Source organism: Vallitalea okinawensis (assembly GCF_002964605.1).
GTDB lineage: Bacteria > Bacillota > Clostridia > Lachnospirales > PQDH01 > Vallitalea_A > Vallitalea_A okinawensis.
This window is the reverse complement of record NZ_PQDH01000007.1, coordinates 1-57,671: the sequence shown is the minus strand read 5'-3', so window position 1 is coordinate 57,671 and position 57,671 is coordinate 1. Positions and strand designations below refer to the sequence as shown.

Genomic DNA, 57,671 nt, shown 5'->3' with positions numbered 1-57,671 from the left:
AATATTTGTTTTTGAGTAAGTCTCGGCTTAGTTGTTACAAAACTTTTGCTAAAGGAGAAGTCATTAGGTTTGAAAAAGGGTCTATTCTTACGCAGTCTTTGATCAAGGAATTCAGCATTGGCCTTAGCTGTTTGAAGAACATATCGAATACTAGAATCATCCAGATGAGAGCTGGATGAGAAGCCCCATGAGCCATTTTCATAAGCTCGAGCACTAACTCCACCTGTAGTGGACGTAGTATTTGTTACCACTGTGCCATTGATAAGAGTTATGTTCATATTTTTGTTTTCTTGAACTTTCAGTTCCATATACTTAGATAGTTCTGATAAGTATTGTTTCGTATTAAACAATTTCATTCCTCCTTGCAATATGAGATTGGATGATAGACTGGATGTAATGAAGAGTAATAAGATGCACTATACAATCTATTATAACATCATTTGGATATATTACAAATTCTTAGATATAAAAAAGATTTGCTTTACGAGCAAATAATCGATATAATAATTATATAAGATAATGATTATTATATAACATATATTATCAAATAAAAAGCTTATATTGACTTAACGTGTATGCGTTTATATCAATGAATAAAGAAAGAAGGATACCAATATGAATGAAAATTTAAATCAAGAAGTTTTGGATAAATTAACTAAAGTTTGTCTATGCAAAGGTATAACTCGAGCTACCATTAAGAAAGCAATAAGAGAGGGTGCTACATCTGTTGAAGAAGTTAATAGAAAAGTTGGATCCGGCTCAGGTGGATGCAAAGGAAGAAGATGTGGGGAAAAGATTAAAGGTCTAATTGTTGAATACCATGAGGAATAATCTTAATACTTTGTTGCGTTAACCTCCTAATAAAGCTATAATGAATATATAGGAAAATATATCCAGTAATAAGCGAGGATGTATATTCTAAATTTATTTCTGTAGATGAAGAAGGGGGAATATTATGTTTGGCAACAAGAGTAAGCGATTCAAAATCATTAAAGGTGAAGGATCAGTTCAAACCACACAGATTATTCAGGACACAAAAACAGGTGTCAATTACCTGTTTCACTCTACAGGATATGCAGGTGGCATCACACCCTTATTGGATGAGTATGGAAAAGTAGTCGTTACAACTGTTGTTGAAGAAGAAAAATAAGCTTAAACGCATTGTAAAAGACACGTAAAAAGGAGAGTTTAATTCCTTATACGTGTTTTTTTTACTCAACATCTTTTTTTAGAAAAGCCTTATAATAATTTTTAGGCGACATACCAAATTCCTTTTTAAAGGCTCTAACGAAACTAGAGTAATCTCTAAAGCCACTTGAATCACACACATAACCAAATGCATGACCTTGTTTGATGAGATTGACTGCCTGGATTAGACGCTTTTTAACAATATAGTGATGAATAGTATAACCTGTTTGATCTTTGAAGAGATGCATCAGATAGTATTTATTTAAAAAGGCTTGTGATGCAAGTACATCAATAGATAAATCATTATCCAAATTATGATTGATATATTCTAGAACACTTGCTATTCGCTGGTCGTATTTGATATCCATTTTTACATTATTGATATCAGCTCCAATATATAATCTATTCAAGTATACCATGGTTTGAAGAAATAAAGATTTCTTTAAAGTATAACTTCCAAAAGCGCTATCTTTCGTAGCTTCTTCTAATGCACATAGGAGTTGTCTTATGATGGTATTATCTTCAGTACCTAGCCTTAGTAAATTCATTTTATCTTTTGCTGCTAATTGAAAACAGTCTAGTAGATTGGATGCCTCATTTTTATCTTCATGAAGATAATCTGAATTAATCCATATGATGATACGTTCATAGGATTTATCTGGGTTGATAATAGGCTTATGGACTTCGTTATTACTAACAAAAACGATATCCCAAGGTTTAAGTTTATAGAATTTACCTTCGATGAGGTATGTTACATCTCCTGATAAGAAAACAAGAATCTTATTGAAATCATGATAATGGAGTTGGAACTCATCAGTATGTTTATCCTTTAGATGGAAAAAAAGAAAACCTTCATTTAAATAACCTCTTCTTATGTTATCATCTCTTGATTCTATCTCATGCATGACCATGACCTCCTTATAATCCTTTAAAAATATTATAGCAGTTTATGCAAGATAGTAAACATGTTATGCAATAAAAATGGTAAAAAGTAATGATATAATTGATATACAACAGAAAGGGAGTTCAATAATAGGAGGTCTATTGTGAGGATTTTTGATTTATTAAAGGATTTAAGTTTTGATACAATTTATGGAGATGTCAATAGAGAGATTCAACACATTTGCTGGGATTCAAGACGTATGCAAAAGAATTCACTTTTTATAGCGGTTAAAAATAAAAATGTTGATAGGCATGACTATATTTTAGAAGCTATTAAGAATGGCGCAATTGCATTAGTGACAGAGAGAGAGTTAGATGATATACCTAAGAATGTTACTGTGATTAAGGTTAAGAATTCAAGGAGAGCCATGGCTATTATAGCCAATAACTATTACAAGGAACCCTCTAAAAAGCTTAAGTTAATAGGGATTACGGGTACTAATGGAAAGACCAGTGTAACTTATTTCATTTCAGCTATTCTTCAAAGTCTAGGCATTCAAACAGGAATCATCAGTACCATAGAAAATACCATTAATCATACAAAATTGGATACAGTAAAGCTGAACCCAACGACTCCAGATGCTATTGAGTTACAAGAATCTTTTGCAGAAATGATTGATAAAGGTGTAACCCATTCGGTTATGGAGGTCACTTCAGCAGCACTTTCTCAGGATAGAGTATATGGCTGCGATTATGATATAGGCGTGTTCACAAATCTTACTAGAGACCATCTTGAAGACCACGGTACTATGGAAAACTATAAACAGGCAAAAATTAAATTATTTCAAATGTGCAAGCAAGCGGTAGTGAATATTGACGATAGGGTTGGTAAAGAGATGGGAAAAAATACCTCTTGTCCTATAATAACTTACGGTATAGAGGGGGAGGCTGATTTTAGAGCTTCCAGTATCAAGTGCTCTAATGAGGTAGTAAGTTTTACTCTATGCCATAATGAAATCATAACCGATGTCTCCATTAATATCCCAGGAAAGTTTAGCGTCTATAATGCTCTTGCGGCAATAGCAAGCTGTTCTTTGTTAGGATTTACTTTAGATGAGATCATAGAAGGAATCGCTAAGATTAAGAATATTCCTGGCAGGTTTCAAGTAGTTCCAAATGACCAAAATATACTGACAGTCGTTGATTATGCCCATTCTCCTGATGGATTAAAAAATATCTTATCTTCGATCAAAGAGATTTCAAAAGGGAAGATTATAACAGTTTTTGGGTGTGGAGGGAATCGAGATAGAAGTAAGAGATCTATTATGGGTGAAATTGCCGGTAACTATTCAGATTTTTGTATTATAACCTCTGATAATCCGAGAAATGAAGATCCATTAAAGATTATTGAAGATGTAGAAGATGGTATTATAAAAACACAGTGTTGTTACGAGAAGTTAATAGATAGGAAATATGCGATTTTAAAGGCGTTGGATAAAGCAAATACTGGAGATTCCGTTATTATTGCAGGTAAAGGTCATGAAAATTATCAGATAATTAAAGATGATATCATCTATTTTAGTGATAGTGATGTTATCGCAGAGTATTTTAAAGGCCTTAGTGCTATATAGATGATCTAGAAAAATTGATCTCAAACATATGAGATCTTTTATACAATGTTTATTATTATTGTGAACACTGACATAATGCTGGCAAAGAACATGGCATATAATGAAACAGAGATAAGGGAGAATATATCGAAAGGATTCGAAGAAGATGGGGGAATTTTAATGTTGAAGAAATTAACAAATAATGTTTTTTATATGCCGCAAAGTTCAGAAACAGATAGACCAGCTTTAGGACTTATCTGTGGGGAAAAGTATAGTTTGATAGTTGATTCTGGCACTTCCCCTAACCATGCAAAAGATTTTTTAGCAGAATTAGGGACACTAAAGATTTCACCAATAAAATATTTGGCGATAACTCACTGGCATTGGGATCATATATTTGGAATAAAGGAAATGAACTTAATTACCGTTGCTCACCATCATACTGCAAAAAGAATGGAAATGATTAAAGAGTATAGATGGGATGATGAATCCTTAGAACAATATGTGAGAGAAGGAATCTTTACTGAGTTTACGGTGGAGTGCTTGAAAAAAGAGATTCCTGAAAGACAGTTGTTTACTATAGGGGATTTGGACATAACCTTTAAAGATAGCATAGAAATTGACTTAGGCGGAATAACCTGCATACTCAAACATATTGGTGGTGATCATACAGAGGATTCATCCATTATTTATGTTCCAGATGAGAAAGTTATATTCTTAGGTGACTGTATTTATGGAGGGAAGTATAATGGTGAATATGGCTACACAAAAGAAAAGCTCTTTAGAATGATAGATGAGATAGAGGAGTTTGAGGCAGATCATTATATTATTTCCCATGAAGAAGTCTACGGAAAAAAAGATATAGATGAATTGTGGCAACATTTAAGGACAGCAGGTGAAGTAGTAGGAGAAGCTACATCTGTTGAAAAATCAATAACGATTTTTGAAGATACATTGAATAGACGACCATCAGAAGATGAAGTTTTTTATATCAATTGTTTTATTAATGTTAATAAGGCTTTAAAAAAGAAATAAACTAACAAATAAGTCAGTAATAAGTACTATATAGTATTTAGAGCTGACTTTTTTTACAGTGTAAGAAAGTACTGCGTTTTGCTCGCAAGGTACCATACTTTCTTGCACATACTTGAGATGTGGCGTTAGTCACTTTTCTTGTATCTTTATCTATAGCATGTTAACGTGAATTTTGGTATAATATTAGATAGATTAAACATTTCAAAATCATTTCTTTAACTATTATTATCACTAATATGTTGGTACTTAATCAATATTCAAAATTTTCTAAACTGACCCCTCACTGGATAAACATTTCCTCTAAATAATTACAACACATAACCAATAAATAGGTATTTCTATGATAAGTAAAAGATATATTTGTACTAAGTATGCTTTTAGTGCGTTGAGTTCTATATAAAAACTGAGGAGGGATTTGAGTGTGCTTCGATGAATTAGAGGCGTTTATAAATGACTTACCTGAGAAAAAAGGAGCATTAATCACTGTTCTACATAAAGCTCAAGAGATTTTTGGATACTTACCAAAAGAAGTTCAAGAATTTATTGCAGAAAAATTGAATTTACCAGTATCAAAAGTCTATGGTGTTGTCAGATTTTATTCCTACTTTACCATGATACCGAGAGGAGAAAATCACTTATCCATATGCATGGGAACCGCATGTTATGTCAATGGTGCTGAAGACCTTTTAGAAGTGCTCAAAAAGGAGTTAGGCATCGGTGTTGGAGAAGTATCAAGTGATGGAAAATTCTCAATTCACACGTTGCGATGTATCGGAGCTTGTAGTTTAGCACCTGTTTTGTCGATTAATGGTGATGTTTATGGAAAAGTAAAAGCTGCTGATATCAAAGGTATCTTGAGCAATTATATTGAAAGCAGTCATGAATCAGTACCTAAGAACACAGAGGGGGAAGAATGAATTGAATAAAATAAGTAACTCCCAAGAATTGGCTACTATAAAGTCAAAAACCCTTAATGCTATTGCTATTCGTCTAAATCATCTTAACCACCAACAAAATAAAGGTGATTATCAGATTATGGTATGCAGAGGTACTGGTTGTACGTCATCCAAAAGTAGTGAAATCATGGAAGAACTAAATTCTGAGATTAAAAAGAATAAGCTAAAAGATAGGGTTCAGGTTATTCAAACAGGTTGCTTTGGATTTTGCGAATTGGGACCAATTCTTCTTATTCATCCTGATAAGACTTTCTATACGAATGTATCACCAAAAGACGCCAAAGAAATAGTAGAAAGTCATATAATAGAGGGCGTTTGTGTTGAAAGACTTTTATATCGATCACCAGTCAATAAAGAAATACAAAAACGAATGGAGGATATGGATTTTTATAAGAAACAAAGAAGAGTAGTACTTAGAAATTGTTCAGTAATTAATCCAGAAGATATAAAAGAATACATTGCTGTAGATGGGTATTTAGCTGTAGCTAATATTTTACGTGATAAGTTACCGCCAAACCAAATAATAGATGAGATTGAAAAATCGGGACTAAGAGGAAGAGGTGGTGGAGGATTTTCAACTGGATTGAAGTGGCGCTATGTAAGCCAATACAAAAATGATAGGAAGTATGTCATCTGTAATGCTGATGAAGGAGATCCAGGGGCATTCATGGATAGATCTATTCTTGAAGGAGATCCACATTCGATTATAGAAGCAATGATCATATGTGGATATGCAATAGGTGCTACTGAAGGAAAAATTTATATAAGAGCAGAATATCCTCTTGCTACAAGAAGATTGATAACTGCAATTAATGATGCGAAAGATTGTGGACTTCTTGGTAAAAATATAATGAATTCAGGATTTGACTTTGATATAGAGTTAAAATATGGTGCTGGTGCATTTGTATGTGGAGAAGAAACAGCCCTTATTCACTCAATAGAAGGGGAAAGAGGAGAGCCAACAATAAAACCTCCATTTCCAGCTGAGGCTGGCTATTGGGAAAAGCCTACTACTGTCAATAATGTTGAAACATTTGCAAACATACCCATAATACTATTAAAAGGAGCAGACTGGTTTCGAAGTATGGGGACAGAGAAATCCAAGGGAACAAAGGTTTTTGCCCTGGCTAGTAAAGTCAATAATGTTGGACTAATTGAAGTTCCAATGGGCATTACTTTGAGAGAGATTATCTACGATATTGGTGGAGGTATTAGAAAGGGGAAACGATTTAAAGCTGTTCAAACAGGCGGACCATCTGGTGGGTGCTTAACTGAAAAAGACTTAGATATACCTATTGATTATGATACATTAATTGAAAAAGGTTCCATGATGGGTTCTGGAGGAATGATCGTTATGGATGAAGACAATTGCATGCCAAATATAGCGAAGTTTTATATGGGATTTATTGTAGAGGAATCTTGTGGTAAATGTACTCCCTGTAGAGAGGGAACAAAACGACTATATGAAATCTTAGATAGAATAACATCGGGAGAAGGTACACTAGAAGACTTAGATACGTTAGAGGAGTTAAGCAACATGATAAAAGATACGGCCTTATGCGGATTAGGTCAAACAGCTCCTAATCCTGTATTATCTACATTGAATAATTTCTACGAAGAGTATTTAATTCATGTAGTACATAAAAAATGTCCTGCAGGGCAATGTAAAAAGCTGCTTACATATATGATTGATGCAGAAAATTGCATAGGATGTACTGTTTGTGCTAGGGGATGCCCAGTAAATGCTATTGTTGGCAAGCGAAAAGAAGCTCATCTTATCGATCAAGACAAATGCATCAAATGCGGCATATGCTTTAACAGTTGTCAATTCCACGCAATAATCAAAAAATAGTACCAAAAGGGGGCAATCTTCGGATGGTTAGAATGACCATAGATCAGCAAGTAGTAGAGGTACCTGAGGGGAGTACAATATTAGATGTTGCAAAAAGGTTGGCTATAAAAATACCTACATTATGTTACCTTGAGTCATTAGATGAAGGGAAAGGAGCTTCATGTAGAATCTGTGTTGTAGAAATAGAGGGCAGAAAAAAACTTGCCCCTTCATGTGGGACACTAGTTTCTGAAGGGATGATTGTTAAAACCAATACTGACAGAGTGATCAACGCTAGGAAGCTTGTATTAGAGCTTTTATTAGCTAATCACCCATTAGACTGTATGACATGTGAAAAAGCTGGAGGGTGTCAATTACAAGATTATTGTTATGAATACGATGTTAAAGATACGAGGTTTAAAGGGGGAGAAGTTAAAGATTATCCACTGGACAGTTCTAATCAATTCTTTTATAGGGATCAAAACAAATGTATTCTCTGTGGTAGATGTGTCAGAGTATGTAATGAATTGCAATGTGTTGGCGCAATTGGGTTTGATGAGAAAGGATTTAAAAACAATGTGACGCCTCCCTTTGGAGAGGAGATTGCTCATTCAAGTTGCGTATCTTGTGGTAACTGTGTATCTGTATGTCCTGTTGGTGCCTTAATGCCAAAATCAAAAGAAAAGTATAGGACTTGGGAAGTTGAAAAAAAAGTTAAAACCACCTGTCCTTATTGTGGAGTAGGTTGTCAAATGGAGCTTGTAGTAAGAGATAACCGAATATTGGGAGTAGACCCTACACAAGGTTTGCCTAATAATGGACTATTATGTGTAAAAGGCAAATTCGGACATCGATTTATTAATCATCCTGACCGATTAAAAACCCCTCTTATACGAAAAGAAGGTAAGCTTGTAGAAGCTTCATGGGATGAAGCACTTAAGTTAATAACGTCTCAGATTAAAGCAATAAAAGCTAAGCATGGACCCGATGCATTAGGTGGCTTCTCTTCTGCTAGGGTGACCAATGAAGAAAATTATTTATTTCAAAAGATGGTAAGAGTAGTTTTTGGATCAAATAATGTTGACCACTGTGCTCGTTTATGTCATGCATCAACAGTTACTGGACTGGCGACAACTTTAGGTAGCGGTGCCATGACTAATAGTATTCAAGAAGTATTAGGGGCTGAAGTGATATTTGTTACAGGTTCTAACACAACTGAAACTCATCCAATTATAGGGGCTTTTATGCGGCAGGCAAAGGCAAAAGGGGCTAAGATTATAGTTGCTGAACCAAGACGTATCACATTAGCACAGGAGGCAGAAGTTTTCATTCAACTTCAACCTGGAACTAATGTGGCTCTATACAATGGTATGATGCATGTCATCATTGATGAAGGATTACAAGATATGGACTATATCAAAGAGCGTACTGAGAATTACGAAGAGCTTCTAAGCATTATAAGAGAGTATAATCCTGAAAGAGTGGCAAAGATATGTGGTGTTCATGCGGAGGATATTAGAAAAGCAGCAAGGATGTATAGTCAAGCAGAAAAGGCAAGCATTTTTTATTCCATGGGTGTAACACAGCATACTACAGGAACTCAAGGGGTAATGAGTATATCAAATCTAGCATTACTCTGTGGTAATATCGGTAAAGAATCATGTGGGGTTAATCCATTGCGAGGACAGAATAATGTTCAAGGTGCCTGCGACCTTGGCGCCCTGCCTAGTGATTTACCAGGCTATCAAAAAGTATTCAGGTCTGATGTTATTAAGAAATTTGAAGATAAATGGAATGCTAAGTTATCATCAGAAGTAGGATTAACAGTTACGGAAATGATAAAAGCGGGTGAGGCAGGCAGGTTGAAGTTTTTATATATAATGGGTGAAAATCCAATGGTATCTGATCCGGATTTAAACCATGTAAAAAAAGCCCTAAAAAAAATAGATTTTATAGTGGTGCAAGATATATTTTTGAATGAGACGACTGATTATGCAGATGTAGTTCTACCTGCGGCATCATTTGCGGAGAAAGATGGTACATTTACTAATACCGAGAGAAGAATTCAAAGGGTAAGAAAGGCAATCGAACCTATTGGTGATTCCAAAGCAGATTGGGAAATCATAATGAGGTTAATGAATGAATGCGGATACAAAGAGTCCTATGGAGGACCTTCTGATATCATGAATGAAATTGCTTCACTAACGCCTCAATATGGTGGAATAAGTTATCAACGTATTAAGAGAGAAGGTATCCAATGGCCATGTGGGACCAATGATCATGAAGGTACCAAGTATTTGCATAAGGGAAAGTGTTCAAGAGGCAAAGGATTGTTTAAGCCAGCACGCTATGTTGAAAGTGCAGAGTTACCTGATGCAGATTATCCATACATTCTTACTACAGGTAGATTACTATATCATTTTCACTCAAGAACAATGACTGGTAGGGTAGAGGGATTAAATCAACTTTCACCTGAATCTTTCATAGAGGTAAATCCATTAACGGCAAAAGATTTAGGTGTTATAGATGGAGAATTGGTTAAAGTGATTTCTAGACGGGGGCAAATTACTACCAGTGTTAAAATAAAGGATATCGTTGATGAAGAGGTTGTTTTTATGCCCTTTCACTTTGCTGATGGAGCAGCTAATTATCTAACCAATTCAGTATTGGATCCTATTGCAAAAATCCCAGAACTTAAAGTATGTGCAGTTAGAATAGAAAAGATTGATCATAATGGAGGGTAGTATAGGAGGCTGAGACTATTCATGAATAGATTTGATTCAGCAGTCATTTTGGCAGGTGGAGAAAGTACTCGAATGGGATTTGATAAACAATTACTATACATCAATAAAACATCTATTATTAATTATCTCGCAGAGCAACTAAAGAACGCATTTAGCGATATTATTATTGTAACAAATACCCCCGAGTATTATAAAAACTCATCCTGTAAAATAGTCAGTGATCAGATTAAAAGTCAGGGACCTTTATGTGGCATACATAGTGGATTAATACATGCATCCAGTCACTATGTTTACGTTATTGCGTGTGACATGCCAATCATCAATTTGGATTATATTACATATATGAAAAGAAAACTAGAAATAAGAGAGGTTGATGCATGTATAACACGATACAGAGAATGGATAGAGCCTTTTAATGCTTTCTATTCAAAAAGATTAATAAATGCTATTGAATGTTATTTGTTAAGTAATAACAAATCAATATTTGATTTAGTAAAAAATATGGACTGTATCTATATTAAAGAAAAAGAAGCAAGGTTTTTTAGTCCTCATTGGGAAATGTTTATTAATCTTAATAATAAAAAAGACTTAGATAAATTTTCAGCTATACTGAGTAAAAGGATGTAGATCAATATGAAAGCCACCAAACAATATAGGATACAGCAATATCATAATGGGAACTTGATAAATACTGAAGATAGGATTATAACAGAATATATACTGAATATAATTATCAATCAAAAAACCTTTATTGAGCTACCATGTACACCAGAATTTTTGAAAGAATTAACTCTTGGTTATATGCTTTCAAATGAATTAATTAGTTCTAAGACACAAATTATTGGCATTGAGGTTGATTATAAGGATGGAAAGGCTTATGTCCAACTATCTGAAGAATTTACCATCAATCCTATAGATAAAACAGTCTTAAATACAACGACTATTTATTATGCACCTCAACAAGTTATTGAGTTGATGAAGATATTTGATTCAAAGTCCCAGCTTTTTATGGAGACTGGAGGAGTTCATAGTTGTGCCTTGTGTGATCAAAATAAGATACTTATATTTAGAGAAGATATCGGGAGACATAATGCCGTTGATAAAGTGATAGGAAAGGCATTATTAGAAGACGTTAACCTTCAGGATAAGATGATACTAACTTCATGTAGAGTATCTTCTGGAATTATTAAAAAAGTCGCTAAATGGAGGATTCCTATTCTTGCTTCAAGATCTGCACCCACTGATAGAGCCATAGATATGGCTAGAGAACTTAACATGCAGCTTTGTGGTTTTGTTAGAGGAGGAAGAATGAATATCTACGCGTAATAAGGGGACAATGATACAAGTTTAGATCAAACAGTTTATTTAGAGAGAAGAGGTGTAAACTTATAGATGTAACATGGGTTACTGAAATTCATATGATTCTCCCATATACTTTATAATATAGCCGATTGATAAATGGAATATGAAACGATACATAAGGCTAATACTATAAAAGATAAATTGATTTTAAAAACGAAGGGATGATCCTATGGAATCAATAAAAATTATGATGGAAGAACATCAATATATTCTAAGAATGCTTAAAGTAGTAAGAAAAGTATGCATGAAGATATTAAATCATGAAGAAGTAGATTATAAAGATTTTTATAAAGTAATTGACTTTGTAAGAAATTATGCCGATAAACATCATCATAGTAAAGAAGAGGAACTATTATTTAAAGAATTGAAAATAAACCTTAATGAAGAAAATAGGTTAGGTCCTGTAACAGGCATGTTAGTAGAGCATGACCAAGGTCGATTATACATGCAAAACTTAGAAGCGGCTGTGAAAGAAGTAGAGGATGGCAATGAAGAAGCTAAGTTAGATGTCATTGCTAATAGTATTTCTTATACACACTTATTATATCGTCATATTGATAAAGAAGACAATCTTATTTATCCCCTTGGTGAGAAGCAATTATCCACTGAAATCCTTGATAGAATAGAAAAAGAATCTAAGAAAATTGAAATGACAGCTACTGATAACAAAGTACAGGAGAAGTATATAGCTATTCTAGAGGAACTGGAAAATAAAGTAGGTTAGTAAGTGATTCAAACAACTGTCCCTGCCAAGGCAGGGGTCATTCAAGGAATTAATCGAATAATGCAAAATTATCATTATTCATTATTGTAATTTTAAGAAAAGTGTTATATGATAAAAATATCTAAGAAATATATTCAAAATTAATATGACCAAGTGATGATGGCATGAGATATCTTTTTAAGAAGCCGAAGAAGCAATATAAAAGACTACCAGACTTATTATAGAAACTTTCAGGCAAAAGTAGTGCTATTTGATGGAACTCTGGAGAGCCCGGTACACCGGCGCCGAAGGTGAAATACACTATTATGGCTAAAATTGATAGTAGTGTAGAAACTCTCAGGTTAGAAGACAGAGAATATAATGGTGTTTTGCTTTGCAATGCCTTTATGTTCTCTTTTTTATGTTTCAAAGTTAAAGAGAAAAAGAGAGTTTATAAACCAAGGTAATTTATTTAATGCTTTAAAGCAATAATAAAAAATATAGGAGGAGTTACAATGAAAATATTAGAAGGACTTTATTATTCAAAGGATCATGAGTGGATCAAGGTTGAAGGAGCAAAAGCTTTTATAGGTATCACTGACTATGCACAAGATGCTTTAGGAGGGATTGTTTTTATTGAAATGCCTGAAGTTGATGATGAGTTAAGTGCTGGAGATGTTTATGGAGTAATAGAATCAGTAAAAGCTGCTTCAGACTCCTATTCACCTCTTTCAGGTAAAGTAGTAGAAATTAATGATGAACTTGAAGATTCTCCAGAACTTCTTAATGAAAAGCCATATGAAAGCTGGATACTGGCTCTAGAAATGTCAGATGATACTGAGCTTGATGGTTTAATGAAATCAAAAGAATACGAAGAATTTTGTAAAAGTGAAAGTTAATGTTGTATTAAAGTGCCAATGAGGAGGTGGTGTTAGATGAATTTAAATGTATTAAATTTGGGAAGATGTCCATACAATAAGGCTTTAGAAATTCAATGGGAAACATTAAAAAAAAGACAAGATAATAGGATTGATGATACATTAATTCTGGTAGAACATCCACCTGTTATAACCTTAGGAAGGCAAGCAGATAGGTCACACATTATTGGTGCAAAAAACATGCTGGAGAACAATGGCATAAAGATTTTTGAAGCCAATAGAGGAGGAGATGTGACATACCACGGACCTGGTCAAATAGTTGGCTATCCTATATTCAATTTAAGAGAATCAAAGAGGACTCTAAGACAGTTTGTCGAGAATCTAGAAGAGGTTTTTATTACTTTATTGAGTGATAAGTATAATATGAGTGCCTATAGAAACCCAAAGCATACTGGTGTATGGGTTGGTGATTCTAAGATTACTGCAATTGGTTTGGCTGTTAAACGTGGCGTTACGATGCATGGTTTTGCCTTTAATGTTAGTACAAATTTGAATCACTTTGATTTTATCATACCCTGTGGTATCCGGGATAAAGGTGTAACATCCGTTGAGAACTTAATAGGAAAAAAGGTTGATTTTGATGAAGAATATAAATCTGTTTTAGAATACTTCTGTAAAGTGTTTAAATGTGATTATCATGAAAAAAATTTTAGTATTCAAAAATAGGAGGAATGTTTTGAACGTCTTACGAAAACCAGAATGGCTTAGAATAGATCTAAATAAAGGGCGAAGCTTAGATGTTGTGAAAGAGATACTTGAAAGATTATCATTAAATACCGTCTGTGAAGAAGCTAGTTGTCCTAATAGAATGGAATGCTTTAGTAAAAGGACTGCAACTTTTATGATCTTGGGGAGCCAATGTTCACGTCATTGCAAATTCTGTAACGTATCCCATGGACACCTAGAGATGGTTGACCAAAAGGAACCTGAGAATATTGCAAAAGCCGTTAAAGAACTTGGACTAAAGCATGTGGTCATTACTTCCGTAACACGAGATGATCTAGCAGATGGGGGAGCAGGACACTTTGCTGAAGTCATAGAAGCCATAAAATCATATCAGAAAAGAATTATTATTGAGGTACTGATACCAGACTTTCAGGGGAATAAAGAAGCTCTTAAAAAAATAGTGGATGCTAAACCAGAAATAATCAATCATAATATTGAAACCATTCCAAGACTATACAATGAAGTTCGGCCAGAGGCAATTTATAAAAGATCTTTGGAATTGCTAAAGAATATAAAGGCTGTTGATAATAAGATATTTACCAAATCAGGGATAATGGTAGGTCTTGGAGAAAGACAAGAAGAAGTGTTAGAGGTATTGAAGGATTTAAGAGAAGCAGGATGTGATTTCTTAACGATAGGGCAGTACTTAGCACCTAGCAAAGAACATTACCCCGTTAAAGAGTATGTCCATCCGGAAATTTTTAATAAGTATAAGGAAGAAGCTCTTAAGCTTGGATTTAGCTTTGTAGCATCTGACCCATTAGTAAGAAGTTCATACAATGCTGCTGAGATGTATAATAACAAAGAGGATTAAAAAAGCGGGGGGCATCTCATAAATAAATGAAAAATATTTAGGGCGATACGCCCTTTTTTTAGTGTAGGAAAGTATTGCGTTTTGCTTATAAAAGTAATGTGGCATTAGACACTTTTGTATGTTAACTATAACATTTTTTAGGAGGAATGATTAAAACAATTGACAAAAATAACCTTATGAATGTATAATATAATTAAAATTATTTAATATCACTAAACTAATATTTCATTTATTTATTCAAACTAAACATCTATCTTACTTAATTTAATTCCATTAAACTCAAATCAAACTTATACCAGCAATCAGGTCTAACTTATTTATATTTCACCCTATAATATTAACATCAATCTTTACTAATCTCATTCTACAAATGTTACAGAATCATTGACTATAACCCCTTTCAGTTTTAAAGTTTATTTTACTTCTATTAAGATTATTAATTGAGGATTTTTTGTTGTACATAAAAATCGTAGAAGAAGACAATATGGGAGAGAAAGGAGTTATTAGGTATTATGACATGTGATGCAGTTATTTTAGCTGGCGGCTATTCAAGTCGAGCTAAAACCAATAAGATGGCATTAATGATTAACCAACAGTCTATTCTATCTTTAAACATTGAAGCTTTCTATCCATTTTGCAAAAGAATAGTAGTTGTTGGAGGACATCATTTTGAAGAAACGAAAAGGCTTGTACGTGAGTATGATAAAGTCAAACTAGTTAAGAATGAAAACTATGACAGGGGTATGTTTAGTTCTGTTAAACGTGGTGTTGCAGAAATGGAAAATGACTTTTTTTTAACCCCTGGTGATTATCCGATGATCCATTCATCGACATGTGAAAAACTGAAACGAGGGACTGGGGACATAGTTATTCCCACATATAATGGGAGAAAAGGACATCCTATTTTTATTAAGAAAAAACTCATAGCAGCCTTAATAAAGGAACCGGTTTCATCAAACTTAAAAGTCTTTCGTGATCGACAGAATCTAAGTTGTATCTCTGTTGAAGATGAGGGGATTTTATACGATGTGGATACAATCAATGATTATATGATTATAAAAAAAAGAGTAGAGAGGAGAGTGCTAACAAGTGAATATAAGAACTTACCATAAGGTTGATTCTATTGACGAAGCTTATACCTTGTTGACTGCGAATTCAAGGGCAACCATTATTGCAGGTGGAGCTTGGCTCAAACTATCACCTAAAGAAGTTGACCCAGCTATTGATTTGTCACCCCTAAAACTAGATGAAATTATTGAAACAGAAGATGCATATGAAATCGGATGCATGACAACCTTAAGGCAGCTTGAGAAAAATGCATCCTTAAAATCTCATTATAATGGGATTTTAACTAGAAGCATTGGCACAATTATGGGAGTACCTATCAGAAATATAGCTACAATTGGAGGAACTATTGCTGGGAAGTATGGGTTTTCAGACTTAATAACACCCCTTTTAGTACTCGATACTGAGTTAGTTTTTTATAAAAAAGGGCAAATATCTTTAAATACTTTTTTAAGTTCAAAAGACTTTCAAAAAGACATCCTATTAAAGATAATCATACATAAAAATACTGGGAAAGGGTATTTTTATTCCATGAAAAAGACGAGTAATGACTTCCCCATTCTTAATATAGCTGTATCAGAGACTGGCAATCAATTCAAAGTTGCAGTAGGTGCAAGACCGGGTTCTGCAAAATTAGCTGGAGCAGCTATGGATTATCTCAATAGACAGCCCAAGATAACTGATGAGGTCATACGTGAGGGAGCTCATATAGCAGCAGAAGAATTAACATTTGGTTCAAATATTAGAGGATCACAAGAATACCGACAAGAGCTATGTAGAGTGCTTGTAAGAAGAGGATTAGAGGAGGTGGGATGTTGAGAGTTCAATTAACCATCAATGGCTATAAGAAAGAGCTTGATGTAAAGCCTGATGAGTATTTACTGGAGAGCTTAAGAAAAAATAATTATCTAAGTGTTAAGAAAGGATGCGACTCTTCTTCTTGTGGTGTCTGTACTGTTTTATTAGACGATTCACCTATAGCCTCATGTACTTATTTAACCGTAAAGGCAGATGGACATGAGATTACTACAGTTGAAGGGATACAGAAGGAAGCAGAACTCATCGCAGACTTTTTTGGTAAAGAAGGAGCTGACCAGTGTGGTTATTGTCATCCTTCCTTAGTCTTAACAGTTTATGCAATGAAGAAAGAGTTAGTCAAGCCTTCAGACGAGGAAATCAGAGCTTATTTAGTAGGCAATTTATGCAGATGTTCAGGCTATTTAGGTCAGCATAAAGCCATTAAAGCATATTTGGAGGTGGCGGTGTGAGATGTGTAAATACCGATGTACCATCAATTGATGGTAAAGGTTTAATGATGGGTAAACCAGCTTATGCGGATGATTTGGCTGCACCAGATTCTCTCATAGTAAAAGTACTAAGGAGTCCTCATCCATTTGCTAGAATAACCAATATAGATACGAGTAAAGCCCTGGCGTTAGAAGGGGTTGAGTGTGTTCTCACCTATAAAGACTTTGAGAGAAGACCTGTTACAAGAGCTGGGCAAGGTTATCCAGAACCTTCACCACATGATAAGTTTATTCTAGATGAGTATGTACGGCATGTAGGTGACGAAGCAGCAGTGGTTGCTGCCATTGATCTTGAAACAGCTTTGAAAGCACTAGATTTAATTGATATTGAGTATGAGGTTTTGGAGCCAGTTTTAGATTTTGAAAAGGCTTACGGTCATAAGAGTATTGTACATAATGAGCCAGAAATACATGAAATGTTTCCTATTGGATTTGAACCCAAAAAGAATGTTGCGGCATCCTATAACATGCATGTCGGTGATATCGATAAAACATTGGCTGGTTGTGATGTGTTATTAGAGTCGTCTTTTTATACCCATGCGCAGGCTCATGTAATGCTAGAGCCCCATACAGCCAATGCAAGAATTGATTATCAAGGGCGTTTAGTCATTTATTCGTCCACACAGACACCTATACATGTGCGCCGTATAGTCTCACAAGCATTAGGCTATCCGTTAAGTAAAATAAGGATCGTCAAGCCAAGAGTTGGAGGAGGATTTGGAGGGAAACAGTGTGTTCATGGTGAAATGTTATTAGCAGCAATTACGCTAAAAACAGGTAAACCTTCTAAGATTGTTTATACACGTAAAGAAGTTTTTGAGTCCAGTTATTCTAGACATCCAATGCGTTTTGATATTAAATTAGGAGCAACGAAAGACGGGCAACTCAAGGGGATTGATATGCACCTCCTTTCTGACACAGGAGCATACGGAGAGCATGCCTTAACTGTATTCATGGTTGCCGGTTCCAAAGTACTGCCACTTTACAATAAAGTGGATTCTGTACGCTTCAATGGTGAAGTTGTTTATACGAATCATACACCTGGGGGAGCCTTTAGAGGCTATGGTGCAATACAAGGTAATTATGCCTTAGAGTCTGCCATTGATATGTTATGTGAAAAGTTGGGTATGGATCCTACTTCATTTAGAGAGAAGAACATGATTAGGGAAGGTGAAACATCTCCAATTTTTAAAATCATGGGAGAAGGCACAGAAGGTACTGCGATGAATATGGATAGCTGTAAACTAGACTATTGTATGACGAGGGGGAAAGAATTAATTGGGTGGCAAGGTAAATATCCATGTCAAAAGGATGAGGAGCATAAAGTAAAAGGTATAGGAATGGCTATTGCTATGCAAGGCTCTGGCATTCCAAATATAGATATGGCATCAGCTATAATCAAGTTAAACGATGATGGATTTTATAACTTACTCATTGGTGCAACAGATATTGGTCAGGGAAGTGATACAGTTCTTGCACAAATAGCTGCTGAGAGTTTAGGAGTTGATTTGGATAAGATAGTCGTTTATTCCTCTGATTCGGATTTAACGCCTTTTGATACAGGAGCCTATGCTTCCAGTACCACCTATGTTTCAGGTAATGCTGTCAAAAATGCTGCAGACAATATGCGCCAGATGGTTATGGAAGAAGGCGCTAAAGCACTAAGCGTGGATGTAGATCATATCACATTTGATGGAGAGGTTATTAAGGTTATCGATAGTGATCAGATAATGACTTTAAGTCAGTTAGCTAATCGTCTTTATTATAATGAAGATCACAAGCAATTAGTGGCAACTAATTCTTATGTTGGGACCAAGTCACCACCACCATTTATGGCTGGCTTTGTTGAAGTCGAGGTGGATACAGAAACAGGTAAAGTTGATGTGTTGGACTATGTTGCAGTTGTAGATTGTGGTACTACCATTAATCCTAAATTAGCTAAAGTGCAGGTTGAAGGTGGTCTTGTTCAGGGAATCGGGATGGCTATGTATGAAGAAGTTCATTACAATTCAAAAGGTACGTTGATCACAAATAATTTGATGAACTATCGCATACCTACAAGAAAAGAGATTACAAACATGCATGTGGAGTTTGCTGATAGTTATGAAGATTCTGGACCTTATGGTGCGAAATCAGTAGGAGAGATTGGTATTGATACGCCACCAGCTGCTATTGCAAATGCCATTTATAATGCTGTAGGAGTAAGAATACAGACCCTGCCAATCACTTCAGAAAAAGTTTTAATGGGATTATTGCAAAAGCGTCAAGAAGAAAATGACAAGTCAGATGAGGATACACATTACGCATAAAAATTACTAAAAAATAAAGGAGAATAATTATGGGAAAAAGTAAACTTATAAAATTAATATCTCAAATCGTATTTTTTGGGGCCATCTGGGGGATAGTAGAAGCCTCTTTAGGTTATGTTCTGCACTTGATACCAATACCTATTTCAGGGCTAATTATGTTTCCAATTGCCACTTTTATTCTTGTGAAAGCTTATAAAGCAACAGATTCAAGAGCAGCTTTAATTGTTATTGGATTCATTGCAGCAGCTATTAAGTCAATTGATCTTTTACTACCAGGATTAAGTATCTTTAAAACGATTAATCCAATGTTTTCTATTGTGTTAGAAGCAGTAGTAGTAGCAGTTGCTTATCCAGCTTTAACTGGAAGTAGTAGAACTAAACAAGTTTTGACTAGCATTGGCGTAAGTGTAGGATGGAGAGGGGTCTTTATTCTCTATATGCTAGGTCAATATTTGGTTACAGGAAACTTAGCAAAATATTTGGCAACACCATTGGCGACTATTAACTTTATAGTGGTTAACGGCGTTATGAGTGGACTAATTGTTGCAGGAGCTTTATGGATTGAGGGGAGAACTAAGAGTTTGGATGTTAGAAAGTGGGGAGTGCAGCCGGTCTATGCTGTGATCGCATTAGCTTTAGCATTGGGGATACAGTATATGATTTAAAGATAATATTAGTTCAAATAAGATAATAGAATTAGAGTCAAGCATATAAGAGGTACTATTACGCCAGCTGGGAAGACGTCCATGTCTTTGACAGCTGGACTCGACGTCCTGTCTCGCTACTCCATAGTACCCCTTACATGCTTTCGGCGTTGCTTTGGGGATAAGTCACCAATAAGTGTACTGTAATTTAGCTAGAAGAAATAATAAGCAAATAGGTAAATGAATAATTTAGTATTCGTACTGTATGGAAAAAAGTTATATTAACAAGTAAAGGGAGAATAGATGCAATTAATCCATCTAGTATGGTAGTTCGTTAATGGACCATGCTGGGCAGTCTATAGAGAAAGTAGTGGAAATGTGAACAGAATATATGATGAACTGATCAAGATGAAAAACTCAGGGGGACCTTGCATGGTGGTTACTGTTGTTGAAAAAACAGGTGATGGACCAGTTGAGGTTGGCAAGAAGATGTTGGTTGGAGAAAATGGTGAGGCCTTTGGTACAGTAGGCGGTGGTGCTCTTGAATACTTTGCTAGGGAGAAGTGTAAGGAGTTATTAAAGAAGAGGCAGAGTATATTTGAAAAATACCTTTTAAATGAAGGTAAGATTGTTGAGCAAGCCACCACGTTGCCTATGGCATGTGGTGGAATGGTCTCATTATTTTACGAGTACATAGGTGTCAAAGCCCACATCTATATTTTTGGTGCAGGACATGTAGGGCAGGCATTAACGAGGGTACTAAAGACTATGGATTTTCACGTAACTGTAATAGATAGTCGTAAAAAAGTATATGAAGCTTTTGTAGGTGCTGATAGAAAGGTGCATGCATCTTATGCTGAATTCATCGATCAAGAAGGTCTAAGAGAAGGAAGCTATGTAGTGGTATGTACACCTTCTCATAAGCATGACTATAACGTGATTAATAAAGTACTAGAGCTACAATTAGAGCCGCGGTATATTGGGATGCTATGTTCACCAGTTAAGCTAAAAGATTTCTTGGAAAAAACCTATGATAACTTTGGTAAAGATGTTGATTTATCTAATTTCTATTCACCTATAGGCTTAGATACAGGTGGTGGGACCCCTGAAGAGATAGCAATATCCATTACTGCAGAAATTTTAGCAGTGTATCATAATAAAACGGGACATAAACATATGAAGGATGGTGTCTGAAAAGGAATGGCTATGGTCAACATAATAACCGGTTCAATAAACTCGGGAAAAACAAGTAGACTACTGAAGTTATACAAGGATATAGGTAGAGGAGACGGGTTTATATCCTATAAGAATATGAAAGGGAATATTGTCTTAGGGTATGACGTGATGCAACTATCAAATGGTCAAAGGCAACCTATAGTTCGAAGAAAGGATAATTTAGCAGTTGATTGGCATGAATGTTGTGAAATTGGACCCTATAGTTTCTCAAATGATGCTATAACGTGGGTAGAAAAAACATTACGTCAATTGAGAAAAGAGAATGTATCTCCTATTTATCTAGATGAAATCGGACCACTGGAATTAAATAATCAATGCTTCCATAAGATTTTTAAGGAACTATTAGGAGAAAATTGCGAACTATACATATCCGTGCGCCAAGATTCTTTAAGTGAAGTTATTCATAAATATCAGATTAAGGAGAAAAGATTAATCTACACAAAGTGAGATGGTAAGTAGATGTATGATTTAGGAATTCTAAATGGTAAGCTTTATATTGAGGGGCATTATATCCAAAAAAATTTATATATTAAAGATGGTAAAATACAGAGAATCTCTAAGGAAATACTTGAAAGTAGAGAAAGTTATGATGCAGATGGTAAAAAAGTATTCCCAGGTTTTATTGATCCACATGTACATTTTGAATTAGGTGGAGGTAACTTTACATCTTGTGATGATTTTTACTCTGGTTCAGTAAGTGCTGCCTATGGTGGTATTACAACTTTTATTGATTTTTTAGACCCTATATCAAAAGCTGGGGAGCTGAAGGAGGCATTTCATAGTCGTCAACAATTGGCTGAAAAAAGCATTATTGATTATGCCTTTCATGTAACATTAAAGAACCCTGTCAATCAGGTGGTAGCCATTGTTGAAGCAATGAAAAAAATGCATTTACCCACAGTCAAAATATTTACCACTTATTCAGATTCAGATAGAAGAACTTACGATAGTGAAATTAGAGAATTACTTCGTTTAACACAAACACATGATTTCTTAGTATTAGCTCATATTGAGAGTGATGATCTAATCAATTTAAATGCTGCTTATGGAGTAGCAGATTTATTAACTAGTCGTTCTACAGATGCAGAATTGAAAGAGGCTCTTAAGTTAGCAGGTTTCACTAAAGAGTTAGAGGGAAGATTATACATGGTGCATTTGAGCAGTGGTAAGACTCTAAAAGCATTACTTGAGAACTATCCAGACATTCTGAATCAAAATTTATATTTAGAGAGTTGCCCCCATTATTTCACCCAAACATCGGATAGATTTAAGGAAAATCAAGGTTATTTATTTACAATGGCACCACCTCTTCGAACTGTTGAAGAAGTTAATTTATTAAAAGATAATTTTAATTATATTAATACAATAGGTACTGATCACTGTCCTTTTTTGAAGGCTGAAAAGAAACAAGAAAAGCTTATAGGTACACCCATGGGGATTGGTGGCGTTGAACATTCCTTTAACATTATGTATAGCCTTTTTGGAGAAAAAGTTGTTGATAAGATGACTATAGAGCCTGCAAAAATATTCGGGTTATATCCAAAGAAAGGTACATTACAAAGGGGAGCAGATGCAGATATAGTGATTTATGATCCAACCAAAAAACATGTTATCAATGAAGATCACTCATCATGTGATTATTCCATTTACCAAGGTTATGAAGTATGTGGAGACATAGAATCAACCATTAGTCGTGGCTGTTTCGTAGTGAAAGACAAAGAGTTAATTGGTGGTCGTGGTCAGTATGTAAGAGATGAGGTATGACGCCACCACAACGGATTATGAAGGAAGGAACTAACATTATGTATGCACTGATTAATGTAAGAATGTACGATTTTGATCATTATAGAGAAGATGCTTATATTCTATTTGATGACAAGATCCAGACCATTGGAGATATGTGTGATTTTAAAGATGATGATTATGACATTATAGATGGTACTCATCAGCTTGTTATGCCAAGTCTTGTTGTAGCACATACCCATATCTATTCAACATTTGCTAGGGGACTAAGTCTCCAGTTTCATCCAACTAATTTCCAAGAACTCTTAGATCAGCTGTGGTGGAAATTAGATGCTCAGTTGGAGTTAGAGGAGATTTATTATAGTGGGCTTGTTAGCGGAGTTGACTATATCAAAAATGGTGTAACTACATTGATAGACCACCATGCTAGTGGATTAGCCATCAAGGGCTCACTTAATGCACTTAAAAAGGCTGTCTGTGATGATATAGGAATGAGAGGAATATTCTGTTTTGAAACAAGTGACCGTTTTGATACAGATGAGTGTATTAAAGAGAATATTGATTTTAATCAAGCACATAAGGCTAAAAATTGCATTGGATTATTTGGGTTGCATGCTTCCATGTCCTTATCTGATAAGACATTAGAAAAAGTTAGAGAAACTTCAGGTGAAATTCCTATACATATACACGTGGCAGAAAGCGAAATGGATCAAGAAGATTGCCTTGCACATTATGGAGAGCGTGTTGTTGAAAGGCTTCATCGTCATCAATTATTGAAGGAAAACTCTATACTTTCACATTGTATTCATATTAATGAAGAAGAAGCGGAATTAATCACTAAGAGTGGTGCTTACGTAGCTCTTAATGTAACTTCTAATATGAATAATGGGGTTGGATTACCTGATTATTTATTACTCAATAAAAAGGGAATTAAGTGTTTGATCGGCAATGATGGTATTGCCAGTAGCATAACGACAGAATGGCTGAATCTTTATTACAGTATGCATCTAAGATATCAATCACCTACTGCATTTGGTTTTGAGCCACTTATACAAATCATTCAAAATAATTATAAGTATGTGAACCAAGCAATGGGGATTCAGATAGGTAAATTAAAAGAAGGGTACGATGCTGATTTATTGATGATTCCATATATTCCTCCTACGCCTATGGATGGTAATAATGCTTTTGGGCATCTATTTTTTGGGTTAGCTAACAGCTTTAAACCCAAACATGTATGGTGTATGGGGAAACAACTTCTAAAGGATTATCAAGTTGATGAAGATTTAGAGGAGAGGTATAAGGAAGCTAGTGAGGTAGCAATAAATTTGTGGGAGAAAGTAAACAATAGTGATGAATAATTGAGGTTAACATAAAGGGGCAAGCATACAAGGAGTACTAGTGGAGCGAGATAAATATTAGTTGCTATTGAAAAATAAATTGAGGTGAGGTGGGAGAGTGAATTTAGAAACAAAATTTGATGGGTTGGTTTTAAAGAACCCTTTAATGCCAGCATCAGGTCCTCTTGTTGGTGATTTGGAGAAGTTGAATTTTATGTTAGATCAAGGGGTTGGAGCTGTTGTTACGAAAACCATTTCTACAACAGCTGCAAGGGTACCAAGGCCTTGTATATATGGTGGAAAAGATTATGTGATGAACTGTGAACTGTGGTCAGAGTATTCCAAAGAAAAGTGGTTAGAAGAATTTCTTCCAGGATTTGATCGTAATACTGGTACACCATTGATTATCAGCGTGGGTTATACAAAAGAGGATATGGAAATCTTGATTCCTCTATTGGATCCCTTTGCTGATGCCTTTGAAGTATCAACACATTATGTAGGTAAAGATTTAAGTAAAATTTCTGAAACAGTGAAGACCATACGTAAGCATACAGAAAAACCGGTGTATATGAAAATCAGTCCACATATACCTGAACCTGTTTTATTTGCAGAAGCTGTGAGAGATGCAGGAGCTTCAGGTCTTGCAGCCATAAATTCATTAGGACCTACAATGAAAATAGATTTGAAGAAGCGGGCTATTGTTTACGGAAATGATAGCGGTTTTGCTTGGACATCTGGACCGGCAATTAAGAATCTCGCCTTAGCTACTGTTTATACTATTAAAAAAGCATTGCCTGACTTTACGGTTATTGGTGTCGGTGGTGTGCAAAGTGCTGATGATGTTATTGAATTTTTAATGGCTGGAGCTAGTGGAGTCCAAATGTTATCAGCAGCCATGCTTAAAGGTAAAAATTTATATTCTAAGATCATAAAAGATTTACCGAATGCTTTAGAGAAATACGGGTTTGAGAGTGTAGAAGAAGTGATGGAATGTGGGTTACAACAAAAAACAAGATATGCACCTAAGCTACCTCAAGTGGATCTGGATAAGTGTACCGCTTGTCGATTATGTGAGCGCATATGTCCTTACTTTGCTATTACTTATGAAGGACGGATCACTTTTAATGAAGAGAAGTGCTTTGGGTGTGAGCTATGTCTTTCAAAGTGTCCGGTAGGAGCTATATATTAATTTAACCTCAATTTATCACAATATTTCATTGATGCTATGACTTGTGTATTTCAAATAGGAGGTGAACTTGTGACAGATATCAGTTGTTCTATTAATAAAGTAGACAATGCAGAGAAGATAGCTGGAGAAGCTAAGTACATAAATGACATATTCTATGAAGAAATGTTGTATGCAAGAACTCTAAGATCAACAACATCAAAAGCTAAGATTATTGAAATAAAGAAGCCTGTTATGCCTGAAGGCTACTATATTATTGATTATACGGATATTCCAGGGCGAAATTACGTAAAAATCATCTTTGAAGATATGCCTGTATTTGCACAGGAGAGAGTTAACTATTATGGGGAGCCTATACTCCTAGTAGTTGGTCCTGATAAGGAAGTTATTAATCAATTAATCAATAAGATTGAAGTGGTGTATGAAGAGGAAAAGCCAGCCTTTGATTTGGAGAATAGTGTTATTCATTATGCATTTGAGAAGGGGAAGCCAAAAGAGATTTATCTTCAAGCAAAGAACAAGATCCGTTACACTTACAAAACAGGTTATCAGGAACATGTCTACATTGAACCACAAGGTGTTATCGGGTTATATGAAGAGGGGAAGGTAACCATTCTTGGATCTATACAGTGTCCTTATTACGTAAAGAATGCAGTGATGCAGATATTAGATCAAGGTGAAGACGGTGTTCGCGTGAAACAAGTAACCACCGGAGGTGCATTTGGTGGAAAAGAAGAATTTCCTTCTCATATAGCATGCCAAGTGGCTGTTGCAGTAAAGAAAATAAAGAAACCGATCAAACTGATTTATGACAGAGAAGAAGATATGGAGTTTACAACCAAACGTCATCCTTCTGTCATCGACTTTGAAGCTTATATTGGTGAGAACAATGAGATAGATGGACTCAAAGCCCATGTTGCATTAGATGGAGGCGCTTATAAAGGGTTATCTGGTGTAGTTTTACAACGAGCCATGATAGCATCAAGTGGAGCTTATACCATTAATAATATGTCAGTTACAGGTGATGTATATCAAACCAATACAGTACCAACAGGTGCTTTTAGGGGATTTGGTGCTCCACAGATGATATTTGCAATCGAGATGTTCATCCATCATATTGCAAAGGAACTAAAAATAGATCCTTTGGTCCTTAGAAGAAAATATTTAGCTAAACAAGGTGACTTAACATCAACCAGTGGTCAATTTAGAGATCCAATCATCATGGATGATATGCTTAAGAAAGCCATGGAGATTTCAGATTACAATAAAAAAATCAAGGCTTATACCAGGGAGGGTATCTTTAAAGGCATTGGTATGTCATGGTTCCTACATGGTTGCGGCTTCACTGGTAGTGGTGAACAAAAGCATATCAAAGCACTGGTTCGTTTGAGAAAAGAAAAAGATAGGACAGTTAGTGTTTTGGTAGCATGTGTTGATATGGGTCAAGGAATAAAAACAACAATGAGAAAGATAGTTGCTAATATATTAGAGCTACCTATTGAGCATGTGAATTATGATAATCCTGATACAGACCTAGTACCTGATTCTGGACCTACAGTCGCTTCGAGAACCACTATGATTGTTGGAGGTTTAGTGGCAAGAGCAGCTAAAGAATTAAAGGAACGCTGGGAAGAAGAGGACGTAGTGCTTGTAGAAAAGCGTTATAAACAACCTGAATATATTGAATGGGACGAAGATCGATTAATTGGCGATGCTTATCCAGCTTACTCATGGGGAATTAATGTTGTTGAGGTGGAGGTTAATCCAGTTACCTATCAAGTAAGTGTAGTTGGTATATGGTCTGTCTATGATATTGGTAAAGCCATTGATGAGCGAATTGTTAGAGGTCAAGCCGATGGTGGTGTATTGCAAGGCATTGGCTATGGCATGTTGGAAGTGATGAGCCACAAAGAAGGGCGTATGCAGCAAAAAAATGTTACAGACTATATTATCCCTACAGCAAGTGATTGCGCAAAGATGGAGACGATTATCATGGATAATCCATACCCATTAGGACCCTATGGGGCAAAAGGGGTGGGAGAGTTGACTTTAGTTGGGGGAGCCCCAGCAGTAGCTTTAGCTATAGAGACAGCAATAAATAGAAAAGTCACTAAAATACCAGCAACACCTGAATATATAATGGAGTTGATGAAAAATGGCTGAGATTACATTCATTTTGAACAGTAAAGAAGTCACAATTGAAGAAAACCCTACAGCCAGATTACTAGATGTCCTAAGAGAAAAGTTTGGGCTAACAGGTGTGAAAGAAGGCTGTGGAGAAGGTGAATGTGGTGCGTGTGCAGTTTTAATCAATCATAGGATCGTCAATTCATGTATCGCACCTATTGGAACCCTGAATGGAAAAGAAGTTATAACAATTGAAGGATTTTCTGAAACGAAAAGGTATAAAGTTCTGAAGCAAGCTTATGAAGAGCAAGGCGCTGTACAGTGTGGTTTTTGCACACCAGGTATGCTCATGGCTTCCGAATCTTTACTTCATAGAAATCCTCATCCATCAGAAGAAGAGATTAAAGAAGGTCTGTCTGGGAACTTATGCCGTTGTACAGGGTACAACATGATTATTAAGGCAGTACAGACTGCTTCAGAAAGAGGGGATGGACTTTGGTAGCAGGGACTATTCCAAGAACATATAAAGAAGCTTTGGATTTATTGAACAATGGGGATTTGACCATCATGGCAGGAGGAACAGATCTGATGGTTAAAAGAAGAAATTGGAGTGGCTGTTTACCTTACTTTTCAAAAGATGTGCTCATCATATCTGGACTGGATGAACTCAATTTTATCAGAAGAGAGAAGGGATATACACACATTGGTGCTAATGTTACCTTGGAAAACTTGAAGACTTCCCAGTACGTACCGAAGCTTGTTAAAGAAGCGGCAGCATTAATGGCTTCACCTGCAATCAGGCATATAGGAACTATTGGTGGGAATCTGGGAAACGCTTCACCAGCTGGAGATTCTTTACCACCACTTTATCTATTAGATGCTGAAGTTGTATTAGAAAGTAGTCGTAACGAAAGATGTATAGCTATAGAAGAATTGATTACAGCTCCAGGAAGAACCTCATTAAAAAATAATGAAATAATAAGAGAGATCATAATAAAAGAACCGGATTTCAGCTTTAGTTTCTATAAAAAAGTTGGAGGGAGAAAAGCAGATGCTATTTCAAAAGTATCTTTTTCTGGTGTAGCGACAGTTAGAAATTATGTTATAGAAGACTTCAGAGTAGCTTTTGGAGCTGTTGGACCCAAGGTGGTTAGAGAACGCAGCATAGAAAATCAATTAATAGGTTGTTCTTTGCAAGAACTCAAAGAAAAGAAGGAGTGGATTAAAAAACAATATGAATCCAGTATTACCCCTATTGATGATCAAAGGTCTACTGCAGAGTATCGAAAAACTTGTTCAATGAATCTACTGGACTATTTTATTCAAGAAATAAGGTAGGGGATCAGTATCAGTTATACTGGAGGAATAGTAATGTTAGGTGAAAAAATAAGACAAAAAAGAAATGAAATCAATATGAGTATGAAAGAACTGGCACTGAAGACAGGACTAACACCAGGATTCATAAGTCAAGTAGAAAGAGAATTGGCTGAACCCTCAATTACTTCATTAAGAAAAATAGCTGATGCCTTAGAAGTTGCAGTTTTCTATTTTTTTGTGGATGAAGTTAACGATAATCGGGTTGTTAAAAAAGGAGAACGTCAAAGTTTAAAGTTTCCTGGTTCACACTTAAGTTATCAACTGCTATCACCAGATCTAAATAGGCAGATGGAAATGTTCTTAGCTTCTCTTGAACCAGGAGCTATTACATGCGAGGAGCCCCTTTCACATAAAGGTGAAGAGGTTATACACGTGTTAAAGGGGACCATGTGGATAAAAATTGGTAAAGATGAATATACTCTTCAAGAAGGTGATACGATTTACTATTTTGCAAGTATCCCACATAAAATTATCAACACGGGGAATGAGCAATTAGAGTTTATTTCAACAATCACACCACCACAGTTCTAGAAAGATCATATGTTATCTTCTTGAAAATAGGTGGAGAGGTAAGGAGGCGAAAATGTCAACTATAGATAGAGTTAGAATTGCAAGAGGAGACCGAAAAGCTGAGTTAGTACTAAAAAATTGTCAGATTATAAACGTCTTTAATGGACAGATTGAGAAAGGCGATATTGCTATTCAAGATGGTCTTATTGTTGGGATTGGAGAGTATGAAGGGTTAAAAGAAGTCAATATTGATGGACAATTTGTTTGTCCAGGATTCATTGATGGTCATGTCCATATAGAGTCCTCTCTACTGACGCCACCACAATTTGCTAAGGCAGTTATGCCAAAGGGAACCACAACAGTTATTGCTGATCCACATGAGATAGCTAACGTCTGTGGTTTAAAGGGAATCGATTATATGCTTAAAGCTAGTGAAAAGCTTCCTTTGGATGTATACATTATGTTGCCTTCGTGTGTACCTTCTACAGATTATGAAAATGCAGGAGCTGTTCTACTAGCTGAGGATTTGCAAAGAGTTAAAGACTATCCCCATGTATTGGGACTGGGCGAAATGATGAATTACCCAGGTGTTATGTTAGGGAATACGAAAGTGCATAAAAAGCTTGAACTTATGAAAGACCGCTTAATCGATGGGCATGCGCCAGATGTTAAGGGAAAAAGCCTTAATGCGTATATAACAGCAGGGGTTAAAACAGACCATGAATGTACATCAGTGGAAGAATTAGAAGAAAAGGTTGCCAAAGGGATGTACGTGCATATCAGAGAAGGTTCAGCAACGAGGAATCTTAAAACTCTTATACGGGGCGTAACACCCAGGAATAATCGACGAATTCTATTTTGTACAGATGATAAACACCCAATTGATATAAAAAAAGAAGGACATATCAATTATAACGTTAAGTTAGCTATTGAGAAAGGTATCGATCCTGTCGTTGCTATACAAATGGCAACATTGAATATTGCAGAATGTTATGGCTTAAAAGGGAAAGGTGCAATAGCTCCTGGTTATGAAGCAGATTTATTAGTTTTTCAAGATTTAAGAGCAGTAAGCATTAATCAAGTTTTTAAAAAAGGTGAGCTGGTCGCCAAAGATAATGAAGCACTTTTTGAAACAGAAACCGTTCCAGATCCAAGGATTATGGATACTGTTAACTTACATGATATTAATGATATATCCTTTGATATTCAATTAGAATCAGGTTTTGCAAAAGTCATTCAGCTAATTGAAGATAATATCATTACAAAAAAAGTAACTAGGAAAGTTGATGTGGAAGATAGCCTTTTTCGTTATCATGAAAAGCTTGATATTTTAAAATTAGCTGTCATTGAAAGGCATAAAGGAACAGGCAATGTGGGATTAGGTTTGGTTGAAGGATATGGTTTGAAAAAAGGAGCTGTTGCCCTTACCATTGCCCATGATTCTCATAATATTATTGTCATTGGCGTTAATGACCAGGATATGCGTTTAGCTGTCAGTGAGCTTAAAAGAACAAAGGGTGGTATAACCATATGTTCTGATGGCCAAGTACTACAGACATTACCTTTAGAGGTAGGAGGGCTTATGACAGATTCCCCTATAGAAGAAGTAGAAGCAAAGATTGAATTGATGGAAAAGATAGCAAAGGATAAAGGGGTTAGTTCGTCCATAGATCCTTTCTTAACATTAGCTTTTTTAGCCTTACCAGTTATTCCAGAGTTGAAGTTGACAGATTGTGGATTATTTGATGTGAATACCTTTAGTTTTGTGGATATTAAAGAATAATGTCGGTAATTTCATTATTATTCTAAGTTGATTCAATAGTGCAATACGCTGAGCTTCTATATATGAAGTGATACCTTTTATATTTAGAAGATTGAATCATAAGTTGTGAAATTACCTTATTTTTTGCCTTTGAATTTTAATCATACTAAAATATTTAAAATACATTAAAGTGTGGTGATGCTTTTGAAATATGTCAAAAATTATACATGTACGATCTGTCAAAAAGAGTTTGATAGCCATGAAAACCTTTATACATGTCCTTCATGTGGTGAAAAGGGAATATTGGATGTGGCTTATGACTATGGTCGGCTGAAAAAAGTGATGACCAAATCTTTTTTTAGTAACAACAAAGATTATTCCATGTGGCGATACAAAGATGTCATGAGTATTAAAGATGATCAACTAAGTAAAACACTTCAAGTTGGTTGGACTCCATTGTATCAATCCAATCAATTAGCAAAGAAGATAGGGTTAAATAAATTAATGATTAAGGATGAAGGTCTTAACCCGACAGCGTCGTTAAAGGATAGGGCATCTGCAGTAGCTGTTATCAAAGCCTTAGAAGAAGGTGTAGACACCATCTCTTGTAGTTCTACTGGCAATGCAGCTTCATCCCTAGCTGGTAATGCAGCTAGACTTGGTTTATCAACGGTTATATTTGTACCAGAAAGAGCACCCCAAGGTAAGTTAGTTCAGCTCTTGATATATGGTTCAAAAGTTATCTCAGTGAGGGGAGATTATAGAGCAACCTTTGAACTTTCCAAACAAGCAATAGAACATTGGGGTTGGTACAATCGTAACGCTGCTATCAATCCTCACTTAGTTGAAGGGAAAAAGACAGTCGCCTTGGAAATAGCTGAACAGCTAGATTGGCAAATACCAGATTGGGTAGCCGTATCTGTTGGAGATGGATGTACAATTGGCGGTGTCTATAAAGGCTTCTTTGATTTATTACAAATCGGGATTATTGATAGAATACCAAGATTATTAGGTGTTCAAGCAGAAGGATGTAGTCCTTTTTATAAGGCCTTTATCCGGGAGAGCCCCTTGGAACCAGAAGAGGAGAATACCATTGCAGATAGCATTTCCGTTGGGGTACCAAGAAATCCAGTTAAAGCATTAAATGCAGTTAAAGAATCAGAAGGAACTTGGATCACAGTTACAGATAAAGCCATTCTTGAAGCTATGCAGACCCTAGGAGCAACAGAAGGTATTTTTGGGGAACCTGCTGGAATAGCAGGCTTGGCAGGGGTTATAAAGGCTATTCACTCTGGAATCATTAAAAGTGATGAAAGTGTTTGTATCATAGTCACTGGTAATGGTTTAAAAGATGTAAAGAATGCCATGGCTGCAACAGGTAAACCTCTAGCTATTGAACCCGATATAGAGGTTTTAAAGAAATTAATGATATAGAGGAGGAAATAAGATGAGACATATACCATTTGGACCTACTTATGAAGAGATGCTGAATCCAGGAAATTTAGATGTAGATATTAAAAAGAAAGCTTTGAAAGGCAAAGAAGATGAATTAGATCCAATTAATTTATTTAATATTACTTGGAAAGATTCAAATAACCAAGTCCAAAGAGTTGTTTTACCTAAGGAATTAACTGGGGTTGAAGCCAATATTGTGGTGATGTTAGGTAAATACTTTCCATCCGGTTCACATAAGGTTGGACCTGCATATGCCACATTAATTGAAGGGTGTGTTGATGGCAAAATTCTCCCAGGAGAACATACCATTCTTGGACCTTCCACAGGTAATTTCGGTATAGGGGTATCCTACATATGTAATCTCATGGGCTATGATGCCATCGTTATTATGCCTGATAACATGAGCAAAGAGCGTTACGAAAGAATTCAAAAATATGGTGCACAATTGGATCTTACTCCAGGTACTGAATCAGACGTTATCCTAACACTTGAAAGAACCTATGAATTAATGAAAGACAAGAATAATAAGTCATTAGCACAATTTGAGCTTTTACCTAACTACCGTTTCCATCGTCATGTAACGGGTAATTCAGCTGTAGAAGCTGTCAAAGGTATTGGTAACGGGCGTATAGCGTGCTTTACTTCGGCACCTGGGTCAGCTGGAACAATTGCAGCAGGTGATCAAATTAAAAAGGCATTCCCAGAAGCAAAAATAGCTGCCCTAGAGCCCTATGAATGTTCAACACTAACCAATGGTGGTCGTGGACAGCATCGTATAGAAGGAATTGGGGATAAGATGTGTACACTTATTCATAATGTACTCAATACAGACTTCGTAGTGTTAATAGAAGATGATGATTGTGTAAAAGGATTAAAAGTCATCCATGATGGTACAGATGTTTTAGTTGAACTTGGTATGGATCGAAAAGTTGCAGAATTCTTGAAGGATAAGTTTGGTGTATCAGGTATATGCAATATCTTAGGAGCTATTAAGATGGCTAAATATCTGAAGCTAGGTCCTGAAGATAATGTTGTAACCATTGCCACAGATGGTTTTGACCGCTATTCATCTGTTTTAGAAGATCTTGAGAAACGTTACTTAGAGACGGAAGATTTTGTGCTAGAACGTTGGAAAAAAGATGTATTTAGCAAAGCGGGTACAGATAATGTGTTTGACTTTAGAAGTGAAGAAAAGAAGGAACAACTGTTTATGCAAAAAGAAAAGGATTGGGTTCCATTTGGATATAGTAAAGATTATATTGATTCCATGAGAAAACAAGATTTCTGGGATAATGAATATGCCAAGATAAAAGAATATGATGAGAAAATAAAAGAGATGAGAGAAGAATAAAGATATAAAATGAATGATAAGGAGGGAAGTAAATGAGTCTAGCATTTAAAGAAATCTTGGAGAAAGCTAAATCTTATGAGGCTGATATCACTAAGTTTTTGCGTGATATGATTGCTATTTCAAGTGAGAGTTGCGATGAAGAAAAAGTTATCCTTAGGATCAAGGAAGAGATGGAGCAAGTTGGCTTTGACAAAGTAGAAATTGATCCTATGGGCAATATTTTAGGATACATAGGGCAGGGTAAGCACTTAATCGCCATGGACGCCCATATCGATACTGTCGGTATTGGAGAAAAGAATTTATGGGAGTATGATCCTTATGAAGGCTATGAGGACGATGAGATCATCATAGGACGAGGTGCTAGTGATCAAGAAGGTGGCATGGCTTCCATGGTCTATGCTGGAAAGATCATTAAGGATTTTGGTCTTGAAGATGATTATACGCTGCTTATTACAGGGACTGTACAAGAAGAAGATTGTGATGGGCTGTGCTGGCAGTATATCATTGAAGAAAGTAAGATTAGACCAGAATTTGTTGTCATTACAGAACCTACGTCATTGAATATCTATCGTGGGCAAAGAGGACGAATGGAGATAAAAGTATCAACAAAAGGTCTAAGTTGTCACGGTTCAGCTCCAGAGAGAGGAGATAATGCCATTTATAAGATGGCACCAATCCTAAATGAATTGAAGGCGCTACATGAGAATCTTAAAGATGATGCCTTTTTGGGAAAGGGTAGCTTAACTGTATCAGAAATATTCTTTAGTTCACCGTCTAGATGTGCAGTGGCTGATGGATGTATAATTTCCATCGATAGAAGGTTAACAACAGGCGAATCGTGGGAATATGCATTGCAACAAATAAAAAATTTACCATCTGTTAAGGCATCACAAGCGGAAGTCACCATGTATGATTATTCTAGACCTGCTTACACAGGGCTTGTATATCCTACACAATGTTATTTCCCTTCTTGGGTAGTTGAAGAGGAACATGTAGCATGTCAAACATTAGTAGAATCCTACAAAGGGTTATTTGAAAAAGAGCCATTTGTAGATAAATGGACTTTCTCAACAAATGGTGTATCCATTATGGGACGATATGATATTCCTTGCATTGGATTTGGTCCTGGTCATGAAGATCAAGCCCATGCACCTAATGAAAGAACATGGAAAGATGAATTGATTAAGGCAGCAGCTATGTATGCCGTTATACCAACAATGTATATTAGTAAAATTTAAAAGAAAAGAGGGTTTTTATGCAAACAATATTTAAAGGGAAACATTTTATCTCCTTACAAGATTGGACGAAAGAAGAAATAGAAACTTTATTAGAGGTATCTTATGACTTGAAGAAAAAATTCGCCATGGGGATTGAGACACCCTACTTGCCTTATAAGACAGCATTTTTGATGTTCTTTGAGCAATCTACAAGAACAAGAAACTCTATGGAAGCAGGCATTGCACAATTAGGTGGTCATGGTAACTTCCTTGATACAAGTACAATGCAGGTTTCACATGGTGAGGTAGCCAAAGATACAGCTGTTATTTTATCAAGATATGGTCATGGTATAGCCTGTAGAAATTGTTTCTGGGAAGTTGGGAATAAATATTTAAGAGATATGGCAAAATGGGCTACAGTACCTGTAATGAATCTTCAATGTGATTTGTATCATCCTATGCAGGGGATTGCTGATCTCATGACTATAAAAGAAAAAGTGAGAGATACAAGAAATCTAAAGGTTTCTATCATTTGGGCTTACGCAACAAGCCATAAAAAGCCTATTTCAGTACCTCTAACTCAATCACTGCTATTTCCACGTTTTGGTATGGATGTGACATTAGCATATCCAGAAGGTTATGATTTACCTGAGTGGGCTATTAAGCAAGCGAGAGAGAATGCTGAGAAAAATGGAGGTAAGTTCACCATCACGCATAACATGGAAGAAGCATACCGTGACGCGGATGTGGTTATTCCTAAGAATTGGGGTAGCTGGGTCAATAATCAAAGTGACAAAGTTGTTGATGATTTACTCGAATCCTATAAGAGCTGGAAGTGTACAGAAGAGATGATGGCACTTGCAAATAAAAATGTAATGTATATGCACGCCCTACCTGCTGATAGAGGTAATGAGGTTGAAGATAGTGTTATTGATGGACCACATTCTATTGTTTATGATGAGGCAGAGAATCGATTACATACGGCAAAAGCGGTTATGACTCTCACAATGGGTGGAAAATAATTTTTTACTAAAATGAAGCTCTTTCTATTTTTTTATAGAGAGAGCTTCATTTTTTTCTTGCGCCTTACGCTAGGTCAGCTATTACAATTATATTAGGAGGTGTTTACGATATTTATAAAATCTAAAATCAGTAATTATTAAACAGATTTTTAAGAAAAAATTCTACATTTAAATTAGAAAGGAAGATGACAATGAAAGTCCTTATTACAGGTGGTGCAGGCTACATAGGTAGTACTGTTTGCTCAGCACTAAAAGATAGAGGGCATACCCCAATTATTCTAGATTCTTTAGTTACCGGAAGACGAGAATTTGCTAATCGGCATGCTTTTTATAAAGGGGATATAGCTGACACTACATTATTAGAGAAGATATTTTCTGAACACCCTGATATCAAGTGTACAATTCATTGTGCTGCACTTATTGTTGTACCAGAGTCTGTAAAAAACCCATTTGCATACTATATGGAAAACGTAACTAAATCCATTATATTATTTAAAAAATTAGCAGAACTAGGCTGTAAACAGGTTGTCTTTAGTTCATCGGCAGCTATTTATGATATTGTCCCTGGTTTTATGGTGACTGAGCAAGCGCCCATAAAACCTCAAAGTCCTTATTCACGTTCAAAATTCATGATGGAGATGGTATTAGAAGATTTCTGTGGAGCTTATGATATGAAAGGAATTGCACTAAGATATTTTAATCCTATTGGTGCTGATCCACAGATGCGTACCGGGTTACAAATTCAGTTTCCTTCCCATGTATTAGGTAAGTTAGTTGAAGTTGCAGGGGCGAGGGAGAAAGTTTTTAAAATCACAGGAACAGATTGGCCAACACGAGATGGATCTGGTATACGTGACTATATTCATGTATGGGACCTAGCATTAGCTCATGTAAAAGCTGTTGACAACTTTGAAAGAGCTTTTGACAAAGCTGATCCATCAAATGGTTCTTATCTAGTCATTAATATTGGAACAGGTAATGGGGTTACAGTTAAAGAATTGGTTAGTGCTTTTGAAATGGTTTACGGAGCCCAAATTAATAAAGAACTGGCACCACCACGAGAGGGAGATGTTGCAGGTGCTTACGCAAATGCTGATGCTGCAAAAAAATTATTAGATTGGGCATCTCAACTATCCATTGAAAAAGGAATTGCTGATGCATTAAAGTGGGATGAAATAAGATCATCTATTATTCAATATCAATAGTAATGAGTAAACTAGCACTAAGGAAAAAAATGATATGCTAGTTTACTTTATTTTTTTTGTTAATGAAAATTATTATCATTGACAAATCGATTTCAATATACTATACTTATAAGTGTACGAGTGTTTAGTAAGGAAAAATACAATGATTGGATAGTATCAGCAAATAGATATATATCTAAAGTGGAAAATAACAAAATAAAAAGAGAATTTATTCAAACTTTATTAATTTCTTGACAAAGTAGGTTGGTAGGTATAGAATTAGTTTTGCTAATTAAGGTTAACATGATTGAGTTATGACTATTACCAGTAAATAAATGGAGTGATAAAGTGAGTAATAATGAATCAATGGAAATGTATTTAGAAACAGTTTACATATTGGAAAATAGTCATGGTCATGCACATGGAGTGGAGATAGCAAAACGTCTTGGTGTATCAAAACCCAGTGTATCGAAGGCAATGAATTATCTAAAAGCCGAAGGACTTGTGAATAAAGAAACCTATGGAACCATTACATTAACAGAAAAAGGAAGAGAACTTTCTGATAGAATATATGCTAATCATCAATTAATAACACGATTTCTTAAACATTCTCTTGAATTAGCGGATGAGGAAGCAGCTAAGAATGCATGTAAGATGGAGCATGTACTTAGTGATAACATGTTGGAAGCTATTAAGAGCTATTTGATGAAGAATAATATTGATGTATAGAAGATATACACTTTGGAGGTTTAAATATATGGATGATACAATAAGAAGCAAATCAATATTAGAGGCTTATAATAAAAAACAAGAAGCTATTTATCCAGTGACAAATTTAGCCAATGCAGAGATTGATAGAGAATACATTATTAAAGATGTTCAAACTAATGATGAAGAAATGAAGAACTTTTTATTTACATTAGGATGTTACGCAGGTGAAACGGTGACAGTGTTATCAGTACTTGCTGAGAACTACGTCATTTCTGTAAAAGATGCAAGATACAGTATTGATAGTGATTTAGCTGAAACAATAATTATATAGCTTATTTTGGTAATGAAGTTAACTAGGGTTAACTTTTACATATAATTTCATAAACCCAATGAGGGATTATACATAATAAGTTAGCCTAGGCTAACTATTTGTAATGAATAAGGAGGCAATTATGAAGGTAGCACTTACAGGGAATCCCAATAGTGGAAAAACAACATTATTCAATGCAATAACAGGTAAAATCGAACGTGTAGGTAACTGGGCCGGTGTAACAATTGATAAAAAAGAAGGTGAGATTAAGAAAAGTCTTAATAAGGCTAATGCTGTAATGACAGCAGTAGACCTACCAGGCGCATATTCAATGTCACCCTTTACTTCCGAAGAAAGCATAACACGAGACTTTGTTAAAAATGAAAATCCAGATGTAATTATTAATATCGTCGATGCAACAAACTTAAGCAGAAGTTTATTTTTCACAACTCAACTTCTTGAACTTGGGATACCAGTTGTTGTTGCCCTTAACAAGAGTGACTTAACAAAGAAGAAAGGGACAGTTATTAACGTAGCAAAATTATCAAAAAAATTAGGATGTCCTATTGTTGAAACTGTATCCACTAGTGGGAGCGATAATGGTCTAGAAAAGCTTATTACTAAAGTTGTAGAAGTAAAGGGCAAGACCCAAACAGCACCATTTGATGGCTCAGATTTGAATATGGCTGATAGAAGTGCTGTTGAAGCTTCTGATAAAAAACGATTTGAAGTTGTAAAAAAAATAGTTAAGGAAGTTGAAAATAGAAAAGTAAGTAGTAATCGTCAAACCAAACAAGATGCAGCTGATAGAGTATTGGCACATAAGTGGCTAGGTATTCCAATATTTGCTTTAGTGATGTGGACAGTTTTTGCCATTTCCCAAACTCATCTAGGACCACTCTTAGCAGATACCTTTGTTGGTTGGATAGATGCATTCTATGGCTGGGTAGAGGGATTACTTGGAGAAGGAGTATCACCAGTCCTTAGTGCCATTCTTTTAGATGGTATTATAGGTGGGGTTGGAGCTGTTGTAGGTTTCTTACCACTCATTATGGTTTTATTCTTCTTACTAGCGTTACTCGAAGATTGTGGTTATATGGCACGTGTTGCTGTAGTAATGGATAGATTCTTTAAGAGAGTTGGATTATCAGGTAAATCAATTATCCCTATGGTAATTGGTACAGGTTGTGCTATTCCAGGAGTTATGGCAACAAGAACCATTAGAAATGAAAGACAAAGAAGAACAACTGCAATGTTAACACCATTTATGCCATGTGGAGCGAAGTTACCAGTTATCGCATTATTTGCAGGTGTGTTCTTTAATGATGCTGCTTGGGTAGGAACGACTATGTATTTCTTAGGGATTGCAATCATTATTATTGGAGCTTTAATTGTGGTAAGAATTACTGGTGAGAAAAACGCAAGATCATTCTTCATTATGGAATTACCAGAATATAGATTCCCAAGTATCAAGAGAGCAACAATCTCTATGTTCTCTAGAGCAAAAGCTTTTATTATTAAGGCAGCTACAATTATCCTTCTTTGTAATGCTGCAGTACAAATCATGCAAACATTTAACTGGCAATTCCAAGTTGTAGCTGAAGGTGCAGAAAACACAAGTATTCTAGCTAGTATCGCATCACCATTTGCTATTTTATTAATACCTCTAGGATTTGGTGTATGGCAACTTGCTGCAGCTGCAATTACTGGTTTTATAGCAAAAGAGAATGTAGTTGGTACATTAGCAGTTGTATACTCCATAACCAACTTTATTGATACAGAAGAATTAGCACTAGTTTCTGGTGGAGCGGATGTTGCAAGTATTATGGGCTTAACATCTGTAGCTGCATTAGCTTATCTTATGTTTAACCTTTTTACACCTCCATGTTTTGCCGCTATTGGTGCTATGAACTCAGAAATGGAGAGTAAGAAGTGGTTATGGGCAGGAATCGCATTCCAATTTGGAATGGGCTATAGTGTTGCATTTGTAACATATCAAGTAGGAACTTTAATAACAACAGGTGCTTTTGGTAGTGGCTTTTTACCAGGTTTAATAGCTGTATTAGCTATGGGTGGTTATGTAGTTTACCTTGTGAGAAAAGGTAATCAAAAGTCACAAGCAAAGGTAGCCTTAAATGCTTAGGAGGATTATATGCCTAATATAATTGTTATGATTGTTATACTTGCAATTGTAGGATTAGCAATTGCAAAAATTATTAGCGAAAAACGAAAAGGAGCCATATGTATTGGTTGTCCTCACGGTGGATCAAAGAAGAAGAGTTGTAGTTGCAATACATCGAAGTAAATTACAATTAAATATATATAATCAAGATCCCGAGTAAATCTTTACTCGGGATCTTTGCTATTTATTACATTGAAAGGAATGATATTAATCTATTTGCAGTATAATTTTGTTAGTTATATAATGTTAGTAAGAACTTAACGGAAGAAGGAAGATTATGAAAATATTAGTCTTATATTTCAGTGGTACTGGTAACACAGAATATATAGCTCGTTACATACAAAAGCGATTCAATAACGAAAGGCATGAGGTTACATGCACCCCCATCGAAAAAATGGATAAAGATACTATATCTGCTTATGATATACTTGGGTTTGGTTTTCCGGTATTTGCATGTGATATACCAGGCTTTGTGAAAGAGTATTTAGTAGATTTACCACTAGTCAAAACTCAATCTGTATTTATCTTTTGTACTAAAGGTTTCTTTAGCGGAACAGCAATCAACAGTGCATTTGATTTCTTTAAGGGGATAGGCTATCGACCAATAGGTTATGCGGATATAGCAATGCCTGGTTCTGATGGACTAGCATTTATGAAGCCTGATTCTAAGAAAGTTCAAGGTTATATAGATAGAGATTATTCGTATATACCTGAGGTAGATCGTATGACCATGAGCATAGAAAAAAAGATTGATAGCAAAGATCAATTACTTGTTAATAGTGGTGTTAATCTAATAACTAAAAAAGGGCAATCACTTCTATCCAATGCTCTTAAAGTAGGATTGGGAACAGCTGAGGGGTGGCTTAAGAAGAAATTCTGGGCAGATGAAAGTTGCATTAGATGTAAAAAGTGTGAAAAAATTTGCCCAAGAAATAATATTAAAGTAGATGACCGTGGTGTACATTTCAGTGATCAATGTGTCGTATGTATGCGCTGTCTTCACCAGTGTCCCAAAGAGAGTATACAGATTGGTAAGAATACTATTGGTAAAGTACGTTGGAAGGGACCATTGGGTGACTATAAGCCACTTTAATTATTATTAAACTGCTTCATATTTTTTAATTAATTCGTTGATGTCTTTGTACTAAAGTTTTTATAACATATTTATAGATATATGTAACAGGTAATTGCAGATGTGATTAGAGGAGGCTATAGATGAAGTTTAATGTGGAAGAAGCAATAGTATATAGTGAAAAAGGTAAAATCGAAGAATGGGTACATCTTTTTCTAAATTCTGAGGGAGATAACTTTGCGTTTTCTGAAGGCTTAAAGCTTCAGAAACGATACTGGTTAGGCCCCATAATATATGATTTAGATAAAATTAATCGATGTTGCGGACCTGAAAAAGATATCAAGTTTCATGAACCATATGAAAACTGGGAAAATAGGATTAAAAGGATGGAAGACTTAATCAAACAAGGCTGGGAAATGGCTCCATTGATCGTTAATCATGATAAAGGGTACTTAGAAATTAATGATGGAAATCATCGACATGAGGCTTTAAAGAGAGCTGGAATCAATAAGTTCTGGGTTATCTTTTGGGATAGTGAGGATGAGAATAATTTAATCCAGCTGTCTAAAGAGAAGTATTATGAATAAAATATGTTGTTTTAATAGATATGTCCATGGAAGGTGATTTTTTGGAAAATGAACCTATTAAAATAATCGAGTATGAGCCAATTTATGCTGTAGCTACGGTGAGTATGTGGAGAGAAAGTAAGGAAAGGGCTATTGGACAAAAAGAAATACATTCCTTTGAAGATCATATCTATTTCTTAAATAATATATTGAGAAAAGATTATAAAGTTATGATAGCTATTGACTTAAATTTTAATAGAGTAGTAGGTATATTAGCTTCCAATGAACGTGAGATTAGTCAGCTTTATATTCATGTGAGCTATCAAGGAAAGGGTATAGGTAAAAGATTACTTGAAATAGCTAAAAATAATTCCAAAGGTAAATTAACACTCTTCACATTCCAGGTTAATTCAAAAGCTCAAAATTTTTACGAAAAAAATGGCTTTAAAATAATAGGTAGAGGAAAAGATAATGAAGAAAATCTTGAAGATATTGAATATGAATGGATTTCATGTGAGGAACAATTAAATGTATAGAAATATAAGGATAGAAACAGAAAGATTAATCATTAAAAGTTTTACTAAAGAAGACCTACATCATCTACATCGAATTGTCAATGATGTAGAGATGATGAAGTATGTTCCATTTGCAAAGGAAAGAACATTACCTGAATGTAAAAAATTATTAGATAGAATATTAAAAAGATACACTGAAAGTACAAGTAATGAGTTTAAAGGTTTTCTTTTATTAGTGTATTTGAATTATAGTAACGAATGTATAGGATTTGTTGGGTTATTCCCACTGACTTACGATACAATAAATACAGAAATATTTTATGGTCTTTTTGAAGAATATTATGGGAAAGGTTATGCAACTGAAATTGGTAAAGCCATTATTCAGTTTACCTTCGATCAAATGAATCTAGATAAAATAGTTGCAACTGTTAATAAAGATAATGAAGTTTCAAAAAGAGTATTAAGTAAAATTGGCATGAACTTTGATTACATCATTGATAAAGAAGTGACAGAAGGAAGTTCCTACGATGGTGAGTTAATGTATTCGATAAGTAAGTACATATAAGATAAACAGCCCCAAGTCATAGGACATGGGGCATTATTTTTAATAATACTTCTTACTATCCATATTGAATTGAACATCATTAAGAGCTTCACCAAAACGTTGGAAGTGAACAACTTCACGTTCTCTTAAGAAGCGAAGTGGATCAATGACGTCAGGATCATCTGTAAGATCCATTAAATGCTCATAGGTTGCTCTTGCCTTTTGCTCTGCAGCTAAATCATCATGTAGATCCGCAATAGGATCACCAGTTGCTCCAATGCCGGCTACACTAAATGGAATACCAAAAGCATCTGTTGGGAAGAGACAGTGATCATGCTCAGCATATTGTGACCCCAAACCAGCCTTCTCTAATTCCTTGACAGGAACACCTTGAACAAGCTGATATACCATTGTTGAAATCATTTCAACATGAGCTAATTCTTCAGTACCAATATCAGTAAGTAATGCTTTTGCCTTATTAGTTGGCATACTATAGCGTTGATTTAAGTATCTGATGGCAGCACCTAGTTCCCCGTTAGGACCTCCGAACTGTAGAAACTACTATGGGGAAGGGGGGGTGTCTTTTGCATAATCAAATTTGTCTATAGCTTCTTTCAGTATTTAATACTTAGAAAGAAGTTATTTTTTGATGCGTTTAAGTATATAAGGCAGTTAGAAGTTTCATATAATTGATTTATTACTAATTGACAATCAGACAAGAAGCTAAACATATATTTCTATTATGGATGTTAATGGGGTGAAAAGATGTTTAGATGCTTTCAATCAGAAATAACAATTAACAATCAGAACATTAAACTTGATGGCTGTAAAGAGAAGGAACTATTCGATATTGCAGTAAAGCTCAATAGAACATTTCTAAACTCAATAGCTGGCTTCAAGGCAGAACTTGTTAAATCAGAAAGTAAGGTAAGCTAATGACTATTGGGGCTGCTTATATAAGAGTAAGTACAGTAGATCAAGTTGAGTATTCACCAGAAGCACAAAAGAAAGCCATTTTAGAATATGCACTTAAAAATAAAATACTCATTCCAGAACAGTATATTTTTATAGATGATGGTTACTCAGGGAAAGTTGCAGAAAAGAGACCAGCATTTATGAAAATGATAAAAATAGCCAAAAGCAAACCTAAGCCATTTGATTTAATTATTGTTCATCGTTTTGATAGATTTGCTCGAAATCGTGAGGATAGTGTTATTTATAAATCCTTATTAAAAAAAGAGCATGATATTAAAGTTGTAAGTGTCACCGAACAATTAGAAGACGATAAATTTTCTATCATTCTAGAAAGTATGTTAGAAGCAATGGCTGAGTATTATTCCTTAAACCTATCTGATGAAGTTAAAAAAGGAATGCTAGAAAAGGCCAGTCGTGGAGGGTTTCAGACGCGTCCACCGTATGGATATGTGGTAAAAGACAAGGGAACTCTTGAAATTGCTGATGAGGAAGCGGATATAGTCAAATATATATTTGATAAGTTCAACAATGACCAAATGGCTCCTGTACACATTGCTAAAGAGATTAACAAACTTGGATATAAGACCAAAAACAATAATAGATTTGAAACTAGATCAATAGAGAGAATCTTGTCCAATCCAATTTATATGGGATACATTAGATGGAATTGTACAAGCAGATCTAAAGGAAAGCTTACAAAAAACGATGAGGAGCAATGGATCATAGTTAAAGGAGAGCATAAAAGCATAATAAATGAAAGTGATTGGCATAAAACTCAGACAAATCTACAAAACAGGAAAAAGAAATTTCTTAATAAACAATGGTCCGGTTCAGGCGATTGTAAAAATTGGTTACGCGGTGTCTTGAAATGTTCATACTGTGGTGGTGCCATGGTCTATGGTTCGGGTAAAGATAACTACCGTTATTACAGATGCAATAACAAATCGAAAGGTAAATGTGAGAAAAGTAACTATGCTAATCTAAACGATTTGGAGCCAGCTATCTTAGAACAACTCAAAAAAGACTTACTTGATCTTAAATTTAACCTCAGTAAAATCCCAGCAAGTAATACAAGTAATGAAGTATATATACTAGAACGTCAACTTAAACAGTTAGATAGTAAGCTAGATAGAGCACAACAAGCATTTTTAAATGGAGTTGACACCATAGAAGAGTATAAAGTAAATAAATACACTATTCAAAAAGAGCAATTTGAAGTATCAAAACGATTACAGGAACTCAAAGATTCTCTAGCTGAGGGTTTAAAAATAAAAAATAAAATTACATCTGTATATGAATATCTAAACAATCCAGATAACTCCATGAACGATAAGAATAGAGCTATAAAGAGTATCGTAAATAAAATAACAGTTGATGGACCAAATAAGTGGTTTAAAATAAATTATTTTTTGAATGATTAACGCAGGATAAGGTGATTACGACTAAATACAAAAGCGAATCAGTATGGGAAATAGTAAGTACTACTTTACTAGAAGTTGTTGCAGGCATTGTATCTACAGCTATTATTACTATTGTAAGAAGTATAATCAGAATTTTTTACATGCTGCGCCATGGGAATGTAAGCATTATCACAAAGTAAAGAAAGTATCTTAATTAAAGGACCATTTAGGAAGGTGAGAGAGATGAAAATCTTTTATCCAGGTAACTGGTTTATAAGAAAAGCCCTGTTCCTTGTTTGGCATATATAGAAATTGCTAAGAGTAAAGAGAAAAAGGCGAGTTAAATGTTAGTTTAATCTTTGCTCAAACCCAACCCACTTTAGGAGGTTGAGTTTGAGAGGGTTATAACAAATGCGGTTTTTATAACAGTATCAAGCACATTTCCTGTATCAGTATCAATTAATTCAATTACAAATGCATAGGTATCTTCAACATTAAATGTAATGAAAATAGGAGTTGATGTATTGACATTGACATCATCTAATTGAATATATCCATTAGTAAATTCAACAGGTACTATTTCCTCATCTTCAATGGTTTCTATAGTAAGGTTATCAGCTTGAGTTTGGTCACCTAATATAACTCTGTAAGATAAATATTGACCTAAATTCTCCGCAGCAGCGCTTAGTACATTACTAAGATCACTAATAGCTCGATTACCTGTTGTTATAATAGAGGGCATTTGAGTTTTAACAGCATATACAGGAATAGAATTATTTACTTGATTAACATCTGAGTTAATCATAAAATAATCACTTCTTTCTTATAATTTTGTTTATAGTAGTAATATATAGTACGCATAGAAAGGTGATGAAGTTACAAAATTATTCAAGAAAAAAGGTTTTTTTACGACTAACCTGTGTTAACGGAGTGAAATAGAAAGTATTTAAGAGGTGTTGAAAAGTACTAAATCTTACTTTTGTGAGTAACGATTGTAGAGAGCTCTAAATATCAAACTAATAATAATTAGGGAATACATCACTAGACTTATGTATCTATTAGTCTCTTTAAACCAAATAAAGTAAAGAGAAACTGTAAACATAACTACGGCTAAAGTAAAAGAAGTATACTGTAGTATTTTGAAAGATTTTGGTTTGATCCTATTTATTACCTCTATTAGAGGATAATACCATGAACAGATATTGGTAATCAAGAGGTGGCTAAATCATAACTTAGTTTATTTGAGAAGAGGTCCAAGGGTTTCGATGTGTTCAAAGTTTTCAACTGTAATATCACCAGAGGATACTTTGAAGGTTATATTATCAATGCCTACGGTATTATGAGGGCCAGTATAGGGACTTACTTCAAGTGTAATTAGGAATAAGAATGTTCGATATCCATTTAGCCTTGTAATATCAATAATATTGACAGTCCAGGGATCGACTGAATAAGACTTTCCATAATAATTTTCAATTTCATCGTCAATATATGGTAACAGTAAAGTAATAAAAATATCTTTGTAAAGCTCTTCATTTGATCTTTCAGGTGGTCTCGGGAATTTAGTTTTTGATTCAACTATATTGGTATCTAACCCTTTAGTAGGGAGATTCATTGACAATGACAATAATACAGTTAGTAAGCAAAAAGCTACTAGTATTTTAGTTTTCATGATATCGCCTCCAGCATTATTATTACCTCAGAGGCGTTAAGTTATTAAAATTGTGTTTAATGAGGCGGTATTAATGAAACATACAAGTAGCATATTACAAAAACTTTTACAATGTACTACCTGTATGGATTGCTTAGCTCGTTTCATAAACGATGTCTTTTAAGTCTATTTTAGATACTGTAGTTTTAACAAGAGGGATTAGATAGAGCATTAGAAGTTGGAGTTATAGCTATTGCTATCGGTTGATTTCCAACATGTGTTGTCTGAATGACCTTATTATCTGATAGACGTATTACTGATACAGTATCAGAATAATTATTCACAACATATCCAAACTGCCCATTAGGAGTAATTGCTATCCCTAAAGGAGCACCCCCAATACGCACAAGATCAGCGAACGTATTCCATGGTAAATATATCACATACACATTATAAGACGTGATATTAGTAACATATGCATTTTGTCCATCAGGAGTTATTGCTACTTCGATAGGGTCTTCTCCAACACGTATAGTCGTTACCACCTCATTTAGGGATACTTGAATCACTGATACGTCGTTGGAACCTCTGTTTACAACATATACAAATCCCCCATCAGGCGTTATGGCTATTCCATTAGGTAAACCTCCAACAGTTACGGTCTGAACGACCTTATTATCAGACAATCGTATTACAGATACATTACTGTCCCCAGTATTAGTAACGTACGCGAATTGTCCGTTGGGAGTTATGGCCAATCTTAATGGACCTTTTCCAACAGGTACGGTCTGAACGACCTTATTATCAGACAATCTTAATATAGATACATTATTGCCCCCAGAATTAGTAACATATGCGAATTGTCCATTGGGAGTTATGGCCAATCCATAAGGTAATTTCCCAACAGTTACGGTCTGAACGACCTTATTATCAGACAATCGTATTACAGATATATTACTGTCATCAGAATTAGTAACATACGCGAAATGTCCGTTGGGAGTTATGGCTAATCCAGTGGGGCCATTTCCAACAGGTACAGTTTGAACAACCATATTATTTGATAAATCTATCACTGATACACTAGCATCATTTCCATTCGTAACATATGCAGAAGGTTGATTTGCCATTAAAATGTTCCTTTCCATACAATATTTTATACTACATTATATTCAATAATTAGTACAAGCGTTATTTACATTTGGAAAGAGAATATTAAATTACAATAGGGATTTGCTATGAACTAAATATTAACAAAAGCTCTGTTTAATAAAGAGAGAGAATGATTCTTAATCAAATAGACTAAAAATGAAATATACAAGTAGCATATTACTAATACTTTGCAATGTACTATTTGTATAAGCTATTTAGTTGATATCACGAACAATGGCAGTTAACTCTATATTAGATACTGTTACTTTAACGAAAGAAGGATTAGTTATAGGAGCTGGCATTGGAGTGATTGCGATATCTAATGGACCATTACCAACAGACACAGTTTGAACGACCATATTATCTGTTAAACGTATTACTGATACATCATCATCTACAAAATTAGTAACGTATGCAAACTGTCCATCAGGAGTTATCGCTATTCCAAAAGGAATATTTCCAACAAGTACAGTCTGTATAAGTATATTGTCTAATAATCTAATTACAGATACAGAATTACTTACTTGATTAGTAACATATGCAAATTGTCCATTGGGTGTTATTGCTATTAGTGAAGGACCATTTCCTGTAGCTACAGTTTGAACGACCATATTGTCAGATAATCGTATAACAGATACATTATTATTACTAAAATTAGCAACATATGCAAACTGCCCATTAGGAGTAATTGCCACTCCTATAGGACCATCTCCAACAGGTACCGTCTGGACGACTATATTGTCTAATAAACGTATAACTGATACATTGTCATCCCCAAAATTAATAACGTATGCAAACTGTCCATCAGGAGTTATCGCTATTCCAAAAGGAATATTTCCAACAGGCACCGTCTGAATGACCGTGTTGTCAGATAATCTAATTACGGATACAGAATCACTAAACTGGTTAGTAACATATGCAAATTGTCCATTGGGTGTTATTGCTATTAGTGAAGGACCATTTCCTGTAGCTACAGTTTGAACGACCATATTGTCAGATAATCGTATAACCGATACATTATCATTCCCCAAATTAGTAACATATGCAAACTGTGCATTGGGAGTAATTGCCACTCCTTCAGGAACATCTCCAACAGGTACCGTCAGGACGACTATATTATCTGATAAACGTATTATTGATACATTGTCATCGTTACCATTCGTAACATATGCAAAAGGTTGATTTGACATTAAAGTGCTCCTTTCTAATTCAAATTCTATTCACTGCTATATTCTATTCAATAATTTGTACAAGCGTTATTTACATTTGCGAGGCAAATGCAAAAACACTTTAGAAAGTTGATTATATACAAGATAAGGTATATGTCATGAATTAAATATTAATAAAAGTTCGGTTTAGGTAAGGAGGAGTGTAAATGAAAGAAATACTATTAAATATGCCAGAGTTAATCATTAAAGAATGTAAACTTGATTTACCAATAGAAGAATGTGGGGCAGATTTTAATGAAAGAGCTTGTGAAGAAACTTGTCCGGGCTACTCTGAATGCAAAAGAAGAACAGAAACTAGAGAAATGATAGATCGGTTAAATGAAAAGAATAATAGTCTTAATTAAAGTCCAATTTAATGAAGTGAGGGAATGATTATTAAATAGATAAAAAATGAAATATACAAGTAGCATATTACTGAAACTTTGCAATGTACTACCTGTATAAGTTACTCAGTTGATATCACGAATAATGGCAGTTAACTCAATATTAGATACTGTTACTTTAACGAAAGAGGGGTTAATTATAGGAGCTGACGGTGGAGGAATTGCTATTCCAACAGGTCGATCTCCGACAGTTATAGTATCAAAAATTGTATTGTCTGATGTTTGTATAACTGACACAGTGTCATCGCTAGTATTTGTAACATATGCAAACTGTCCATTAGGAGTAATTGCTACATCTTGAGGAGTATCTCCAACAGTTATGGTAGCAACAACAGTATTGTCTGATATTCGAATAACTGATACTGTGTCAGCGCTACTATTTGTAACATATGCAAATTGTCCGTTTGGAGTAACTGCTACTGCACCAGGAGCATCTCCAACAGCTATGGTAGCAACAACAGTATTGTCTGATATTCGTATAACTGACACAGAGTCATCGCTACCATTTGTTACATATGCAAACTGACCATTAGGAGTTATTGCTATTCCCGTAGGAAAATCTCCAACAGTTATAGTATCAATTACAGTATTATCAGATATCTGAATTACTGACACAGAGTCATCACTAGCATTTGTAACATATACAAACTGGCTATTAGGAGTTATTGCTACTCTAGTAGGGAAATTTCCAACGGTAATAGTATCAATTACAGTATTATCAGATATTTGAATTACAGATACAGTGTTATCACCACCATTAGCAACAAACACAAATTGTCCATTTGGAGTTATTGCTAGACCTCTAGGAAAATTTCCAACAGTGATAGTATCGATTACAGTATTATTTGATATTAAAATCACTGATACAGAGCCATCGATGAAATTAGTAACATATGCAAACTGTCCATTTGGTGTAATTGCTATTCTAATAGGACCATTTCCAACGGTAATAGTATCAATTACAGTATTATCTATTGTTTGTATCACAGATACAGTGTCATCTGAATTATTGGTTACATATGCGAATGGGTGATTTGACATAAAGTACTCCTTTCTAAATAAAAACTTCTACTACATTATATTCAATATTTGGTACAAGCGTTAGTTACATTTTTCAACAGCAAAAACAGCGTTGAGTTTATACAAGATTAGGGATATGTTATGAGTAAATACTAATAAAAGTTCGGTTTAGTAAAGAAAGGGGTAAGGGCATTGAAAATATAAATGTTTATAAAGTTAGTTATGAAGGTAGCTGGTGTGCATTTGATAGATTGGATACAGCTATAGAAATGCTTGTTATCGAATTAGAATCTTATGACGAATATGCAGATGAAGAGGATAGAGTCAATCTTACAGATGATAATTACAGTGAAATTAAAGCCGAATTAAGTGTCTATAGTCAAGGTAATGATATTTATTACATAGAAGAGCTGACTGGATATAAGTTAATTAGTGACATGATGGACGAAGAAGAGTTTGATAATTTACCAGAGTTCGATGGTTTTTAAATAACAGGTTTAGTATATGAAAAAATAAACGTATACACCCATAAAATATAGGACAATAAAAAATAAAAGAACAATTATAAAAAATAAATCTACTTTTACTGGTGTCCCATCAGACTTAACGAGATTTATACCTCTTTTGGAGTGAGGTAAATAAGAAAGAATATATGTTTCATTCTTTTTAGCACCTGAATCTATAAAAAAGGATACATTAATTCTACCCATAGTAACTTCTTCATGTAGACTTTTGCTTAATCGTTCTGTGTGTACATATCCTTTAGCAGTCTTATAATCTCCTGATATTAAGAAGGGTAAATCTTTGAGATATGGCATACTGAAGTAAATAAAGCATAACAAAAAAAAGGCTAAAGATATAAGAGTATTAATAATTAACTTAGATGTATGTGTTCTTGTCCAATGTCTGTCTAACCACATACGAAGAGTATAAATAATCAAAAAAAATTCAACGGATAAGAAGGTCATTGTTTCTAATATAAAGGCTGTAATTTGAAAATACTTCATACCAAAGATCCTTTCGTAGAGGTAGTATTAGCTTGTACTAATGATATTTAATAATTTTTATAATGTAAATGGAAAATAATAACATTAACTAAAACAATATTTAATTAGGATAGGATCTCATACAAAAAACATAGAATTCAATCTATGTTTTGAGGTCAATTAGTGAAACACCCAAGGGATCGTCACCATACTTATTAGGTCCTTTGGTACCAGGAATAAAGGTAAAACAAATATGAAAAAATAAAGTGATGATTCTGATTAGTGCATTAACTAGTACCAACCAACCAGTCACATTAAGGTCATGTAATCTTCTAACAGTAAGACTAGTTCCAATGATTACGGTTATTATTGAAATAAATAAAAATATTGCAAGTGCAATAAGAGTAACAGTTACTGACTATACTTATGGGGCGACTAGCAAGGAATCCAGACATAAGATACTCTGAATTAGCAGAACCACTTGCAATTACTAAATATACTCTAGCAGTTAATAAGCAGTTTAAGCGTGAAGGAGAACCAGATGCAGACAGAAACATGCTAATAACATACTTCCAATAAGGACATGGGTATTAGACTATCTGAGCCTAATACATGGACAGACTTTGCTATATGCAGAGATGCTGATATGACAGCGATTTTATTAGAACATGCCTATTATAGCAATCCTCATGAGTTGGAGCTATTAAAAGATAATGACTTTAGAATTCAATGTGCTGAGGTAATTGCTAGAACAGTATGCGAATGGTACGATATTGAGTATACAGAGGATAAAGTTACTTTTTCAGATATTGAGGGACATTGGGCAGAGAAAAATATTGAGGAAGCAACAGGAGCAGGATTAATGATTGGTTATCCTGATGGTACATTTAGACCTGATGAAACAGTAACCAGAGCTGAATTTGCTACAGTATTGGCAAAGTTAAAAGGGGATTAAATCCCCCTTTAGAGATACAATTAAAACTCTAGAGATAAGATTTATTTAGGAAGTTATTCTAAGTTATCTAGGAAGTCTTTTACTGCATCCCAATATTCTTCATGACCTTGAGTTCTTTCCAATAATGCATATGATCCATGGGCACCACTAGCATCTGGCTCAAAACAAATTTTATAATCGCTAGCAATGGCTTCAAAAATCAGATTGTATTCTTCTTTTTCACGTTTTGCGCCTGTAATAAAAGTAGGCAAATTGAGTTCTTTTGCGTACTCTGCAATTGTCTTATCTTCAATCCAAAAATATTCTCCTGGTGAAAATGCAAGAACAGCTTTTACAGTATCACTATGTTTTTGAGAAAAAGCAACAACAAGTGACGCTGAATAGGAGCTACCCCAAGTAATAATATTATCATAGTTAAGTTCTTCTTCAGCATACTGGATGGCGGCTTCAAGGTCTGCCAAAGCATCTAGATATGTAGGGATTAATCCTTTTTCTCTAGCCCTCTCTGCTGTTTCGTTATTTATATCCGTATTACTAAATCCACGTCTTGCATCAATAGCCATGGCATTATACCCTAGATCATTTAACTTTGGTGCAATTTCCAAGTATTCACCACGGCTAGATTTAGCTTGATGAAAGAGGAGGACAATTGGTGAAGTACTATCTATTAAATATAGATCAGCAGTAATGTCGAGTTCATCAAGTGAAGGAAATGTTATAGTTTCAATATGTGGTGTTGAATTTAAGCTCTCAGTTTCATTATTAGGTGTCACATTTAAGCTCTCAGTTTCATTATTAGATGTTGCATTTAAGTTCTCAGTTTCATTACTGGGTGTTGTATTTAATATCTTAGTTTCATTTCTTAAGGATATGTAGATGATTGATAGGCATAAAAGGCTGATAACTACAATGAAGATTTTTGAAGTATTTGATTTGACATTCATAATTTCGCCTCCTTTTGGTTTTTGAGTAGATCTTACTAGTTTAGATAATTTTAACATATTAGTCATAATCAATCAACTCCTTTAGCGTTTAAGGTCATATACTAAAGATAGATTTAGAGAATAATCTCGACCTTGTTAAAAGATCTAATTCGAAACGATACATACCACACAAAAAGATCTATCATTAATATAATAGAGTAGAGGATAAAGGGATATATAAGGTGATAAGATGTTTTATAGATTTTATAGATTTTATAGATTTTATAGATATTTTAGAATTTCAAGCAATGACCATACTTATGATTGTAATGTGAATCAGGTTGTATCTAGTGTAGTCGGTGTACCAAAAAACCTTAATAGGTTTAAGGAGTTTTTAAGAAATATAAAAAATGAAAAACCTGATGCTATCACAGCTCTAAGATATTCAATCCATGGAGACCCAATACTTTATCATCTGTTTTATGATGGAGAAAAGATATTAGCAGTTTATAATATGACTAATCAAACAAGCGGGTGGATTGATGAAAAAATAAAAATTTATGAAGGAGATTCTATAAAGTCTGCGATAACGGGTGAAAGAGACCAATATGAAGAGTATAATTTGATGAAAGATAATAATGAAATAGTTACAGTTTATGCATACAATAAAGAACTCTACGAAAAGAAATTTAGATTAATGTGAGATAGCAGGAAATCCTACTATCTCTTTCAATATCACGTTTACTAATGAGTAGTTTAGAGTCTATTGCACTAATAGAATTGTACAGGCATATATTATACTAAGTGATAATGGACGAGGTAAATTTATGTCATATAAAGATAAACATAAAGTTGAAAATATATCTAAACGTGAATGCGAATGTCCCATAAATTCTACACCTGTATTTGGCGGGAATTTCATTTTAGAATGTGGAGAATGTTTTAAGATTTTTGAAAGTGATGAGCCAGTTGAAATTAAGTTGCGAGTAAGTAGGACCAGCAACATAGATTGTAATATACTTGTATTTGTCGAACTGGAGAATGGTGAGTGTTTGGATTTTAAAATTCCTAAAAATGATACATTTTCTTCAAATGAAATAATTACTAATACAAAACAAGCTCGTAAAGTAACAGTAGAATGTAAAAGTGATAGTTTAGATGGAGGAACTTGCTTTGGAACTTGGGCTATATTCATTATCCAAAGAGGTTGTGAAATAGATTGTACATGCGAATGTCCAGTTGGAGCAACTCTTACAGATTTTTCTGGTTTTGTGTTAAGTTCTGGTGAAGAGCAAGTGATATTTCAGAGTGATGAACCTACTGAAATCTTTATGGCTGTTGACTTATCACAAAGTGCTGATGAGAGCCTTTTGACTGTTCTTGTAGAACTAGAAAACTGTAATTGCTTAAAATTTATTATTCAAGCTCCAAGTTCAGGTTTTGGCAATGATATATCTTTTTATAGTAAAAATATCATAAAGATAACTCTTGAATGTCTTACTCTAACAAACTGTCATGGCCTCTGGAGTAATATGATATTTTATAGAGGCGCTTAAAACATATTTGTACAAGAGTAAATTATTAACTCATTTGACGAGAATCCCGGATATATCTTTAACTTCTTCAAATGTCGTATGGTCATTTGAAATCCAAACCAGTTTTTCACTATTTTGCTCAGCAAACTCAATTAAAATATTAATTACTTTTTCTCTAAACTCTTTAAAACTAACCATCTAGTATATACTCCCCCCTTCAAAATCTTTTTAATCTTAAGTGAATTATATCATATAATAGATTAAATTGGAATTTATAGAAGTTTAAAAGATTTATAAATCATATATTAAGCTACAGTCTATTGCACTATAAGAATTGTACAAGCATATATTATATTAAGTGAAAATGGACGAGGTGATTTTATAGTGTATAAAGATAAACATAAATTTGAAAAACTATCTAAACGTGAATGCGAATGTCCTGTTAATAATACACGAGGATTTGGCGGAAATTTTTCTTTAGAATGTGGAGAATGCTTAAAAATCTTTGAAAGTGATGAACCAGTTGAAATTAAGTTACGATTAAGTAGGTCAAGCACAGACTGCAATATACTTGTATTTGTGGAATTGGAGAATGGTGAGTGTTTGGAGTTCGAAATACCTAGAAATGATATATTTTCTAGTAATGAAATAATTGCTACTACAAAACAGGCTCGTAAAATAACAGTAGAATGTAAAAGTGATAGTTTAGATGGAGGGACTTGTTTTGGGTCTTGGACTGTAACTATTATCCTAAGAGGTTCTGAAACAGATCGCACATGTGAATGTCCTGTTGAATCAATACTTTTTGATAGTTCGACTTTTGTGTTAAATTCTGGTGAAAATCAGGTGATGTTTCAGAGTGATGACCCTACTGAAATCTTTGTGGGTGTTGATTTATTCGCAAATACTGAAGAGTGCCTTTTGACTATTCTAGTAGAACTAGAAAACCACAAATGTTTAAAATTTGTTATTCAAGCTTCAAGTTCAGGTGGTAAAGATATATCTTTTTATAGTAAAAATGTCAAAAAAATAACTTTCGAATCTCTTGCATCAGCAAATTGTCGTGGCTTTTGGTTTAACGATCTTTATTATAGAGGTGCATAAAACTAAATGTGAAATTTAGTTATGATGAAATGGTTCTAAGAAATCTCTAAGGTACATCATTGAAAGTGATGTACCATTAATTTTATATCTTAAATAAGGTCCATGTCATTGCATCTTTACTATATCTAATTTCACACATCTTAGTTTGATTATTTATTTCAGTTTGACAAGTGTATATATAATATTTTTCCGCAGAGTTAATTTCTTCAGAACTTTGAACCTGTATCTTACAAGAATAAGTTTTATCATTTTCAGTTATTCTGAATTTAAAAGGTATCATAGATCCATTCTCTTTTGTCCAAGTAATCACGTCAATTGGTTTATTTAATACCTTCATATAGATCACCTTCCATATGTTTATAATACACAAACGTACATTCGGTGTCAAGTTCATTAAATAAAAAGTTAACCTAGTATGTGAACTAGAATTTAGGTAATATTCTTTTCTATATATAAGATTCAATTATGTTACATTATATGTTATAATTTAACATAATGATTAATGCAACAATTGATTTCCTATTATCTCAATTATACTACAATTCAATAAAGTTAAGGGAGTGTCAAAGATGATAGATGTATTAATAACAATAAACAAAAATCAAATACAACTTTCAATCAATAATAAAGTAGTAAGTACTATGAATGAGATTGTTCTCTTATTAGAACAAACTACATATCCAATTTCGATAGGTGAGATAACAGAGATAGAGCTTAAAAATCGAATGAGAGAAAAGTTATCCACTGAGAGAGAAAAGACTATATTAAAGCTTTATAGTAAAGAAGATCATGATCGTATAAGAGAAGCAATCAAATTATCAAAAGATGATGTATTAAACA

The 57,671-nt window shown here is 34.5% G+C and carries 61 protein-coding genes, 1 pseudogene and 1 riboswitch (1 of these 63 running past the window's edge); of the genes and pseudogenes, 50 read left to right on the top strand and 12 right to left on the bottom strand.

Features of this window, described 5'->3' with window-relative positions; all coding sequences use genetic code 11:
* A protein-coding gene (locus tag C1Y58_RS17775) for a TldD/PmbA family protein (RefSeq protein ID WP_242985424.1) crosses the window boundary here: on the bottom strand, nt 1-350 show its 5' end (the start). 1,024 nt of this gene lie to the left of the window's left edge; the window shows 350 of its 1,374 coding nt (coding positions 1-350); the start codon lies at nt 348-350; its stop codon lies beyond the left edge, outside the window.
* Nucleotides 351-615: 265 nt separating this feature from the next.
* On the opposite strand from C1Y58_RS17775, the gene C1Y58_RS17770 reads away from it, so the two are divergent.
* Nucleotides 616-831 carry a (2Fe-2S)-binding protein gene (locus tag C1Y58_RS17770; RefSeq protein ID WP_105617484.1) on the top strand — a complete coding sequence of 72 codons (216 nt, stop codon included), beginning with the start codon at nt 616-618 and terminating at the stop codon, nt 829-831.
* A gap of 124 nt (nt 832-955) precedes the next feature.
* Nucleotides 956-1,150 (top strand): DUF6440 family protein, encoded by a 195-nt coding sequence (locus C1Y58_RS17765; RefSeq protein ID WP_105617482.1) that lies wholly within the window; start codon nt 956-958, stop codon nt 1,148-1,150.
* Between the two features lie 61 nt (nt 1,151-1,211).
* On the opposite strand, the gene C1Y58_RS17760 is transcribed toward C1Y58_RS17765, so the two are convergent.
* Nucleotides 1,212-2,093 carry an AraC family transcriptional regulator gene (locus tag C1Y58_RS17760; protein WP_105617481.1) on the bottom strand — a complete coding sequence of 294 codons (882 nt, stop codon included), beginning with the start codon at nt 2,091-2,093 and terminating at the stop codon, nt 1,212-1,214.
* 141 nt (nt 2,094-2,234) lie between these two features.
* On the opposite strand from C1Y58_RS17760, the gene C1Y58_RS17755 reads away from it, so the two are divergent.
* The 39 genes from C1Y58_RS17755 to C1Y58_RS17565 all read left to right on the top strand — a co-directional run bounded on the left by C1Y58_RS17755 (nt 2,235) and on the right by C1Y58_RS17565 (nt 43,545).
* Nucleotides 2,235-3,701 (top strand): UDP-N-acetylmuramoyl-L-alanyl-D-glutamate--2,6-diaminopimelate ligase, encoded by a 1,467-nt coding sequence (locus C1Y58_RS17755; protein ID WP_105617479.1) that lies wholly within the window; start codon nt 2,235-2,237, stop codon nt 3,699-3,701.
* Between the two features lie 159 nt (nt 3,702-3,860).
* Nucleotides 3,861-4,715 carry an MBL fold metallo-hydrolase gene (locus tag C1Y58_RS17750; protein WP_157950186.1) on the top strand — a complete coding sequence of 285 codons (855 nt, stop codon included), beginning with the start codon at nt 3,861-3,863 and terminating at the stop codon, nt 4,713-4,715.
* 419 nt (nt 4,716-5,134) lie between these two features.
* Nucleotides 5,135-5,632, top strand: a complete 498-nt coding sequence (locus C1Y58_RS17745; RefSeq protein WP_105617476.1) for an NADH-quinone oxidoreductase subunit NuoE family protein — start codon at nt 5,135-5,137, stop codon at nt 5,630-5,632.
* Nucleotides 5,595-7,523: an NADH-quinone oxidoreductase subunit NuoF gene (gene nuoF / locus C1Y58_RS17740; RefSeq protein ID WP_105617474.1), complete on the top strand. Its 1,929-nt coding sequence runs from the start codon at nt 5,595-5,597 to the stop codon at nt 7,521-7,523. The genes C1Y58_RS17745 and nuoF overlap by 38 nt, the downstream gene beginning before the upstream one ends.
* Before the next feature lie 23 nt (nt 7,524-7,546).
* The gene (gene fdhF, locus C1Y58_RS17735) at nt 7,547-10,246 is read left to right on the top strand and encodes a formate dehydrogenase subunit alpha (RefSeq protein WP_105617473.1); all 2,700 of its coding nucleotides are present in this window, start codon (nt 7,547-7,549) and stop codon (nt 10,244-10,246) included.
* A 21-nt stretch (nt 10,247-10,267) separates the two neighbouring features.
* Nucleotides 10,268-10,873, top strand: a complete 606-nt coding sequence (gene mobA / locus C1Y58_RS17730; RefSeq protein ID WP_105617471.1) for a molybdenum cofactor guanylyltransferase — start codon at nt 10,268-10,270, stop codon at nt 10,871-10,873.
* 6 nt (nt 10,874-10,879) lie between these two features.
* Nucleotides 10,880-11,572, top strand: a complete 693-nt coding sequence (fdhD, locus tag C1Y58_RS17725; RefSeq protein ID WP_105617470.1) for a formate dehydrogenase accessory sulfurtransferase FdhD — start codon at nt 10,880-10,882, stop codon at nt 11,570-11,572.
* Between the two features lie 205 nt (nt 11,573-11,777).
* Nucleotides 11,778-12,332, top strand: coding sequence for a hemerythrin domain-containing protein (locus C1Y58_RS17720; protein WP_105617468.1), 555 nt, complete (start codon nt 11,778-11,780; stop codon nt 12,330-12,332).
* A 251-nt stretch (nt 12,333-12,583) separates the two neighbouring features.
* A riboswitch (glycine riboswitch) is annotated at nt 12,584-12,694 on the top strand.
* 132 nt (nt 12,695-12,826) lie between these two features.
* Nucleotides 12,827-13,210, top strand: a complete 384-nt coding sequence (gene gcvH, locus C1Y58_RS17715) for a glycine cleavage system protein GcvH (RefSeq protein ID WP_105617467.1) — start codon at nt 12,827-12,829, stop codon at nt 13,208-13,210.
* 36 nt (nt 13,211-13,246) lie between these two features.
* Nucleotides 13,247-13,915 (top strand): lipoyl(octanoyl) transferase LipB, encoded by a 669-nt coding sequence (gene lipB, locus C1Y58_RS17710; protein ID WP_105617465.1) that lies wholly within the window; start codon nt 13,247-13,249, stop codon nt 13,913-13,915.
* Between the two features lie 10 nt (nt 13,916-13,925).
* Entirely contained in the window at nt 13,926-14,789 is an 864-nt protein-coding gene (gene lipA / locus C1Y58_RS17705) for a lipoyl synthase (protein WP_242985423.1), read from the top strand.
* Between the two features lie 512 nt (nt 14,790-15,301).
* The gene (locus C1Y58_RS17700) at nt 15,302-15,901 is read left to right on the top strand and encodes a nucleotidyltransferase family protein (RefSeq protein ID WP_105617463.1); all 600 of its coding nucleotides are present in this window, start codon (nt 15,302-15,304) and stop codon (nt 15,899-15,901) included.
* Nucleotides 15,879-16,673 (top strand): FAD binding domain-containing protein, encoded by a 795-nt coding sequence (locus C1Y58_RS17695; RefSeq protein ID WP_105617461.1) that lies wholly within the window; start codon nt 15,879-15,881, stop codon nt 16,671-16,673. The genes C1Y58_RS17700 and C1Y58_RS17695 overlap by 23 nt, the downstream gene beginning before the upstream one ends.
* The gene (locus C1Y58_RS17690; protein ID WP_408646601.1) at nt 16,667-17,122 is read left to right on the top strand and encodes a (2Fe-2S)-binding protein; all 456 of its coding nucleotides are present in this window, start codon (nt 16,667-16,669) and stop codon (nt 17,120-17,122) included. The genes C1Y58_RS17695 and C1Y58_RS17690 overlap by 7 nt, the downstream gene beginning before the upstream one ends.
* The gene (locus C1Y58_RS17685; RefSeq protein ID WP_330404451.1) at nt 17,119-19,470 is read left to right on the top strand and encodes a xanthine dehydrogenase family protein molybdopterin-binding subunit; all 2,352 of its coding nucleotides are present in this window, start codon (nt 17,119-17,121) and stop codon (nt 19,468-19,470) included. Before C1Y58_RS17690 ends, C1Y58_RS17685 begins: the two co-directional genes overlap by 4 nt.
* Before the next feature lie 29 nt (nt 19,471-19,499).
* Nucleotides 19,500-20,135 carry a hypothetical protein gene (locus C1Y58_RS17680; RefSeq protein ID WP_105617459.1) on the top strand — a complete coding sequence of 212 codons (636 nt, stop codon included), beginning with the start codon at nt 19,500-19,502 and terminating at the stop codon, nt 20,133-20,135.
* A gap of 387 nt (nt 20,136-20,522) precedes the next feature.
* Entirely contained in the window at nt 20,523-21,308 is a 786-nt protein-coding gene (locus tag C1Y58_RS17675; RefSeq protein ID WP_278286134.1) for an XdhC family protein, read from the top strand.
* Nucleotides 21,309-21,320: 12 nt separating this feature from the next.
* Nucleotides 21,321-21,797, top strand: coding sequence for a nucleoside-triphosphatase (locus tag C1Y58_RS17670; protein ID WP_157950185.1), 477 nt, complete (start codon nt 21,321-21,323; stop codon nt 21,795-21,797).
* Nucleotides 21,798-21,809: 12 nt separating this feature from the next.
* Nucleotides 21,810-23,114 carry a dihydroorotase gene (locus tag C1Y58_RS17665; RefSeq protein ID WP_105617454.1) on the top strand — a complete coding sequence of 435 codons (1,305 nt, stop codon included), beginning with the start codon at nt 21,810-21,812 and terminating at the stop codon, nt 23,112-23,114.
* Nucleotides 23,111-24,454: an amidohydrolase family protein gene (locus tag C1Y58_RS17660; RefSeq protein ID WP_242985422.1), complete on the top strand. Its 1,344-nt coding sequence runs from the start codon at nt 23,111-23,113 to the stop codon at nt 24,452-24,454. Before C1Y58_RS17665 ends, C1Y58_RS17660 begins: the two co-directional genes overlap by 4 nt.
* A gap of 97 nt (nt 24,455-24,551) precedes the next feature.
* Nucleotides 24,552-25,622 (top strand): 4Fe-4S binding protein, encoded by a 1,071-nt coding sequence (locus C1Y58_RS17655; RefSeq protein WP_105617452.1) that lies wholly within the window; start codon nt 24,552-24,554, stop codon nt 25,620-25,622.
* 69 nt (nt 25,623-25,691) lie between these two features.
* Nucleotides 25,692-27,782, top strand: a complete 2,091-nt coding sequence (locus tag C1Y58_RS17650; RefSeq protein ID WP_330404449.1) for a xanthine dehydrogenase family protein molybdopterin-binding subunit — start codon at nt 25,692-25,694, stop codon at nt 27,780-27,782.
* Nucleotides 27,775-28,248, top strand: a complete 474-nt coding sequence (locus C1Y58_RS17645; protein WP_105617450.1) for a (2Fe-2S)-binding protein — start codon at nt 27,775-27,777, stop codon at nt 28,246-28,248. The genes C1Y58_RS17650 and C1Y58_RS17645 overlap by 8 nt, the downstream gene beginning before the upstream one ends.
* Nucleotides 28,242-29,084: an FAD binding domain-containing protein gene (locus C1Y58_RS17640; RefSeq protein WP_105617448.1), complete on the top strand. Its 843-nt coding sequence runs from the start codon at nt 28,242-28,244 to the stop codon at nt 29,082-29,084. Before C1Y58_RS17645 ends, C1Y58_RS17640 begins: the two co-directional genes overlap by 7 nt.
* 33 nt (nt 29,085-29,117) lie before the next feature.
* The gene (locus tag C1Y58_RS17635; protein ID WP_105617447.1) at nt 29,118-29,654 is read left to right on the top strand and encodes a cupin domain-containing protein; all 537 of its coding nucleotides are present in this window, start codon (nt 29,118-29,120) and stop codon (nt 29,652-29,654) included.
* Between the two features lie 52 nt (nt 29,655-29,706).
* A complete protein-coding gene (gene ade, locus C1Y58_RS17630) occupies nt 29,707-31,416 on the top strand; it encodes an adenine deaminase (RefSeq protein WP_105617445.1) in 1,710 nt (569 codons plus the stop codon).
* A 183-nt stretch (nt 31,417-31,599) separates the two neighbouring features.
* Nucleotides 31,600-32,829, top strand: coding sequence for a threonine synthase (gene thrC, locus C1Y58_RS17625; RefSeq protein ID WP_242985421.1), 1,230 nt, complete (start codon nt 31,600-31,602; stop codon nt 32,827-32,829).
* A gap of 13 nt (nt 32,830-32,842) precedes the next feature.
* Nucleotides 32,843-34,201: a PLP-dependent cysteine synthase family protein gene (locus C1Y58_RS17620; RefSeq protein WP_105617442.1), complete on the top strand. Its 1,359-nt coding sequence runs from the start codon at nt 32,843-32,845 to the stop codon at nt 34,199-34,201.
* A gap of 32 nt (nt 34,202-34,233) precedes the next feature.
* Nucleotides 34,234-35,439, top strand: a complete 1,206-nt coding sequence (locus C1Y58_RS17615; RefSeq protein ID WP_105617440.1) for a YgeY family selenium metabolism-linked hydrolase — start codon at nt 34,234-34,236, stop codon at nt 35,437-35,439.
* A 17-nt stretch (nt 35,440-35,456) separates the two neighbouring features.
* Complete coding sequence (locus C1Y58_RS17610) at nt 35,457-36,440, top strand: ornithine carbamoyltransferase (protein WP_105617438.1); 984 nt, start codon at nt 35,457-35,459, stop codon at nt 36,438-36,440.
* Between the two features lie 191 nt (nt 36,441-36,631).
* Nucleotides 36,632-37,645 (top strand): UDP-glucose 4-epimerase GalE, encoded by a 1,014-nt coding sequence (gene galE / locus C1Y58_RS17605; RefSeq protein ID WP_105617436.1) that lies wholly within the window; start codon nt 36,632-36,634, stop codon nt 37,643-37,645.
* Nucleotides 37,646-37,972: 327 nt separating this feature from the next.
* The gene (locus C1Y58_RS17600; RefSeq protein ID WP_105617435.1) at nt 37,973-38,353 is read left to right on the top strand and encodes a metal-dependent transcriptional regulator; all 381 of its coding nucleotides are present in this window, start codon (nt 37,973-37,975) and stop codon (nt 38,351-38,353) included.
* A 28-nt stretch (nt 38,354-38,381) separates the two neighbouring features.
* On the top strand, nt 38,382-38,666 hold the full coding sequence (locus tag C1Y58_RS17595; RefSeq protein WP_105617433.1) for a FeoA family protein: 285 nt from the start codon (nt 38,382-38,384) through the stop codon (nt 38,664-38,666).
* A 121-nt stretch (nt 38,667-38,787) separates the two neighbouring features.
* On the top strand, nt 38,788-40,788 hold the full coding sequence (gene feoB, locus C1Y58_RS17590; RefSeq protein WP_105617432.1) for a ferrous iron transport protein B: 2,001 nt from the start codon (nt 38,788-38,790) through the stop codon (nt 40,786-40,788).
* A 9-nt stretch (nt 40,789-40,797) separates the two neighbouring features.
* Nucleotides 40,798-40,950 carry a FeoB-associated Cys-rich membrane protein gene (locus C1Y58_RS17585; RefSeq protein WP_105617430.1) on the top strand — a complete coding sequence of 51 codons (153 nt, stop codon included), beginning with the start codon at nt 40,798-40,800 and terminating at the stop codon, nt 40,948-40,950.
* A 154-nt stretch (nt 40,951-41,104) separates the two neighbouring features.
* A complete protein-coding gene (locus tag C1Y58_RS17580) occupies nt 41,105-41,920 on the top strand; it encodes an EFR1 family ferrodoxin (RefSeq protein ID WP_105617429.1) in 816 nt (271 codons plus the stop codon).
* Nucleotides 41,921-42,042: 122 nt separating this feature from the next.
* Nucleotides 42,043-42,486, top strand: a complete 444-nt coding sequence (locus C1Y58_RS17575; protein WP_105617427.1) for a ParB/RepB/Spo0J family partition protein — start codon at nt 42,043-42,045, stop codon at nt 42,484-42,486.
* Between the two features lie 41 nt (nt 42,487-42,527).
* The gene (locus C1Y58_RS17570; protein ID WP_105617831.1) at nt 42,528-43,001 is read left to right on the top strand and encodes a GNAT family N-acetyltransferase; all 474 of its coding nucleotides are present in this window, start codon (nt 42,528-42,530) and stop codon (nt 42,999-43,001) included.
* Nucleotides 42,994-43,545, top strand: a complete 552-nt coding sequence (locus C1Y58_RS17565; RefSeq protein ID WP_105617426.1) for a GNAT family N-acetyltransferase — start codon at nt 42,994-42,996, stop codon at nt 43,543-43,545. Before C1Y58_RS17570 ends, C1Y58_RS17565 begins: the two co-directional genes overlap by 8 nt.
* 39 nt (nt 43,546-43,584) lie before the next feature.
* Here C1Y58_RS17565 and C1Y58_RS17560 read toward each other — a convergent pair.
* A pseudogene (locus C1Y58_RS17560) lies at nt 43,585-44,064 on the bottom strand (manganese catalase family protein); the annotation flags it as partial.
* A 225-nt stretch (nt 44,065-44,289) separates the two neighbouring features.
* On the opposite strand from C1Y58_RS17560, the gene C1Y58_RS26540 reads away from it, so the two are divergent.
* Both C1Y58_RS26540 and C1Y58_RS17555 read left to right on the top strand, forming a co-directional pair.
* Complete coding sequence (locus C1Y58_RS26540; protein ID WP_157950184.1) at nt 44,290-44,460, top strand: hypothetical protein; 171 nt, start codon at nt 44,290-44,292, stop codon at nt 44,458-44,460.
* Nucleotides 44,460-45,920, top strand: a complete 1,461-nt coding sequence (locus C1Y58_RS17555; RefSeq protein WP_105617423.1) for a recombinase family protein — start codon at nt 44,460-44,462, stop codon at nt 45,918-45,920. The genes C1Y58_RS26540 and C1Y58_RS17555 overlap by 1 nt, the downstream gene beginning before the upstream one ends.
* Nucleotides 45,921-46,278: 358 nt before the next feature.
* Here C1Y58_RS17555 and C1Y58_RS17550 read toward each other — a convergent pair whose 3' ends face one another.
* The 4 genes from C1Y58_RS17550 to C1Y58_RS17535 form a co-directional block, all read right to left on the bottom strand.
* Nucleotides 46,279-46,704 (bottom strand): hypothetical protein, encoded by a 426-nt coding sequence (locus tag C1Y58_RS17550; RefSeq protein ID WP_105617421.1) that lies wholly within the window; start codon nt 46,702-46,704, stop codon nt 46,279-46,281.
* 432 nt (nt 46,705-47,136) lie between these two features.
* Nucleotides 47,137-47,568, bottom strand: a complete 432-nt coding sequence (locus C1Y58_RS17545) for a DUF3888 domain-containing protein (RefSeq protein ID WP_105617420.1) — start codon at nt 47,566-47,568, stop codon at nt 47,137-47,139.
* A 185-nt stretch (nt 47,569-47,753) separates the two neighbouring features.
* On the bottom strand, nt 47,754-48,674 hold the full coding sequence (locus C1Y58_RS17540; protein ID WP_157950183.1) for a beta-propeller fold lactonase family protein: 921 nt from the start codon (nt 48,672-48,674) through the stop codon (nt 47,754-47,756).
* Between the two features lie 237 nt (nt 48,675-48,911).
* Nucleotides 48,912-49,886 (bottom strand): lactonase family protein, encoded by a 975-nt coding sequence (locus C1Y58_RS17535; RefSeq protein ID WP_105617417.1) that lies wholly within the window; start codon nt 49,884-49,886, stop codon nt 48,912-48,914.
* A gap of 185 nt (nt 49,887-50,071) precedes the next feature.
* Here C1Y58_RS17535 and C1Y58_RS17530 point away from each other — a divergent pair, with 185 nt between their 5' ends.
* Nucleotides 50,072-50,269 carry a hypothetical protein gene (locus C1Y58_RS17530; RefSeq protein WP_105617416.1) on the top strand — a complete coding sequence of 66 codons (198 nt, stop codon included), beginning with the start codon at nt 50,072-50,074 and terminating at the stop codon, nt 50,267-50,269.
* A gap of 105 nt (nt 50,270-50,374) precedes the next feature.
* On the opposite strand, the gene C1Y58_RS17525 is transcribed toward C1Y58_RS17530, so the two are convergent.
* The gene (locus tag C1Y58_RS17525; protein WP_105617415.1) at nt 50,375-51,349 is read right to left on the bottom strand and encodes a beta-propeller fold lactonase family protein; all 975 of its coding nucleotides are present in this window, start codon (nt 51,347-51,349) and stop codon (nt 50,375-50,377) included.
* 230 nt (nt 51,350-51,579) lie between these two features.
* Here C1Y58_RS17525 and C1Y58_RS17520 point away from each other — a divergent pair, with 230 nt between their 5' ends.
* Entirely contained in the window at nt 51,580-51,816 is a 237-nt protein-coding gene (locus C1Y58_RS17520) for a hypothetical protein (RefSeq protein WP_105617414.1), read from the top strand.
* 9 nt (nt 51,817-51,825) lie between these two features.
* On the opposite strand, the gene C1Y58_RS17515 is transcribed toward C1Y58_RS17520, so the two are convergent.
* On the bottom strand, nt 51,826-52,335 hold the full coding sequence (locus C1Y58_RS17515) for a hypothetical protein (protein WP_105617413.1): 510 nt from the start codon (nt 52,333-52,335) through the stop codon (nt 51,826-51,828).
* A gap of 142 nt (nt 52,336-52,477) precedes the next feature.
* The gene (locus tag C1Y58_RS27270; RefSeq protein ID WP_105617412.1) at nt 52,478-52,714 is read right to left on the bottom strand and encodes a DUF805 domain-containing protein; all 237 of its coding nucleotides are present in this window, start codon (nt 52,712-52,714) and stop codon (nt 52,478-52,480) included.
* Between the two features lie 183 nt (nt 52,715-52,897).
* On the opposite strand from C1Y58_RS27270, the gene C1Y58_RS17500 reads away from it, so the two are divergent.
* On the top strand, nt 52,898-53,269 hold the full coding sequence (locus C1Y58_RS17500) for an S-layer homology domain-containing protein (RefSeq protein WP_242985420.1): 372 nt from the start codon (nt 52,898-52,900) through the stop codon (nt 53,267-53,269).
* A 53-nt stretch (nt 53,270-53,322) separates the two neighbouring features.
* On the opposite strand, the gene C1Y58_RS17495 is transcribed toward C1Y58_RS17500, so the two are convergent.
* Nucleotides 53,323-54,213: an alpha/beta hydrolase gene (locus C1Y58_RS17495; protein ID WP_157950181.1), complete on the bottom strand. Its 891-nt coding sequence runs from the start codon at nt 54,211-54,213 to the stop codon at nt 53,323-53,325.
* A 229-nt stretch (nt 54,214-54,442) separates the two neighbouring features.
* Here C1Y58_RS17495 and C1Y58_RS17490 point away from each other — a divergent pair, with 229 nt between their 5' ends.
* Together C1Y58_RS17490 and C1Y58_RS17485 are read left to right on the top strand one after the other, a co-directional pair.
* Entirely contained in the window at nt 54,443-54,895 is a 453-nt protein-coding gene (locus C1Y58_RS17490) for a DUF4362 domain-containing protein (RefSeq protein ID WP_105617409.1), read from the top strand.
* 124 nt (nt 54,896-55,019) lie between these two features.
* Complete coding sequence (locus C1Y58_RS17485; RefSeq protein ID WP_105617407.1) at nt 55,020-55,748, top strand: hypothetical protein; 729 nt, start codon at nt 55,020-55,022, stop codon at nt 55,746-55,748.
* A 30-nt stretch (nt 55,749-55,778) separates the two neighbouring features.
* On the opposite strand, the gene C1Y58_RS26535 is transcribed toward C1Y58_RS17485, so the two are convergent.
* Entirely contained in the window at nt 55,779-55,925 is a 147-nt protein-coding gene (locus C1Y58_RS26535) for a hypothetical protein (RefSeq protein ID WP_157950180.1), read from the bottom strand.
* A gap of 186 nt (nt 55,926-56,111) precedes the next feature.
* Between C1Y58_RS26535 and C1Y58_RS17480 the strand changes: the two genes are divergently transcribed.
* Nucleotides 56,112-56,831, top strand: a complete 720-nt coding sequence (locus C1Y58_RS17480; protein ID WP_105617406.1) for a hypothetical protein — start codon at nt 56,112-56,114, stop codon at nt 56,829-56,831.
* Nucleotides 56,832-57,400: 569 nt separating this feature from the next.
* Nucleotides 57,401-57,671 (top strand): hypothetical protein (locus C1Y58_RS17470; RefSeq protein ID WP_157950178.1); only part of this gene is annotated, 271 nt, incomplete at its 3' end.

Excerpts from the sequence above, each read along its gene's own strand:
- C1Y58_RS17770 (WP_105617484.1), top strand. The coding sequence starts at position 616 with ATGAATGAAAATTTAAATCAAGAAGTTTTGGATAAATTAACTAAAGTT.
- C1Y58_RS17765 (WP_105617482.1), top strand. The coding sequence starts at position 956 with ATGTTTGGCAACAAGAGTAAGCGATTCAAAATCATTAAAGGTGAAGGA.
- C1Y58_RS17760 (WP_105617481.1), bottom strand. The coding sequence starts at position 2,093 with ATGCATGAGATAGAATCAAGAGATGATAACATAAGAAGAGGTTATTTA.
- C1Y58_RS17750 (WP_157950186.1), top strand. The coding sequence starts at position 3,861 with ATGTTGAAGAAATTAACAAATAATGTTTTTTATATGCCGCAAAGTTCA.
- nuoF (WP_105617474.1), top strand. The coding sequence starts at position 5,595 with ATGAATCAGTACCTAAGAACACAGAGGGGGAAGAATGAATTGAATAAA.
- fdhF (WP_105617473.1), top strand. The coding sequence starts at position 7,547 with ATGGTTAGAATGACCATAGATCAGCAAGTAGTAGAGGTACCTGAGGGG.
- mobA (WP_105617471.1), top strand. The coding sequence starts at position 10,268 with ATGAATAGATTTGATTCAGCAGTCATTTTGGCAGGTGGAGAAAGTACT.
- fdhD (WP_105617470.1), top strand. The coding sequence starts at position 10,880 with ATGAAAGCCACCAAACAATATAGGATACAGCAATATCATAATGGGAAC.
- C1Y58_RS17720 (WP_105617468.1), top strand. The coding sequence starts at position 11,778 with ATGGAATCAATAAAAATTATGATGGAAGAACATCAATATATTCTAAGA.
- gcvH (WP_105617467.1), top strand. The coding sequence starts at position 12,827 with ATGAAAATATTAGAAGGACTTTATTATTCAAAGGATCATGAGTGGATC.
- lipB (WP_105617465.1), top strand. The coding sequence starts at position 13,247 with ATGAATTTAAATGTATTAAATTTGGGAAGATGTCCATACAATAAGGCT.
- C1Y58_RS17700 (WP_105617463.1), top strand. The coding sequence starts at position 15,302 with ATGACATGTGATGCAGTTATTTTAGCTGGCGGCTATTCAAGTCGAGCT.
- C1Y58_RS17690 (WP_408646601.1), top strand. The coding sequence starts at position 16,667 with ATGTTGAGAGTTCAATTAACCATCAATGGCTATAAGAAAGAGCTTGAT.
- C1Y58_RS17680 (WP_105617459.1), top strand. The coding sequence starts at position 19,500 with ATGGGAAAAAGTAAACTTATAAAATTAATATCTCAAATCGTATTTTTT.
- C1Y58_RS17675 (WP_278286134.1), top strand. The coding sequence starts at position 20,523 with ATGAAAAACTCAGGGGGACCTTGCATGGTGGTTACTGTTGTTGAAAAA.
- C1Y58_RS17670 (WP_157950185.1), top strand. The coding sequence starts at position 21,321 with ATGGTCAACATAATAACCGGTTCAATAAACTCGGGAAAAACAAGTAGA.
- C1Y58_RS17665 (WP_105617454.1), top strand. The coding sequence starts at position 21,810 with ATGTATGATTTAGGAATTCTAAATGGTAAGCTTTATATTGAGGGGCAT.
- C1Y58_RS17660 (WP_242985422.1), top strand. The coding sequence starts at position 23,111 with ATGACGCCACCACAACGGATTATGAAGGAAGGAACTAACATTATGTAT.
- C1Y58_RS17645 (WP_105617450.1), top strand. The coding sequence starts at position 27,775 with ATGGCTGAGATTACATTCATTTTGAACAGTAAAGAAGTCACAATTGAA.
- C1Y58_RS17635 (WP_105617447.1), top strand. The coding sequence starts at position 29,118 with ATGTTAGGTGAAAAAATAAGACAAAAAAGAAATGAAATCAATATGAGT.
- ade (WP_105617445.1), top strand. The coding sequence starts at position 29,707 with ATGTCAACTATAGATAGAGTTAGAATTGCAAGAGGAGACCGAAAAGCT.
- C1Y58_RS17620 (WP_105617442.1), top strand. The coding sequence starts at position 32,843 with ATGAGACATATACCATTTGGACCTACTTATGAAGAGATGCTGAATCCA.
- C1Y58_RS17615 (WP_105617440.1), top strand. The coding sequence starts at position 34,234 with ATGAGTCTAGCATTTAAAGAAATCTTGGAGAAAGCTAAATCTTATGAG.
- C1Y58_RS17610 (WP_105617438.1), top strand. The coding sequence starts at position 35,457 with ATGCAAACAATATTTAAAGGGAAACATTTTATCTCCTTACAAGATTGG.
- galE (WP_105617436.1), top strand. The coding sequence starts at position 36,632 with ATGAAAGTCCTTATTACAGGTGGTGCAGGCTACATAGGTAGTACTGTT.
- C1Y58_RS17595 (WP_105617433.1), top strand. The coding sequence starts at position 38,382 with ATGGATGATACAATAAGAAGCAAATCAATATTAGAGGCTTATAATAAA.
- feoB (WP_105617432.1), top strand. The coding sequence starts at position 38,788 with ATGAAGGTAGCACTTACAGGGAATCCCAATAGTGGAAAAACAACATTA.
- C1Y58_RS17585 (WP_105617430.1), top strand. The coding sequence starts at position 40,798 with ATGCCTAATATAATTGTTATGATTGTTATACTTGCAATTGTAGGATTA.
- C1Y58_RS17580 (WP_105617429.1), top strand. The coding sequence starts at position 41,105 with ATGAAAATATTAGTCTTATATTTCAGTGGTACTGGTAACACAGAATAT.
- C1Y58_RS17575 (WP_105617427.1), top strand. The coding sequence starts at position 42,043 with ATGAAGTTTAATGTGGAAGAAGCAATAGTATATAGTGAAAAAGGTAAA.
- C1Y58_RS17565 (WP_105617426.1), top strand. The coding sequence starts at position 42,994 with ATGTATAGAAATATAAGGATAGAAACAGAAAGATTAATCATTAAAAGT.
- C1Y58_RS26540 (WP_157950184.1), top strand. The coding sequence starts at position 44,290 with ATGTTTAGATGCTTTCAATCAGAAATAACAATTAACAATCAGAACATT.
- C1Y58_RS17555 (WP_105617423.1), top strand. The coding sequence starts at position 44,460 with ATGACTATTGGGGCTGCTTATATAAGAGTAAGTACAGTAGATCAAGTT.
- C1Y58_RS17550 (WP_105617421.1), bottom strand. The coding sequence starts at position 46,704 with ATGATTAACTCAGATGTTAATCAAGTAAATAATTCTATTCCTGTATAT.
- C1Y58_RS17545 (WP_105617420.1), bottom strand. The coding sequence starts at position 47,568 with ATGAAAACTAAAATACTAGTAGCTTTTTGCTTACTAACTGTATTATTG.
- C1Y58_RS17540 (WP_157950183.1), bottom strand. The coding sequence starts at position 48,674 with ATGGCAAATCAACCTTCTGCATATGTTACGAATGGAAATGATGCTAGT.
- C1Y58_RS17535 (WP_105617417.1), bottom strand. The coding sequence starts at position 49,886 with ATGTCAAATCAACCTTTTGCATATGTTACGAATGGTAACGATGACAAT.
- C1Y58_RS17530 (WP_105617416.1), top strand. The coding sequence starts at position 50,072 with ATGAAAGAAATACTATTAAATATGCCAGAGTTAATCATTAAAGAATGT.
- C1Y58_RS17525 (WP_105617415.1), bottom strand. The coding sequence starts at position 51,349 with ATGTCAAATCACCCATTCGCATATGTAACCAATAATTCAGATGACACT.
- C1Y58_RS17515 (WP_105617413.1), bottom strand. The coding sequence starts at position 52,335 with ATGAAGTATTTTCAAATTACAGCCTTTATATTAGAAACAATGACCTTC.
- C1Y58_RS17500 (WP_242985420.1), top strand. The coding sequence starts at position 52,898 with ATGGGTATTAGACTATCTGAGCCTAATACATGGACAGACTTTGCTATA.
- C1Y58_RS17495 (WP_157950181.1), bottom strand. The coding sequence starts at position 54,213 with ATGAATGTCAAATCAAATACTTCAAAAATCTTCATTGTAGTTATCAGC.
- C1Y58_RS17490 (WP_105617409.1), top strand. The coding sequence starts at position 54,443 with ATGTTTTATAGATTTTATAGATTTTATAGATTTTATAGATATTTTAGA.
- C1Y58_RS17485 (WP_105617407.1), top strand. The coding sequence starts at position 55,020 with ATGTCATATAAAGATAAACATAAAGTTGAAAATATATCTAAACGTGAA.
- C1Y58_RS26535 (WP_157950180.1), bottom strand. The coding sequence starts at position 55,925 with ATGGTTAGTTTTAAAGAGTTTAGAGAAAAAGTAATTAATATTTTAATT.